The 55133-nt window shown below is 58.9% G+C and carries 58 protein-coding genes and 1 tRNA gene (2 of these 59 only partly in view); 30 read left to right on the plus strand and 29 right to left on the minus strand.

From position 1 onward, the window contains the following. A protein-coding gene (locus AB4Z23_RS04440; protein WP_441360008.1) for a zinc-binding alcohol dehydrogenase family protein crosses the window boundary here: on the minus strand, window positions 1–400 show its 5' portion. It extends 617 nt beyond the left edge of the window; the window shows 400 of its 1017 coding nt (coding positions 1–400); the start codon lies at window positions 398–400; its stop codon lies off the left edge, out of view. A gap of 103 nt (window positions 401–503) precedes the next feature. Between AB4Z23_RS04440 and AB4Z23_RS04445 the strand changes: the two genes are divergently transcribed. Together AB4Z23_RS04445 and AB4Z23_RS04450 are read left to right on the plus strand one after the other, a co-directional pair. Further along, complete coding sequence (locus AB4Z23_RS04445; RefSeq protein ID WP_003512185.1) at window positions 504–893, plus strand: winged helix-turn-helix transcriptional regulator; 390 nt, start codon at window positions 504–506, stop codon at window positions 891–893. Between the two features lie 120 nt (window positions 894–1013). Next, on the plus strand, window positions 1014–1850 hold the full coding sequence (locus AB4Z23_RS04450; protein WP_421476516.1) for an undecaprenyl-diphosphate phosphatase: 837 nt from the start codon (window positions 1014–1016) through the stop codon (window positions 1848–1850). A gap of 68 nt (window positions 1851–1918) precedes the next feature. Here the strand turns inward: AB4Z23_RS04450 and mgtE are convergent, their stop codons facing one another. Both mgtE and AB4Z23_RS04460 read right to left on the minus strand, forming a co-directional pair. Further along, on the minus strand, window positions 1919–3292 hold the full coding sequence (gene mgtE / locus AB4Z23_RS04455) for a magnesium transporter (RefSeq protein ID WP_013635773.1): 1374 nt from the start codon (window positions 3290–3292) through the stop codon (window positions 1919–1921). A gap of 286 nt (window positions 3293–3578) precedes the next feature. After that, complete coding sequence (locus AB4Z23_RS04460; RefSeq protein ID WP_421476518.1) at window positions 3579–4823, minus strand: MFS transporter; 1245 nt, start codon at window positions 4821–4823, stop codon at window positions 3579–3581. A gap of 235 nt (window positions 4824–5058) precedes the next feature. Here AB4Z23_RS04460 and AB4Z23_RS04465 point away from each other — a divergent pair, with 235 nt between their 5' ends. From AB4Z23_RS04465 to AB4Z23_RS04475, 3 genes are all read left to right on the plus strand, one after another. Continuing rightward, a complete protein-coding gene (locus AB4Z23_RS04465; protein ID WP_013635775.1) occupies window positions 5059–5967 on the plus strand; it encodes a diacylglycerol/lipid kinase family protein in 909 nt (302 codons plus the stop codon). 211 nt (window positions 5968–6178) lie between these two features. Next, the gene (locus AB4Z23_RS04470; protein ID WP_421476520.1) at window positions 6179–7555 is read left to right on the plus strand and encodes an aspartate aminotransferase family protein; all 1377 of its coding nucleotides are present in this window, start codon (window positions 6179–6181) and stop codon (window positions 7553–7555) included. Window positions 7556–7613: 58 nt separating this feature from the next. Further along, window positions 7614–8084, plus strand: a complete 471-nt coding sequence (locus tag AB4Z23_RS04475; RefSeq protein WP_038490422.1) for an OsmC family protein — start codon at window positions 7614–7616, stop codon at window positions 8082–8084. A 212-nt stretch (window positions 8085–8296) separates the two neighbouring features. On the opposite strand, the gene amn is transcribed toward AB4Z23_RS04475, so the two are convergent. The 5 genes from amn to AB4Z23_RS04500 all read right to left on the minus strand — a co-directional run bounded on the left by amn (window position 8297) and on the right by AB4Z23_RS04500 (window position 11487). After that, window positions 8297–9802 carry an AMP nucleosidase gene (gene amn / locus AB4Z23_RS04480; protein WP_003512205.1) on the minus strand — a complete coding sequence of 502 codons (1506 nt, stop codon included), beginning with the start codon at window positions 9800–9802 and terminating at the stop codon, window positions 8297–8299. 102 nt (window positions 9803–9904) lie between these two features. Then, entirely contained in the window at window positions 9905–10078 is a 174-nt protein-coding gene (locus AB4Z23_RS04485; RefSeq protein WP_421476524.1) for a hypothetical protein, read from the minus strand. 10 nt (window positions 10079–10088) lie between these two features. After that, window positions 10089–10271: a hypothetical protein gene (locus AB4Z23_RS04490; RefSeq protein ID WP_013635780.1), complete on the minus strand. Its 183-nt coding sequence runs from the start codon at window positions 10269–10271 to the stop codon at window positions 10089–10091. Between the two features lie 159 nt (window positions 10272–10430). Then, complete coding sequence (locus tag AB4Z23_RS04495) at window positions 10431–11027, minus strand: AAA family ATPase (RefSeq protein ID WP_421476526.1); 597 nt, start codon at window positions 11025–11027, stop codon at window positions 10431–10433. Window positions 11028–11148: 121 nt separating this feature from the next. Then, window positions 11149–11487, minus strand: a complete 339-nt coding sequence (locus tag AB4Z23_RS04500; protein WP_013635782.1) for a DUF2147 domain-containing protein — start codon at window positions 11485–11487, stop codon at window positions 11149–11151. Between the two features lie 481 nt (window positions 11488–11968). On the opposite strand from AB4Z23_RS04500, the gene AB4Z23_RS04505 reads away from it, so the two are divergent. Beyond that, window positions 11969–12235: a sel1 repeat family protein gene (locus tag AB4Z23_RS04505; RefSeq protein ID WP_003496982.1), complete on the plus strand. Its 267-nt coding sequence runs from the start codon at window positions 11969–11971 to the stop codon at window positions 12233–12235. A gap of 412 nt (window positions 12236–12647) precedes the next feature. Here the strand turns inward: AB4Z23_RS04505 and AB4Z23_RS04510 are convergent, their stop codons facing one another. Both AB4Z23_RS04510 and AB4Z23_RS04515 read right to left on the minus strand, forming a co-directional pair. Further along, entirely contained in the window at window positions 12648–13760 is a 1113-nt protein-coding gene (locus AB4Z23_RS04510) for a pyridoxal phosphate-dependent aminotransferase (protein WP_112673400.1), read from the minus strand. A 159-nt stretch (window positions 13761–13919) separates the two neighbouring features. Continuing rightward, window positions 13920–14267 (minus strand): hypothetical protein, encoded by a 348-nt coding sequence (locus AB4Z23_RS04515; RefSeq protein ID WP_013635784.1) that lies wholly within the window; start codon window positions 14265–14267, stop codon window positions 13920–13922. A 328-nt stretch (window positions 14268–14595) separates the two neighbouring features. Here AB4Z23_RS04515 and AB4Z23_RS04520 point away from each other — a divergent pair, with 328 nt between their 5' ends. Both AB4Z23_RS04520 and AB4Z23_RS04525 read left to right on the plus strand, forming a co-directional pair. Next, window positions 14596–15813, plus strand: coding sequence for an NAD(P)/FAD-dependent oxidoreductase (locus tag AB4Z23_RS04520; protein ID WP_080800505.1), 1218 nt, complete (start codon window positions 14596–14598; stop codon window positions 15811–15813). Window positions 15814–15820: 7 nt separating this feature from the next. Next, window positions 15821–16621, plus strand: a complete 801-nt coding sequence (locus AB4Z23_RS04525; protein ID WP_019564044.1) for an aldolase/citrate lyase family protein — start codon at window positions 15821–15823, stop codon at window positions 16619–16621. Window positions 16622–16624: 3 nt separating this feature from the next. Here AB4Z23_RS04525 and AB4Z23_RS04530 read toward each other — a convergent pair whose 3' ends face one another. Both AB4Z23_RS04530 and AB4Z23_RS04535 read right to left on the minus strand, forming a co-directional pair. Next, window positions 16625–16801 (minus strand): hypothetical protein, encoded by a 177-nt coding sequence (locus AB4Z23_RS04530; protein WP_013635788.1) that lies wholly within the window; start codon window positions 16799–16801, stop codon window positions 16625–16627. A 95-nt stretch (window positions 16802–16896) separates the two neighbouring features. Continuing rightward, window positions 16897–17238 carry a hypothetical protein gene (locus AB4Z23_RS04535; RefSeq protein WP_003512218.1) on the minus strand — a complete coding sequence of 114 codons (342 nt, stop codon included), beginning with the start codon at window positions 17236–17238 and terminating at the stop codon, window positions 16897–16899. A gap of 163 nt (window positions 17239–17401) precedes the next feature. Here AB4Z23_RS04535 and AB4Z23_RS04540 point away from each other — a divergent pair. The 4 genes from AB4Z23_RS04540 to AB4Z23_RS04555 all read left to right on the plus strand — a co-directional run bounded on the left by AB4Z23_RS04540 (window position 17402) and on the right by AB4Z23_RS04555 (window position 20977). Further along, a tRNA-Ser gene (locus AB4Z23_RS04540) sits at window positions 17402–17492 on the plus strand. A 778-nt stretch (window positions 17493–18270) separates the two neighbouring features. Continuing rightward, window positions 18271–19338 (plus strand): porin, encoded by a 1068-nt coding sequence (locus AB4Z23_RS04545; protein ID WP_013635790.1) that lies wholly within the window; start codon window positions 18271–18273, stop codon window positions 19336–19338. Between the two features lie 37 nt (window positions 19339–19375). After that, the gene (locus AB4Z23_RS04550; RefSeq protein ID WP_142851133.1) at window positions 19376–19666 is read left to right on the plus strand and encodes a hypothetical protein; all 291 of its coding nucleotides are present in this window, start codon (window positions 19376–19378) and stop codon (window positions 19664–19666) included. A gap of 264 nt (window positions 19667–19930) precedes the next feature. Continuing rightward, entirely contained in the window at window positions 19931–20977 is a 1047-nt protein-coding gene (locus AB4Z23_RS04555) for a porin (protein WP_013635791.1), read from the plus strand. A 145-nt stretch (window positions 20978–21122) separates the two neighbouring features. Here the strand turns inward: AB4Z23_RS04555 and AB4Z23_RS04560 are convergent, their stop codons facing one another. Further along, window positions 21123–23195: a lytic transglycosylase domain-containing protein gene (locus tag AB4Z23_RS04560; RefSeq protein ID WP_162632350.1), complete on the minus strand. Its 2073-nt coding sequence runs from the start codon at window positions 23193–23195 to the stop codon at window positions 21123–21125. 387 nt (window positions 23196–23582) lie between these two features. On the opposite strand from AB4Z23_RS04560, the gene dapA reads away from it, so the two are divergent. Both dapA and smpB read left to right on the plus strand, forming a co-directional pair. Further along, window positions 23583–24467, plus strand: coding sequence for a 4-hydroxy-tetrahydrodipicolinate synthase (gene dapA / locus AB4Z23_RS04565; protein ID WP_003512226.1), 885 nt, complete (start codon window positions 23583–23585; stop codon window positions 24465–24467). 163 nt (window positions 24468–24630) lie between these two features. Further along, window positions 24631–25113 carry an SsrA-binding protein SmpB gene (smpB, locus tag AB4Z23_RS04570; RefSeq protein WP_003512228.1) on the plus strand — a complete coding sequence of 161 codons (483 nt, stop codon included), beginning with the start codon at window positions 24631–24633 and terminating at the stop codon, window positions 25111–25113. A 160-nt stretch (window positions 25114–25273) separates the two neighbouring features. Here the strand turns inward: smpB and AB4Z23_RS04575 are convergent, their stop codons facing one another. Continuing rightward, on the minus strand, window positions 25274–26773 hold the full coding sequence (locus AB4Z23_RS04575; protein ID WP_025592897.1) for a globin-coupled sensor protein: 1500 nt from the start codon (window positions 26771–26773) through the stop codon (window positions 25274–25276). A gap of 224 nt (window positions 26774–26997) precedes the next feature. After that, on the minus strand, window positions 26998–27567 hold the full coding sequence (locus AB4Z23_RS04580) for a LabA-like NYN domain-containing protein (protein WP_013635795.1): 570 nt from the start codon (window positions 27565–27567) through the stop codon (window positions 26998–27000). Between the two features lie 391 nt (window positions 27568–27958). Between AB4Z23_RS04580 and rpoZ the strand changes: the two genes are divergently transcribed. The 11 genes from rpoZ to recO all read left to right on the plus strand — a co-directional run bounded on the left by rpoZ (window position 27959) and on the right by recO (window position 37457). Beyond that, window positions 27959–28351, plus strand: coding sequence for a DNA-directed RNA polymerase subunit omega (rpoZ, locus tag AB4Z23_RS04585; RefSeq protein WP_003512234.1), 393 nt, complete (start codon window positions 27959–27961; stop codon window positions 28349–28351). Between the two features lie 132 nt (window positions 28352–28483). After that, window positions 28484–30718 carry a RelA/SpoT family protein gene (locus AB4Z23_RS04590; RefSeq protein ID WP_003512236.1) on the plus strand — a complete coding sequence of 745 codons (2235 nt, stop codon included), beginning with the start codon at window positions 28484–28486 and terminating at the stop codon, window positions 30716–30718. A 196-nt stretch (window positions 30719–30914) separates the two neighbouring features. Beyond that, window positions 30915–31061 (plus strand): hypothetical protein, encoded by a 147-nt coding sequence (locus tag AB4Z23_RS04595; protein WP_003496944.1) that lies wholly within the window; start codon window positions 30915–30917, stop codon window positions 31059–31061. A 445-nt stretch (window positions 31062–31506) separates the two neighbouring features. Continuing rightward, window positions 31507–32085: a DUF2062 domain-containing protein gene (locus tag AB4Z23_RS04600; protein ID WP_065661184.1), complete on the plus strand. Its 579-nt coding sequence runs from the start codon at window positions 31507–31509 to the stop codon at window positions 32083–32085. Then, complete coding sequence (gene acpS, locus AB4Z23_RS04605) at window positions 32082–32486, plus strand: holo-ACP synthase (protein ID WP_003512241.1); 405 nt, start codon at window positions 32082–32084, stop codon at window positions 32484–32486. The genes AB4Z23_RS04600 and acpS overlap by 4 nt, the downstream gene beginning before the upstream one ends. A 211-nt stretch (window positions 32487–32697) precedes the next feature. Further along, window positions 32698–33444: a signal peptidase I gene (gene lepB / locus AB4Z23_RS04610; RefSeq protein ID WP_003512243.1), complete on the plus strand. Its 747-nt coding sequence runs from the start codon at window positions 32698–32700 to the stop codon at window positions 33442–33444. Continuing rightward, entirely contained in the window at window positions 33441–34154 is a 714-nt protein-coding gene (gene rnc, locus AB4Z23_RS04615; RefSeq protein WP_003512245.1) for a ribonuclease III, read from the plus strand. Before lepB ends, rnc begins: the two co-directional genes overlap by 4 nt. 83 nt (window positions 34155–34237) lie before the next feature. Further along, entirely contained in the window at window positions 34238–35188 is a 951-nt protein-coding gene (era, locus tag AB4Z23_RS04620) for a GTPase Era (RefSeq protein WP_162633689.1), read from the plus strand. Between the two features lie 181 nt (window positions 35189–35369). Further along, window positions 35370–36122, plus strand: coding sequence for a Crp/Fnr family transcriptional regulator (locus tag AB4Z23_RS04625; protein WP_003512249.1), 753 nt, complete (start codon window positions 35370–35372; stop codon window positions 36120–36122). Between the two features lie 136 nt (window positions 36123–36258). Beyond that, the gene (locus tag AB4Z23_RS04630; protein WP_025592901.1) at window positions 36259–36636 is read left to right on the plus strand and encodes a response regulator; all 378 of its coding nucleotides are present in this window, start codon (window positions 36259–36261) and stop codon (window positions 36634–36636) included. A 56-nt stretch (window positions 36637–36692) separates the two neighbouring features. Further along, on the plus strand, window positions 36693–37457 hold the full coding sequence (gene recO / locus AB4Z23_RS04635) for a DNA repair protein RecO (RefSeq protein WP_025592903.1): 765 nt from the start codon (window positions 36693–36695) through the stop codon (window positions 37455–37457). A gap of 2 nt (window positions 37458–37459) precedes the next feature. Here the strand turns inward: recO and AB4Z23_RS04640 are convergent, their stop codons facing one another. Then, window positions 37460–38674, minus strand: coding sequence for an MFS transporter (locus AB4Z23_RS04640; RefSeq protein WP_112289729.1), 1215 nt, complete (start codon window positions 38672–38674; stop codon window positions 37460–37462). Between the two features lie 176 nt (window positions 38675–38850). Between AB4Z23_RS04640 and AB4Z23_RS04645 the strand changes: the two genes are divergently transcribed. Further along, window positions 38851–39585: a class I SAM-dependent methyltransferase gene (locus AB4Z23_RS04645; protein ID WP_112289732.1), complete on the plus strand. Its 735-nt coding sequence runs from the start codon at window positions 38851–38853 to the stop codon at window positions 39583–39585. A 31-nt stretch (window positions 39586–39616) separates the two neighbouring features. Here the strand turns inward: AB4Z23_RS04645 and AB4Z23_RS04650 are convergent, their stop codons facing one another. The 4 genes from AB4Z23_RS04650 to AB4Z23_RS04665 form a co-directional block, all read right to left on the minus strand. Next, a complete protein-coding gene (locus AB4Z23_RS04650) occupies window positions 39617–40459 on the minus strand; it encodes an MOSC domain-containing protein (RefSeq protein ID WP_038490464.1) in 843 nt (280 codons plus the stop codon). 10 nt (window positions 40460–40469) lie between these two features. Then, window positions 40470–41114, minus strand: coding sequence for an HD domain-containing protein (locus AB4Z23_RS04655; RefSeq protein ID WP_112289734.1), 645 nt, complete (start codon window positions 41112–41114; stop codon window positions 40470–40472). Beyond that, entirely contained in the window at window positions 41111–43882 is a 2772-nt protein-coding gene (locus AB4Z23_RS04660) for a DUF2339 domain-containing protein (protein WP_441360009.1), read from the minus strand. The genes AB4Z23_RS04655 and AB4Z23_RS04660 overlap by 4 nt, the downstream gene beginning before the upstream one ends. 239 nt (window positions 43883–44121) lie before the next feature. Beyond that, window positions 44122–45675, minus strand: a complete 1554-nt coding sequence (locus AB4Z23_RS04665; RefSeq protein ID WP_421476536.1) for a VOC family protein — start codon at window positions 45673–45675, stop codon at window positions 44122–44124. A gap of 292 nt (window positions 45676–45967) precedes the next feature. On the opposite strand from AB4Z23_RS04665, the gene AB4Z23_RS04670 reads away from it, so the two are divergent. The 3 genes from AB4Z23_RS04670 (at window position 45968) to AB4Z23_RS04680 (ending at window position 48703) form a co-directional block, all read left to right on the plus strand. After that, a complete protein-coding gene (locus AB4Z23_RS04670; RefSeq protein ID WP_421476538.1) occupies window positions 45968–47011 on the plus strand; it encodes an ABC transporter substrate-binding protein in 1044 nt (347 codons plus the stop codon). Between the two features lie 88 nt (window positions 47012–47099). Next, on the plus strand, window positions 47100–47888 hold the full coding sequence (locus AB4Z23_RS04675) for an ABC transporter ATP-binding protein (RefSeq protein ID WP_003512279.1): 789 nt from the start codon (window positions 47100–47102) through the stop codon (window positions 47886–47888). Further along, window positions 47885–48703: an ABC transporter permease gene (locus AB4Z23_RS04680; RefSeq protein WP_003512280.1), complete on the plus strand. Its 819-nt coding sequence runs from the start codon at window positions 47885–47887 to the stop codon at window positions 48701–48703. The genes AB4Z23_RS04675 and AB4Z23_RS04680 overlap by 4 nt, the downstream gene beginning before the upstream one ends. Window positions 48704–48820: 117 nt before the next feature. Here AB4Z23_RS04680 and AB4Z23_RS04685 read toward each other — a convergent pair whose 3' ends face one another. The 9 genes from AB4Z23_RS04685 to AB4Z23_RS04725 form a co-directional block, all read right to left on the minus strand. Further along, window positions 48821–49504 (minus strand): metal-binding protein ZinT, encoded by a 684-nt coding sequence (locus AB4Z23_RS04685; protein ID WP_441360010.1) that lies wholly within the window; start codon window positions 49502–49504, stop codon window positions 48821–48823. Window positions 49505–49704: 200 nt separating this feature from the next. Then, a complete protein-coding gene (locus tag AB4Z23_RS04690) occupies window positions 49705–50526 on the minus strand; it encodes a mechanosensitive ion channel family protein (protein WP_441360011.1) in 822 nt (273 codons plus the stop codon). Between the two features lie 79 nt (window positions 50527–50605). After that, a complete protein-coding gene (locus tag AB4Z23_RS04695) occupies window positions 50606–51124 on the minus strand; it encodes a tyrosine phosphatase family protein (RefSeq protein ID WP_019565367.1) in 519 nt (172 codons plus the stop codon). Next, a complete protein-coding gene (locus AB4Z23_RS04700; protein ID WP_421476542.1) occupies window positions 51121–51756 on the minus strand; it encodes a YfbR-like 5'-deoxynucleotidase in 636 nt (211 codons plus the stop codon). The genes AB4Z23_RS04695 and AB4Z23_RS04700 overlap by 4 nt, the downstream gene beginning before the upstream one ends. A gap of 2 nt (window positions 51757–51758) precedes the next feature. Next, the gene (gene ygfZ / locus AB4Z23_RS04705; protein ID WP_421476544.1) at window positions 51759–52607 is read right to left on the minus strand and encodes a CAF17-like 4Fe-4S cluster assembly/insertion protein YgfZ; all 849 of its coding nucleotides are present in this window, start codon (window positions 52605–52607) and stop codon (window positions 51759–51761) included. A gap of 190 nt (window positions 52608–52797) precedes the next feature. Further along, window positions 52798–53565 (minus strand): hypothetical protein, encoded by a 768-nt coding sequence (locus AB4Z23_RS04710; RefSeq protein WP_112289737.1) that lies wholly within the window; start codon window positions 53563–53565, stop codon window positions 52798–52800. A gap of 14 nt (window positions 53566–53579) precedes the next feature. Continuing rightward, window positions 53580–53837 (minus strand): hypothetical protein, encoded by a 258-nt coding sequence (locus AB4Z23_RS04715; protein ID WP_003496894.1) that lies wholly within the window; start codon window positions 53835–53837, stop codon window positions 53580–53582. A gap of 105 nt (window positions 53838–53942) precedes the next feature. Beyond that, window positions 53943–54383: a TIGR02301 family protein gene (locus tag AB4Z23_RS04720; protein WP_025592922.1), complete on the minus strand. Its 441-nt coding sequence runs from the start codon at window positions 54381–54383 to the stop codon at window positions 53943–53945. A 178-nt stretch (window positions 54384–54561) separates the two neighbouring features. Continuing rightward, entirely contained in the window at window positions 54562–54978 is a 417-nt protein-coding gene (locus AB4Z23_RS04725; protein WP_003512297.1) for an NUDIX hydrolase, read from the minus strand. A 106-nt stretch (window positions 54979–55084) separates the two neighbouring features. Here AB4Z23_RS04725 and AB4Z23_RS04730 point away from each other — a divergent pair, with 106 nt between their 5' ends. Next, window positions 55085–55133: the start of a YnfA family protein gene (locus AB4Z23_RS04730; RefSeq protein ID WP_025592925.1), read on the plus strand. Its footprint extends 275 nt past the window's final position; 49 of the gene's 324 nt are visible here — the first part of the coding sequence; it begins with the start codon at window positions 55085–55087; the stop codon falls past the right edge of the window.

Consider the following 55133-nt stretch of genomic DNA (forward strand, 5'->3'; position numbering starts at 1 on the left):
CGTAGGCCGTGATCGCGGTCAGCGGCAGTGCCGCCGTTTCCTCGAAATTCAGCGACTTTGGTTTGGCGCCGACGATGCGCTCATCGACCAGATGGAATTCGCTGTTGGAGCCGGGGCGGTTGATGACACCAGCGTAAAACACCTCGTCGCCGGGCTTGAACAGCGATACCTTGTCGCCGACGGCTTTCACCACGCCCGCCGCATCAAAGCCCAGCACGCGGGCAGCACCGTTTTCCGGCGCCTGGTTGCGGCGAACCTTGGTGTCAACAGGATTGACCGAAACGGCCTTCACCTCCACCAGAATATCATGCCCCGTCGCCTCCGGCTGCGGCAGGTCGAGGTCGATAAGGGCATCCGTTGCGGTGATGGGCTGGCTCGTCTTGTAACCGATGGCGCGCATGAACAGTCTCCTTTGCTTGTTTGCGTGCCTCTTACTTGATACATATGAACATCGATCGCAAGAATGCACATTTTGTGATGATACATACAAAAAGGATACTGTGATGTCGCGACCGCGCGCCAAGCTTACCGGCAATTTTCCGGGCTGCCCGGTGGAGTCTGCCTTGAGTTTTCTCGACGGCAAATGGAAAGGAGTGATCCTCTATCACCTCATCAACGAGGGCACCCTGCGCTTCAACGAGTTGCGCCGCCACATCCCAAGCGTCACCCAGCGCATGCTCACCAAGCAGCTGCGGGAACTGGAAGAGGCGGGCCTGATTTCGCGCACCGTCTTCCCGGTTGTGCCGCCGCGCGTGGACTATGCGCTGACGCCACTTGGCGAAACTATGAAGCCGGTGATCTCGGCGCTGAAAAGCTGGGGCGACGCCCATGTCGTGTGCAAGAACGGCGCGAAGTACACCCTTCATCCCGAGGCTGCGGAGAAGGCGGCCTGAAAAATCACGGGTAAAACCAAGCCCTCCGGCACTTCTTTTTCATGGTGCGATGCAACACGGATTTGCCCGGTTTGATGCATAATGCTGCGAATTCGATTCGCAGCAGGGACATCAAATCACATGAGCATCGGTTGGTTGGAGGCCGGATTTCTCGGCCTTTTGCAAGGACTTACGGAATTTCTTCCGGTTTCTTCAAGCGCGCATCTGAGGATAGCCGGGGAGTTTCTGCCCTCCGGGGCGGATCCGGGCGCCGCCTTCACGGCGATTACGCAGATCGGCACGGAAGCGGCGGTGCTGGTCTATTTCTGGTCCGATATCATGCGGATCGCCGCCGCCTGGCTCCGGCAGAACCTTCGCCTCGGACCCTATGACAAGTCCGATGCGCGGCTTGGCTGGCTGATCATCGTCGGCTCGGTGCCGATCGTGCTGCTCGGCCTGTTCTTCAAGGATGCCATCGAGCATTCGCTGCGCAATCTCTATATCACCGCCGTAATGCTGATTGTCTTCGGCATCATTCTCGGCGTCGCCGACAGGATCGGCAAGAAGCACTACAAGCTGAACCAGCTGATCTGGCGTGATGGCATCCTGTTCGGTTTCGCGCAGGCCATGGCGCTCATCCCCGGCGTCTCGCGCTCGGGCGGCACCATCAGCGCCGGCCTGCTGTTAGGCTACACGCGCGAGGCGGCCGCACGATATTCCTTCCTGCTCGCCGTTCCCGCCGTTTTCGGTTCCGGTTTCTACCAGCTGTTCAAAAGCATCGGCGAGGAGAACCCTGTAGGCTGGGGCCAGACGGGGCTTGCAACCCTGATCGCCTTCGTCGTCGGTTACGCCGTGATCGTTGTCTTCCTCAAGCTGGTCTCCACCAAGAGCTACATGCCCTTCGTCTGGTACCGGGTGGTCATCGGCGTCATTCTTTTGGGACTTCTCGGAACGGGCGTTATAAGCGCCGGCGGTTGAGGGGTGCTTGCCCTGTCGAAAACGCTGCAAATGAAAAGGCCCGCTCTTTCGAACGGGCCTTTTGTGTTTCAGAGCAGCGTGCCGCTGAGGATCACCAGCGCCACCGAGAAGTAGATGACGAGGCCGCTGACATCCACCAGCGTGGCGACGAACGGCGCAGATGCGCTGGCTGGATCCAGCCGCAGACGCTGCAGCAGGAATGGCAGCATGGAGCCGGCCAGCGAGCCGAAGGTGACGATGCCGACGAGTGCGGCAAAGACGGTGGCGCCCACCAGCAGCCAGTGGTCGCCATAATCATAAAAGCCTGCCTGCTGCCAGATGGTCAGACGCAGGAAGCCGATGGCGCCGAGAATGCAGCCGAGCGTCAGGCCCGTCGGGATTTCCCGCAGCAGCACCCGCCACCAGTCCGAAAGCTTCAGTTCGCCGAGCGCCAGCGCCCGGATGATGAGCGAGGTGGCCTGCGAACCGGAGTTGCCGCCTGATGACATGATGAGCGGAATGAACAGCGTCAGCACGACGGCTTTTTCCAGCTCGCCTTCAAAATGCTGCATGGCGCTTGCCGTCAGCATTTCACCCAGGAACAGGGCAGCCAGCCAGCCTGCGCGCTTGCGGATCATGTCCGGAAAACCCATTGCCATATAGGGCTTGCCGAGTGCTTCCATACCACCGAACTTGTGGGCGTCTTCCGTGGTGTCGGCGATCATGGTGTCGATCACGTCGTCGACCGTGACGATGCCGAGGATATGCGAATGATCGTCAACGACGGGAAGCGCCAGAAGGTCGTGCTTGCGGATGAGCCGGGCAACATCCTCCTGCGACATCAAGGGGCTGGCACAGACGATGCCTTCCTTCGATGCGACGGAGAGAATGGAGGCGCCGGCCTCGCCGGTCAGCAGGCGACGCAGCGTCACGACGGTGGACAGCGTTCCGTCCTGCGCCAGCACATAGATGGCATAGACCGTTTCACGCGACCGCTCGACGACGCGGATGTGCGAAAGGGTCTGTTCCACCGTCCAGTTATCCGGCACGCTGACGAATTCCGTGGTCATGATCGAGCCGGCGGTGCGCGGCGGATAACCCATCAGATGTTTGATGGAGAGCGCGGTCGTGCGATCCAGCCGGGAAAACAGCTTTGCGCGCGGCTCTTCGTCCATTTCCGCCATGACGTCGGCAACGCGGTCGTCAGACATCAGGTTGACGAAGCGGGCGGCCTGGTCAAGCGGAATGCCGGCAATGATGGCGGCTGCGTCATGCAGTTCCGGCCGGTCGAGAATGGCGACGGCCTTTGCCTGCGGCATGGCGAGCAGGGCAGCGACTGCCTCATGCGTATCGAGTGTGTTGAGGTGCTCGACGCGTTCTGCAATGGTGGTGGAACCGGCATTTCCGCTGCGGAGAAGACGTGCGGCCTTGCTGGCTCTCTGGGAGAGGGTGTGGAAGTTCATGATTGCTCACCTTTCCGTCGATTCGCCGATTACGACGAACGCGGTGGTGAGCCGACAGGTGCCGGATCAGTTCCCGTTCGCCGCTTTCGGCAAAGGCAATCGACTACTACTGTCGCTAGACATCAAATGATGCTCCGTTAAAATCCGCGCTGTGCCGGGTCACGGCCTGCGCGTAACGCCGTGTTGCGCCCGAAACCAAAAAGAGTCAAGCGAGCCGATCGTGAAATTTCCGTAAGGTTTATTGCAGGTGCCGGAACGGGTGTTCCGGCCGCTGAAAAACCGGCTTTCAGCCGGCTTTTGCGCGCCGTTCGACGGTGACGGACACAAGGAAAACGCCAAGCCCGAGAAGCGAAAGAACAGCGCCCACATAACCGGTGGTGGCATATCCATAGCCCATGGCGATGACCATGCCGCCAAGCCATGCGCCGAGCGCGTTGGCGATGTTGAAGGCGGAGTGGTTGGAGGCAGCCGCAAGCGTCTGCGCATCCGCTGCCACATCCATCAGCCGCGTCTGCACGGCGGGGCAGGCGGCAAAACCGCAGCCGATCAGGAAGACGCAGAGACACATCATGAACGGGTCATGCGCCGTCATGCCGAACACGGCCATGACCACCACGTTAAAGGCGAGCATGCCGCCGATCGTGCCGTTGAGCGAGATATCGGCCAGCCGCGAGCCGACCACATTGCCGACATTCATGCCGATGCCGAAGAGGGCGAGCACCATGGAGACGGTGGAAACCGGCATCATCGCGACATCGGTGGTGGTCTTGGCGATATAGCTGAAGACCGAGAACATGCCGCCGAAACCGACCGATGCGATGGCGAGCGTCAGCCACACCTGCACGCGGCGGAAAGCCCCGAGTTCACGCCAAACGCTGGCACCTTCCTCTACCCTGTCGCGCGGCTGGAACAGCCACAGCAGGGCGACGGTCAACAGCCCGATGCCGCCGACCAGCATGAAGGCCGCGCGCCAGGAAAGCATCTGCCCGAAGAAAGTGGCAAGCGGCGTTCCAAGCAGCGTGGCGATGGTGAGGCCAAGCATGACGCGGCCAACGGCGCGGGCACGTTTGTGGATTGGCGCCATGGAGGCGGCCACCAGCGCTGCAACGCCGAAATAGGCGCCGTGCGGCAGGCCGGTGATGAAGCGCAGCACGGTGAAGCTCAGGAAATCAGGTGCGACTGCGCTTAAGATATTGCCTAGTGCGAAAAGTCCCATGAGGCCGAGAAGCAGGGTGCGCCGCGTCATGCGCGCAGCCAGCACCGCGATGATGGGCGCGCCGATGACGACACCCAGCGCATAGGCCGTGATGACGTAACCTGCCTGGGGCACCGTGACGCCATAGGTCGTTGCGACGTCAGGCAGCAGGCCCATGATGGCGAATTCGCCGGTGCCGATGCCGAAACCGCCGGCCGCAAGCGCCAGTTCGATGAGTGCGACGGCAAACGGCGTCAGTACCACGGCAGGCCTTGCCGCAACAACGGTTTCACTCTCCGCCTCGAGGCGGGCTTCCGACAAATTCGAATGGCTCATTGCGACCTGAAAAGGGGGAGGACCCCACAGAAAAAAGGGCAAGACCGTATGGGAACGGCCTGCCCTGACTGGAGATGCGCGGTCATGAAAATGACCTTAAGTGATATCTAACATGAAATGATGCATTGCGGTAGAGCGATTCTCGGCAAAAGAGCATCTTCACGCGATGGTGTTTGGAACCCTATATAACCCCAAGCATTTACGCGCGGCTGCCTCACAGGATCAGGTTGGAAATATGAAGCTCATCGCAATTTTCAATCGTGACGGCGGCACCTTCCGCACCACGGATATGGATGCCTATTGCGACCACGCCCGCGAGGTCTTTTCCCGCGCCGGCCACACAATCGACTGCCGCGTGGTCTCCGGCAAGGAAGTCGTCGAGGAGATGGAACGCGCCGCCGATGAGCCTGATATCGAAGGCATCATTGCCGGCGGTGGTGATGGAACGATTTCGGCCGCTGCCGGTATCGCCTGGAAACACGGCATCGCGCTCGGCATCGTACCGGCCGGCACCATGAACCTGTTCGCCCGCTCGCTGAAGCTGCCGCTCGATATCCGCCACGTCCTGGAGACACTGGCGAATGGCGAGATCGCCAATGTCGATATCGCCAGCGCGAACGGCCGTCTTTTCGTCCACCAGTTTTCCGCAGGCCTGCATTCGCGCATGGTGCGCTATCGCAACAACCTCGCCTTCGCCTCCCGCCTTGGCAAGATCAAGGCAAGCGTCCGCGCCGCCATCAGCGTCATTCTCAATCCGCCGGTCTTCGAGGTGGAATATACGGTCAATGGCAAGACGCAGCGCCGCAAGGTGTCAGCAATTTCCGTCTCCAACAATGAATTCGGGCAGAACTCGCTTCTGGTCGCGGATAATGTCTCGGGCGGCCATCTCGGCTTCTATCTCACCGATCCCCTGCGCCCCTCGGGCGTCGCAAGGCTCGCTTTCGACATCCTGCGCGGCAAGCTGAAGGAAAACGCTGCGGTAACGGCCACGACCGTCACGGGTGTGGAACTTCATTTCCCCAAGAAGCGCCATGACGTGCGCTGCGTCATCGATGGCGAATTGCTGCCGATGGAGCGCGACGTGGCACTTGAAGTCCATGCCGGCGAATTGAAGGTGCTGGTGGGGCGAGGGGTCTTGGCGTAGCGCACCACCTCCATAACGCTGGAATCGAACCTGCTTAAAGGTAGCGGCGCATTGCTTCTCCCCGGCGAGGGAGAAGAAACAAGCGGCAAGGCCGACTCATCGTCTCGATCCCCCAAAAAACGCCAGTCTTGCCAAATCGAAGCCGCCCGGCCATGTTTGGTCGGGTGCGGCTCCGGAAGGCGCCGTCGTCTTTGCGGGAGTGCGATCTGTCATGAATGAAGTCTCCAAGCCGGTGTCCAACCTTGCCGCTATCGATGCCGCCCATCACCTGCACCCCTTTTCCGATATGGGTAAGCTGAACGCGAGCGGCACCCGCATCATCGAGCGTGCAGAAGGCGTCTTCATCTATGACAGCACCGGCAAGAAGTATCTCGACGCCTTTGCCGGACTATGGTGCGTCAATATCGGTTACGGACGCCGCGAGATCGCCGATGTCGTGCAGCGCCAGATGAACGAACTGCCCTATTACAACGCCTTTTTCGGCACTACGACACCATCAGCTACACTTCTGGCTCAGAAGATCGCTTCCCGTGCCGGGCCGAAGATGAACCATGTGTTCTTCACCAATTCCGGTTCGGAAGCCACCGACACCTGGTTCCGCATGGCGCGTGTCTACTGGAAGGCGCTCGGCCATCCGACGAAGACCAAGGTGATCGCTCGCCGCAACGGCTATCACGGCTCTACGGTCGCCGGCGCTTCGCTCGGCGGCATGAAGTGGATGCACGAGCAGGGCAATCTGCCGATCGAGGGTATCGCCCATATCGGCCAACCCTATTGGTATGCGGAAGGCGGCGATCTCTCACCCGCGGAATTCGGCCTGAAGGTGGCCCGCGAACTGGAAGCGAAGATAGACGAGCTCGGTGAAGAGAATGTCGCGGCTTTCGTGGCGGAACCCATTCAGGGCGCCGGTGGGGTCATTGTGCCACCGGAAACCTACTGGCCGGAAATCGCCCGCATCTGCAAGGCGCGCAACATTCTGCTGGTGTCCGACGAGGTGATCTGCGGTTTCGGTCGCCTCGGTTTCTGGTTCGGCTACCAGCATTTCGGCGTGGAGCCGGACCTCGCGCCCGTCGCCAAGGGCCTGTCATCCGGTTATCTGCCGATTGGCGGCGTCCTCGTTTCCGACCGCGTGGCGGAGGTGATGTTGTCCGAGGTCGGTGATTTCAACCATGGCTTCACCTATTCCGGCCACCCCGTCTGCGCCGCCGCCGCTCTGGAAAATATTCGTATCATCGAGGATGAGGGGCTGGTGGAACGGGTGCGGGATGATATCGGCCCTTATTTTTCGCAAGGCTGGAAAAGCCTCACCGACCACGAGTTGGTGGGTGAGGCAGTGAATGTCGGCCTCATGGGTGGCCTGCAGCTTGCGGCCGACAAGGCGACCCGCAGGCGTTTTGCCAAGCCGGATGACATCGGCACCGCCGTGCGCAACCATTGCCTGGCAAACGGCCTCGTCATGCGTGCCACCGGCGACCGCATGCTGGCCTCACCGGCGCTGACGATCAGCCGCTCGGAGGTGGACCAGATCATCGAGACTCTGCGCAAGGGGCTCGATCACCTGCGCGATACACCAGAGCATTTCCAATAAAGCGCGTAGTTGTTTTACGTCCGGGAAATGCGACAAAAAACTCTAAGGGAGAAATGAAATGGCAGGACAGGAACATCACTATGCCGTTCAGGTGAAGTGGACCGGCAATCGCGGCAAGGGTACCTCGGGCTACCGTGACTATGAACGCGACTACACGATTTCCACGTCCGGGAAAGCGGATATCGTCGGCTCTTCAGATCCCGCCTTTCGCGGCGATGCCTCCCGCTGGAACCCGGAAGACCTGCTGGTTGCCTCGCTCTCAGCCTGCCACAAGTTATGGTACCTGCATTTCTGCTCCGTCAACGGCATCATCGTTGAAGACTATGTCGACAATGCCGAGGGCACGCTGGTGATGGAAAAGGACGGCGCCGGGCAATTCAGCGAGGTAGTGTTGAAACCGGTCATCACCATCTCGAAGGGTGATCTTGCGCGGGCTGATGAGCTGCACCACGATGCCCACGACAAATGCTTCATCGCCCGGTCGGTGAATTTTCCCGTGCGTGTAGAGGGGACGGTGAAGGTGGTTTGAGACGGATGTAGTTGTTTCCCCAGCGCGCGTAGCGGATTATTTTGCTCGGCCCAAATTCAACGTCATCCTCGGGCTTGACCCGAGGATCCATAGTCGACCGGTGGTGGATCCTCGGGTCAAGCCCGAGGATGACGACGGAGAGGTTTCCAGCCTTTGCAGCGCCTCAAGGTGTCTGAGCAACATCACCACCTTGAGGACATGGATGCGCAAATTTACTGGAACGCCGTCTCGTAGAAGCTTCTGAGCTTGCGCGAATGCAGCGTTTCCGTTGGCATGGCGGCGAGTTTCTGCACGGCGCGGATGCCGATCTGCAGATGCTGGGCAACCTGCGTGCGGTAGAACTCCGTCGCCATGCCTGGCAGCTTCAATTCGCCGTGCAGCGGCTTGTCGGAGACACAGAGGAGGGTGCCGTAGGGCACGCGGAACCGGAAGCCGTTGGCCGCAATGGTGGCCGATTCCATGTCGAGTGCGATGGCGCGCGATTGCGACAGGCGCTTGACCGGGCCCGCCTGGTCGCGAAGCTCCCAGTTGCGGTTGTCGATCGTGGCGACGGTGCCGGTGCGCATGATGCGCTTCAGCTCGAAGCCCTCGTAACCGGTGACTTCCGCAACCGCACCTTCCAACGCCAGCTGCACTTCCGCCAGAGCAGGAATCGGCACCCAGACCGGCAGGTCGTCGTCCAGAACGTGGTCCTCACGCACATAGGCGTGTGCCAGCACATAATCGCCAAGACGCTGGCTGTTGCGCAGGCCGGCGCAATGGCCAACCATCAGCCAGGCATGCGGGCGCAGCACGGCGATATGGTCGGTGATCGTCTTGGCGTTGGAAGGGCCGACGCCGATATTGACCAGCGTAATGCCGGCATGGCCCTTTTTCTTAAGGTGATAGGCTGGCATCTGCGGCAGGCGGCCAAGCACCGCATCCGTGTCCGGCCTGTCGGAGCCAGCGGGGGTGATGATGTTGCCCGGCTCCACGAAGGCCGTGTAGCCTTCGCCACCATTCTTCATCAACTGCCGCGCCCATGCGGCGAATTCGTCGATATAGAACTGGTAGTTGGTGAACAGCACGAAGTTCTGGAAATGGCTGGCGCTCGTTGCCGTATAATGGCTGAGGCGGGCCAGCGAATAATCGATGCGCTGCGCGGTGAACGGCGCAAGCGGCGCGGGTTCGCCGGGCACCTGATCATATTCGCCATTGGCGATGAGATCGTCGGTGTTGTTGAGATCGGGCGTGTCGAAAAGATCGCGCAACGGCACGTCGGACAGCGAAGATGCCGCCGCCGCCTCGACATAAGCGCCTTCGCCAAAGGCGAAATGCAGCGGAATGGGCGTGGCCGATTCGGCAACCGTCACCGGAACGCCGTGGTTCTTGATCAGAAGCCCCAGCTGCTCTTTCAGGTAGTGGCGGAAAAGCTCCGGCCGGGTGATCGTCGTCGTGTAGACGCCGGGGGAGGTGACATGGCCGTAGGAAAGGCGTGAATCGACATGACCGAAAGTGGATGTCTCGAGGCTGACCTGCGGATAACAGGCGCGGTAGCGGCCGGTAATCGGCGCACCCTTGGCAAGTTCGGTGAAGGAGTTGATGAGGAACGCCGTATTGCGTTCGTAAAGCGCGGTCAAAGCCTCGACAGCTTCTTTCGGGTCCGTGAACGTCTGCGGCGCGAAAGGCTCGGGGCTGATGAATGAGAAGGGCGGAATCGTTCGTTTTGCTATTGTCATGGCCCATTATAGGAGGCCTATTTCGACAGGCAAGCGACAGAAATACGAAGAAACTGAAAAGAAACGGAAAAATGGCTGCGGCAAAGGGCAGGCGGTGAAATCTCAGCCGAGCGCGCCGCGTTGCAGGCTTATAAGCAGCACGAAACCGGCGCCCTTTGATGCCGGGCGGGGATCTGCCTTGTAAACTGCAAGTCCCGCCACCGGGCCTAGAAAGATCGATGCCATCAGCACCAGTCTCAGTGCGGAAAACAGGCCGTTGGAAAAGCTCGTCGTCATCGGCCGGTCCTCACAGCACGACGGGGCAATTGGCGGCCGGTGCCGGGCTGTGCTGGCAGGCAAGCGCCGCACCCGCATTAACCCGCTGAAAGCTGCGGTTGGGATTAACGACGAGCGAGGCGAAGGACATGGCGAAGATCGCCATGAGAAACGCGAAGATTGCCAGCCGGCTGATCAACTTTGTCATGTCCATTCCCCTTTATTGGAGTTCATGGACAGAGTTTTGCCACACTCGGACTGAACGGACCCTGAGACCCCGGTTCATATGGTGTTCAGGGAGATTAACGGGATACTTCCAGTGTGAATTAGGGCGGTGGCTGGCTTCAGCGGCCTCAAATCGCCTGCTTTTGCATCACGCCGGAGAGGCTACCGCACGGGCTGTGAGTTCGTTGACGAGGCCATCGAATGCTTCGGGATTGGCGATGTCGACGACCGGGACGTGATGGTGTCGCGCGGATGCCAGCATTTCGGTATTTTCGCGCAGGGACCGCTCAATGAAGGCGTCCATGATCCGGCGCTGGCCCGCCGTCGCATCTTTATATCCTGCATGCGCGCGCATTCTGTCGGAGAGAAAGTCATTCTGTGCGTGAAGATAAACCCCGGCAACCGTTCTGCCCAGCAGGGGCGCTATAAATTCCGGCCGCAAGGCCGCGCCCTCGAAGACGACGATATTGCCGGTGGCTGTCTTGCTGTCGATCAGCTTGCGCACAAGCGGCCAGATATTCTGGTGATGCACCTTCAGAAACCAATGGATCGTTTCTGCCGACAGCTGCCTGTAATATTCCTCCACAGGCGCGGGTATGCCCGGCCATGGCCTCCCGGGGTGGCGTGCCAGGCTGTCGGTTGAAATTGACTCGCAGTGGAGCTTTTCGCTTAACAGGCCGGCTAGGGTGCTTTTGCCGACATGGGACGTACCCGAAATCAGGATTATGGAAAGGGTGGCAGGCATGCGTCGCTCTTAAGAGTGTTCGTTCGGGCCGCGACGATACATCAACGGATATATGCGTTACACACGACGTCCGTCTGCGACGACGGACAGGCTGTTACAAGCCTGTCCGCCGCATCTTATCTCACAACCGCGTCCAGGTCTGGGATTTGCACAGGATTTTCAGCACGCAGCCCTTCATACTCAGCGAATTGCCGGAAACGGTGCCGGAGCCGCTATAGGTCTTGTCATTGGCGGGATCGGTAATATCGCCCGAATAGCTGTTTCCCTTGCCGGAAAGCTTGCCGATCTGTTTTCCCGCATGTTTGCCTGTCTTCAGCGTCACGCAGAAAGCTGCGCCGCAGGGGCCGATTACGGCTGTCTCGCCGCTCGCCGTCTTCCAGTTGCCTTCAATGGGCTCAGCAGCAAAAGCAAGGTTGCTGCCGATCAGCAGGCCTGCGGCAATCATCATCACACGCTTCATAAAAACTCCTCCGTCCATGTCGCGCTTTCTTTGCCCGTTTCGTCCTCCGCACGGGCATGCGGATAGTATTTGACGTTCACGTAAAAGGAAACAGAAAATTCCAGCTGCGAGACGGCATTTGCGTCGGTTAGGAGAGTGGGAGAGGGGCAATTCGAAAAACCGTTGTTTGGATCGTGGTGAATGAAGGGTTGAAATCCAATTCTAAAGTTTTCGTAAAATTCGCTCGAAAGTCCTTAATTTCCGCACCTCGTGATATTTAACAAAAACCCAATTTTACCAATCGTTTGCAGTTTGTTTGCGGCCCATTAATCATGCCTTTTAAGCGCCCGTTGAAAGCCTCATGACATATTGGGGTCATCAAAAGCGCAGGGAAAACCTGCCGGCCGGAAGAACAAAAAAGCCGCAAAAGACGGCAGTTCCAAAGGTTAGCCTCGACAAGAAGGCACTTGATGAAACAGGCGAGAAGACAGGGATTAAAACGATGGCACGCTTTGAAATTCGCGATATCGAAATGGCAGTTGCCGGTGGCGAAACCCGCGCCGACACCCTTTGCAATCTCGGCCTGGTCTATGCGACCGGCCGGGGATGCAAGGTGGATCTGGTCGCGGCCCACAAATGGCTCAACATCGCCGCGATCCGCGGATCGGAAAGAGCCGCTTCGCTGCGAGCAGATCTTGCCCGCAACATGACCAAGGCGGAACTGGCCGAAGCGCTGCGTGCCGCACGCGACTGGATGACGATGCACTGACGCACCTTATCCGCGACAGAATTTCCGGTCCGGTTCCCTCCAGTCCCGATGACCGGTACAAACGAAAGTAAACCCGAAGGGGAATGCGGCGAGGGCTTTGAAAAGGAGCTTTTGCGCTGACACATCAAACCGCGACCGGCAGGAACAAGGCCGGCGCGGCTTTCTTATGTCTGGCGATGTCGGTTGATGGAAAACGATTCGCGAACAGTGGTTTGTCAGAGGATGTTGAATCGATGCACGCAATGGTCGATCGCACCATATGCCGCCTGGCTCGCCACCCTCATCCCTTTGCCTGCCACGGGAATCTAGCCGGCACACGTCCGTGTGGCGAGAGATTCCTTTCAGCCCAAGGACTTGGGCTGGCTCGATTCCTCGTGACAAGAACAGGAATGAGGAGAAGGCAAGCGAAACCTCAACCCAGCGCCTTGATGACCTTCGGCAATGCCTGTTGAAAAAGATCAAGCTTGTCATCAGGTCCCACACTCACACGAATGCAGCGGTTGAGCGGCGCCACGCCCGGCATGCGGATGAACACGCCATGTTCCATCAAGCCGTCGACGATGGCGCGGGCGTAAGTGCCGTCGCGCTGGCAATCGATGGTGACGAAATTGGTTGCCGACGGCAGGGGCGAGAGGCCGTTACTGCGGGCAATCGCGGAAATGCGATCCCGAGCCACCGCAATTTTTCCAACGACGTCATGCAGATAGGCCTGATCCTTCAGCGCCGCCAATGCGCCGGCGACCGAAACGCGTGCCATGCCGAAATGATTGCGGATCTTGTCGAAGGCTTCGACATTGCCGAGCGTGCCGATGGCATACCCCACGCGGGCGCCGGCAAGCCCATAGGCTTTCGAGAAAGTCCGCATGCGCAGGATGTTCGGCTGGCCGATAAGGGCATCGATGCTTGGCACGGCGCTGGCAGGTGCGGTCTCGCAATAGGCCTCGTCCAGAATGAGCAGGCAGGTTTCCGGCAGCGCACGGGCAAAGGCCACGACCTCGCTTGCCTCCCACCAGCTTCCCATCGGATTGTCGGGATTGGCGAAATAGACCAGCGGTGCATTTTCCCGGATGACGAGATCGAGAAGCCCGTCGAGGTTCTCGTGATCGTCGACATATGGCGTGGTCACGAGTTTTCCGCCAAAGCCGTTCACATGGTAATTGAAGGTAGGATAACCGCCGAGCGAGGTGACCACCGGCGTTCCCGGCTCAACGATCAGCCTGGCGATCTCACCCAGCAAACCATCGACACCGCCGCCAATGGCGATATTGCCACGCGAAACGCCGTGGTGGATGGCGAGTGCTTCCTTCAGTTCGAAATTTTCCGGATCGCTATACATCCAGGTCTCGGCCGCCGCATCCCGCATGGCCATAAGCACGGATGGGGCAGGGCCGAACCCGCTTTCATTGGCGCCTATCCGCGCTTCCACCTTCAGGCCGCGGCCCCGCTCGATGGCTTCCGGGCCGACGAAGGGAACGGTTGAAGGAAGAGAGACGGCAAGCGGCGTAAGACGTGAGAAAGCGGACATTGGCTGAGATTTCCAGTACCTGTTTGAAAACCCGGCACACAATAGGTGCAAAAAAACCGGACGCAAGTCGCGCCCGGTTACCGGATGGCTGTTTTGGAACAGTTTTTTCCACCGTCGCGCCGTGAGAGAAAAACTCGGCCGCGAATCGGTCGATGCGGCTCAGACGCTGGTCTCGAAACTCAGCCTGCGCACATGGTGCAGGAATTCCGCGTCGATCAACATGTTGAATCCGATGGTGACCTTTTCCTCTTCCCTGCGGATCAGGTTGCAGCCGATCTCATCGCGAATGCCGAGAATTTCCAGATAGAAGTTAGTGGGCATCTCCAGATGCGGGCTGACCTCGATCTCTGCGCCGTAAAGCGAGATGCTGCGCACCAGGCAGCGCATGGTATCCTTGGCGCTGAGGTGATGCCCGATGAAGGTGATCTTTCCGGGCCGGTCGATCTGAAACTTCTCGTATTGCTCGTCCTGCGGGACGCTTTGACGGTGATCAATATGTAAAGCCATGACAACCTCCCGGATTGCCTTTTCCTGATGCCGATTTTAACGCGGCTTCCTTGCCAGTGCGTGAAGGAAATCCGCGCAATTGTCTGTAGTGCGTCTCGACATGGGCCAGACCGCCTGTCGGAAGCCGATGTTTCCCTTGAGGAAATGCATCCGGCTCCTTCCGGTTGCAAGGGTGTCGCAGTCTGGGGTGATAATGTGTCATGCTTGCACCGGGCTGGTGGCGCTGTACGGTTGACGCGGGCCGTACTTGGCGTTACGCCTGATCCCGCAATATGGCTTCGCAGGGTGCGGCAAATCTGCCCATTGGCGATTGTTCTGGGAGTGGAATGTGGCGGGAAGGCTGGTAATCGTCGGGGCGGGGCAGGCCGCTTTCGCGCTGGCGGCAAAGCTCAGGGCGCTGAAGGATGAGCGCCCCATCACCATCATCGGCTCGGAGGATGCCTATCCTTATCAACGGCCGCCACTGTCGAAAAAATACCTTTTAGGCGAGATGAGCTTCGACCGGCTGATGTTCCGCCCTGAGGAGTGGTACGCGGAAAACAAGGTCGATATCCGGCTCTCCACCTTCGTGGAGGAGATCGACCGCGCTGCCAAATCCGTTCGCATGCAGGATGGCAGCACGCTTTCCTACGACAAGCTGGTACTGGCGACCGGTGCTGCACCACGCGAGCTGCCCGCCAGCATCGGCGGCGATCTCGAAGGGGTTCTGACCGTCCGCGACAAGCGCGATGCTGACCGGCTGTTTGAGGAAATGAAACCCGGCCGCAGGCTGCTGGTTATTGGCGGTGGTTATATCGGTCTGGAAGCGGCAGCCGTCGCCCGCAAGCTCGGTCTCGAGGTCACGCTGATCGAAATGGCCGACCGCATTCTCCAGCGCGTGGCGGCAAAGGAAACCGCCGATATCATGCGCGGCATCCATCAGGAGCACGGCGTCTCCATCCGCGAAAAGACCGGCCTCGTACGGCTCGTCGGCATGGATGGCCGAGTAGCCGCTGCCGAGCTTTCCGATGGTTCGGTGCTTGACGTGGATTTCGTCATCGTCGGCATTGGCGTAACCCCGAACGATCGCCTTGCCCGCGAATCGGGCCTCGATGTCGGCAATGGGATCGTGGTGGATGAACACACCCGCAGCTCGGACAAGGATATCCACGCGGTGGGCGATTGCGCGTTGCTGCCGTGGCGGGGCCAGCTTGTGCGTCTCGAATCAGTCCAGAACGCGGTTGATCAGGCCGAGGCCGCCGCGCATGTACTGGCAGGCGCTGAAGTCGCCTATGATGCCAAACCCTGGTTCTGGTCGGATCAATACGAGGTAAAGCTGCAGATCGCTGGCTTCAACCTCGGTTATGACGAGACGGTGCTGCGGCCCGGCGCGCGCGAAGGCAGCTGGTCGGTCTGGTATTTCCGCGACGGGCGATTCGTGGCGGTTGATGCCGTCAACGATGCCAAGGCCTATGTTTCCGGCAAAAAACTGCTCGATACCGGCGCTGAGCCGGATCGCGCCATCCTGGCGGACCCGTCCGCCGATCTGAAATTACTGCTTTCCTGAGGACATCATGCCCGCTCCCGAAAATCGTTTCAAAACAGCCATCCACGCCGGCAGGCCGCAAATCGGCCTCTGGCTCGATATGGGTGAGGCCATCACGGCGGAAATTGCCGGAACAGCGGGTTTCGACTGGCTGGTCATCGATGGTGAGCACGGCCCGAACGATCTTCGCAGCATCATCGACCAATTGCGCGCTCTCGCCACATCGCCCGCCGAACCGGTGGTGCGTGTGCCCGTTGGCGAAAGCTGGATGATCAAGCAGCTGCTGGACGCAGGCGCCCGCACGCTTCTGGTGCCCATGGTCGATTCGGCGGCGCAGGCTGAAGATTTGGTCAGCGCGATGCACTATCCGCCGCGCGGCATTCGCGGCATGGGAGCGGCAGTTGCCCGCGCCTCAGCCTTCAACACCATAACCGATTATGCCGACAGTGCGTCCGACAGCGTGTGCCTGCTGGTGCAGGCCGAAACGCGCGCCGCGATCAATGATCTCGACAATATTCTTGCGGTGGAAGGCGTGGATGGCATCTTCATCGGCCCGGCCGATCTTGCTGCGGATATGGGCTATCTCGGCAGGCTGGATGAGCCGGAAGTGCAGGCCGTAATCGAGGCAGCGATCGTCAAGATCGTCGCGGCCGGCAAAGCTGCGGGCATTCTTACCTTCAACGAGACCTTCAATCGCCGTTATCTGGAACTCGGCGCATCTTTCGTGGCTGTTGGCGCCGATGTCACGGAGTTTTCCAATACACTGCGTGCGCTCTCCAGCCGCTACAAGGGCGGCTCAGCGCCTGCGCCATCCAAATCCGGATATTGAGTCTTAGTCATCGTTGCTGGCGTTCAGCTTTTCCGGCGGAATGCCTTCTTCGCCGGAAGCGAGATAACCGTTATTGATGAGTGCGGCGCGGACGATGCGCTGGATAGCCTCATCCCTGTCAATGCCGTGATCTCTCGCGAAATCCGACAATGCTTCTTCAAGATCGCTGCTGAACACCATTTCCGCCCCCTGTTCGTCAATTCTCTGAAATAAATGCAAACAGGCAAGGCGGAACGTATCCCGCCTTGCCTGAATTCTAGCCTCTAGTGCAGCAATCAGCGCCAGCGATAAAGGCTGCTGTTCGAAGAACTCTGCTGCGTACCAGCGCCGACCGCATAACCGATCGCAAAGCCGAGTGCGCCGACGATCGTCAGCAGCGAGGTTGCAGTGCCGGGGTTTTCCTTGACTGCTTCCACAACGTTCTGGCCCTGGGCGCGCACATTGCTTGCAGCCTTGCGAACGCGGCCACGAGCCTCATCCAGAAATTCGGATGCATCTTCACCAACGCCTTCCGCACGAGCGGAAACGGACTTGGAGAGAGACGAAATCTGCGAACGCAACTCCGCAATCTGGTTTTCGATCGTATCTTCGACAACATTCAGTTTGGTCTGAGCCATTAGAACACCTCTTTTTGTTACCGAAGCCAGAACGTGCCGGAAGAGAAGAAGTTCCCCAATGGCCCGCAAAGTTTCGCTGGCGGGCGTTCGGCCAACAGGTTTTTCGGCTTCTTGGCGAAAAACCCTTGCATTCATTTTTTTAAAGCAATAATCAGGCCGCACCGGAGAGGTGGCCGAGTGGTCGAAGGCGCTCCCCTGCTAAGGGAGTATACGTCAAAAGCGTATCGTGGGTTCGAATCCCATCCTCTCCGCCATTTCGGCACGCAGCCTGAAATTATAAACCTCCCTAAAAAGCTACTTCTTCCAAGCAGACACCCAAAGCATGCGTTTCCGCATGCCAGTTCGTTCTTCAGCACGTTTCGCGAAACGCCGGACCCCTGCGATAAACCGCAGGATAGTGGAGAGAGCTAATGGGCCGACTCGATTCTGCCCCTCGTTTCTTGCAGGCAGTTATAAAGCACTCTGTACCCAAGTGACACACACTCGTATTCCGCGCCGTTTTCGCGACTCGTCCCGTAACGCTTGCTGACGCAATCGGCCAAAGAATTGAAGTGCCGGAGCCTGCGAGCCGAATCGTTGATCGGGGAATCGGTGGCGAACCGCTCGGGTTTCACTGTTGTTTCTATGTGCGCACCGGGGAGCCATACTAAGTGTGGGGCCGGAACGGGGCAAAAGTTTCCGTCGTCCTTCCCCTGCGGGGCAAGGGATCTCCGAAAAGGCCTATAGTTTAGAAAGACCTTGTTAACCGCGCTAACTAACGGATTTTCAAGTCATTTCTTAACGCATGGTAAAGCCGCCTGTGGGCCGTGTGCCCACTGTGTGCTGTTTCCGCAACAAACCGAAATGAAGCATGTACGTAAATGCGCTTTATCGGATGTTGGCGATTGCAAGCGGCGAAACCTTTTGTATTTTCACGACCAGAAGCGAGGCGGTGGATCGTTTGGCTTCTAAGAACACGGGAATGGGGCAGGGAATGCTGTCCTTCGGCAAAAGTACCCAGACCCACTTAAAAACTTTGACTGGAGGTCAATCATGAACATCAAGAGCCTTCTCATCGGCTCCGCTGCGGCTCTCGCAGCAGTATCCGGCGCTCACGCTGCCGACGCTATCGTCGCTGCTGAGCCTGAGCCCCTGGAATACGTTCGCGTTTGCGACGCTTTCGGCACCGGCTTCTTCTACATCCCCGGCACCGAAACCTGCCTGAAGTTCGATGGTTACATCCGTTTCCAGACCGACTTCGGCCGTAACAAGTCCGGCACGTCTGACTGGGATTCGTTCACGCGCGCTCAGTTCAACATCGACACCCGCACCGACACCGAGCTCGGCGCTCTGCGTGGTTACATCGGTCTTCGTGGCCAGGCTGACAACGACAGCAACCGTGGCGTTGTTGTTGACCAGGCTTTCATCGAGCTCGGCGGTCTGAAGGTCGGTTACTACTACAACTGGTGGGATGATGGTCTCTCTGGCGAAGTTGACGTACTCAGCTCTAACCAGACCCGTCTGAACGCTGTCCGCTACACCTACGACGCTGGCTCGTTCTACGTTGGTGTTGCTGTTGAAGAGCTGGAAGCTGCTCGCGGCGGTTCCAACATCTCCGACGACTTCCTAAAGGGCGGTTCGTTTGAGCGTGCGAACAACGTAGGTATCGACGCTATCATCGGCGCGAAGTTCGGCGCAGTTTCTGCCAACCTGCTCGGCGGCTACGACACCGATGCTGAAGAAGGCGCAGTCCGTGCTATCGTAACGGCTGACATCGGCCCAGGCACTCTTGGTCTCTCTGGCGTTTGGGCTTCTGGCGCAAACCGCTACTACGAAGAGTCCGAGTGGACCGTTGCTGCTGAATACGCCATCAAGGCAACTGACAAGCTGACCATCACCCCCGGCTTCCAGTACTTCAACACGATCGACCTCGGCGCTAACAACGACTGGGTTGGCGATCGCGATGCATGGAAAGCTGGCGTAGCTGTTGGCTACAAGATCACCCAGGGCCTCTCCACGCTCGTTTCGGTTAACTACCAGGACGTAGACGGCACCGAAGGTGTTGATACGGGTGCCGGCGACAGCTGGGTTGGTTTCGTTCGCCTTCAGCGCACGTTCTAATCTGATCTGACATCGTCAGTGATGGAAAGCCCGGCTCTTGAGCCGGGCTTTTTCGTTTGATGCACATTGGCGAGGGGCAGGCAAAGCGTCGATTGGCCGGCGTTTCGATATCCCGGCGACTTTCCGTTACGGCTTAAGTCGGTTTGTATCGTTGCCGATTCGTCTGCCACTCAACTGTTTTGGGCCTGTCGAACTGGGAACTGATTCTCTCCTGCTGCGGATGGAAGCGTTGCTGCCGACAGCCCGATTTCCCACCAATGGCACCGCGTTTCAGACGATTTCCCATGGCGCAGCGATGTCAGAATTCTGGCGGTGGGATGAGGAATGACTTATCTCATTTATCGGCATTTCGCTTAAGTCGCTGAAAAGCATGAATTATTAACGTTTTGTTAGGAAGTGCTGCCCGTCGGTTAGAATTGTAGCTATTTCGCAACAATGCAAAACTAAGGTCCCCTTACTGTCTTCCTTTTGTCATCATTGGGATTGCCTCCCCGGCCGGTTTTGGCTCTAATCATCTCCATAAGCGGCACGCATTTAGTTGTGTTTCCCCACCCGCTGCTTAGAAAATTAAGCGTTTGACTGGAGGTCAACCATGAACATCAAGAGCCTTTTGATCGGCTCCGCTGCGGCTCTCGCAGCAGTATCCGGCGCTCACGCTGCCGACGCTATCGTCGCTGCTGAGCCTGAGCCCCTGGAATACGTTCGCGTTTGCGACGCTTTCGGCACGGGCTTCTTCTACATCCCCGGCACCGAAACCTGCCTGAAGTTCGACGGTTACATCCGTTTCCAGACGGACTTCGGTCGTAACCAGTCCGGTACGTCTGACTGGAACTCGTTCACGCGCGCCCAGTTCAACATCGACACCCGCACCGACACCGAACTCGGCGCTCTGCGTGGTTACATCGGTCTTCGTGGCCAGGCCAACAACGACAGCGACCGTGGCGTCAACGTCGACCAGGCTTTCATCGAACTCGGCGGCCTGAAGGTCGGTTACATGTACACCTGGTGGGATGACGATCTCTCCGGCGAAACCGATATCCTTTCTTCGAACTCCACCCGTAGCAACGCTCTGCGTTACACCTACGATGCTGGTTCGTTCTATGCTGGTATCAGCGTTGAAGAACTCGACTCGGTACGTGACGGCAACTCCAACCTCGGCGTTGCCAAGGGTGGCGTCTTTGAAGGCCCGAACAACGTCGGCGTCAGCGGCATCATCGGCGCGAAGTTCGGCGCAGTTTCTGCCAACCTGCTCGGCTCCTATGACACCGACCAGGAAAATGGTGCAATCCGCGCTATCCTGACGGCTGACATCGGTCCCGGCACCTTCGGTCTCTCTGGCGTTTGGGCTTCTGGCGCAAACTACTACTACGAAGAGTCCGAGTGGGCAGTTGCTGCTGAATACGCAATCAAGGCAACTGACAAGCTGACCATCACCCCCGGCGCTCAGTACCTCGGTACGATCGATATCGCTCCTGATGGTGACTTCACCGGCGACAACGATGCATGGCGCGCTGGCCTGACGGTTGATTACAAGATCACCCAGGGTCTCGATGCCAAGATCGCTGCAAACTACCAGGACGTCGATGGTCCGACCGGCGACAGCTGGACCGGCTTCGTTCGCCTTCAGCGCACGTTCTAATCTGATCTGACATTGTCAGTGATGGAAAGCCCGGCTCTTGAGCCGGGCTTTTTCGTTTGAGTGCGGTAAATCCTGAAAACAAAAAAAGCACCGGGCCTGCCGGTGCTTTGATATTTTGACAGTAGTCAACTGATGAACCGGTCTTCTATCCCGCCCGGCCATGACGTAGGTCATCAACAATATCGGCCTGTTGCCCCAGCCTCGTCTTGTAGACCTGATAATTCTCCATCACCCGCTGCACGTAATTGCGGGTTTCGGGGAAGGGGATGCGCTCGATCCAGTCCACGACATCGTCGATAGGCTTGCCACGCGGGTCGCCATAGCGGGCGATCCATTCCGGCACACGTTTCGGGCCGGCATTATAGGCGATGAAGGTGAGGATGTAGGAGCCGCCGAAACTGTCGATCTGTTCGCCGAGATAATGTGCGCCGAGCGTGGCGTTATATCCGGCGTCGCTGGTCAGCATCGCCTGAGTGTAGGGCAGGCCGTGGCGTCCGGCCACGCCCTTGGCGGTTCCCGGCAGCAATTGCAGCAGACCGCGAGCATTCGCAGCGGAGACGGCGGCCGGGTTGAAGGCGCTTTCCTGCCGGGCGATGGCATAGGCAAGCGCCTTGCCGGAGCCGGCAATATTGGCACTGGCGGGAATGACACCGAGCGGATAGGCAAGGGCGGCCGCATCGATGCCCCGGCTGAAGGCCGTCTTGCCGATTTGCAGTGATACCTGATGGTTGCCGTTGCCCTCTGCCCTTGCTGCCAGAATGGCAAGCTCGCCCGGGCTGTCGAGCTGATCTGCCAATGACCTGTAGAGGCTGTCGGCCCGCCAACCGTATCCTGCGGCTTCCAGCCTGTCGATGGCCCGCACCGCTTCGCGGCCAGCAAAGCGTTCACGGTCGGCAGCGCTCGGAGCAGGGTATGTGACGTTCAGCGTCTTTGCATCGATTCGTGCGGCAGCAAGCTGGCCGTAAAAGGTGCCGGAATGGGCAGCCGCCTTGGTGAAGAAATCGCGGGCATTGCCCGGCCCGCCCACTTCCGCCGCCCGCCCCAGCCAATAATAGGCCCGCGAGGCGGAAAGTGGCCGGTTCGAGGTCTGCAAAAGGGTGTTGAAGTGGCGTGAGGCCGTGGCGGGATCGCGCAGTGCCCGCAACGCATACCAGCCAGCATGGAATTCCGCATCGGCAACATCGACGGCTGATGTGGCCGAATGATTGGCAACGATGCGATAGGCTTCGGCAAAATCGCCGAGATCGGCGACGCCGCGCGCGATGATTCGCCGCTCGTTCCACCATTCGCCGGGATTGACGAGTTTTGCCGTGTCCTTCGGCGCCTGCTTCAAAAGTGCTGCGGCTTCCGGATATTTCTGCTGGTTGCGGAGATTTTCGATGCGCGCGAAGAGAAAAGCAGGGTCGCTGCGCAAGTTGGCGTCGACCTTGCCCAGCAGCGCCACGGCATTGCCTGAGCGCTGCAGCACGGCGGCCCAGGCATTGTAGAGCGACTGCGCCTTGCCGAGATCACCGAAACGTTTCGCCTGGCCGATTCGGCTGCGATACATCAGATAATCCATCCGCGCCTTGTGGTCGGCGGGCGTCAGATAAGTGGGGAACTCGGCAAGAACACGGTCTTCCATGTCCTTGTCCATGCCTTCGCTCACCCAGAGCTTGCGAATGAGGCGTTGTGCTTCCAAAGCCTTGCCGGAAGAGGTGAGGGCCTTGGCCAGCACAACGGTGCCCTCGGCTGTTTCCGGCCGGCCGCTGCCAAAAGCGGCAAGCACCTGGGGTGCCGGTGGATTTTCGCGGTAAAGCGCCTTTTCGGAATTGGCGCGCAGCGTCGCCGCACCCGGCCACCCCGCCAGTTCGCTCTGGGCTGTAGTGATTTCGGCGAAAGGCACGTCCTTCTGCCCGGAAATGGCAATCGCCCAGGTAAGAATATGCCGGTCGAGACTGCCTGTCTGCATGGCGTTGCGAAGGGCGATGGCGCGTGTCGTGTCGCGGCTGGAAAGCGCATCCAGTCCCGCTTTAAGCTGGCTTGCATCGTCAGGCCGGTTAAGGCGTGGTATGGCGCCGGTAATTTCGGGCGAGGCCGGCATGAAGGCGGGAACAGCAGGCGCATTCGGCTTCACATAGGGAAGCGGCACGGCAGCTTCCGGCACGGGGCCGGCCAGCGCGTTCCAAACGGTCGCGGCAAGACCTGCCGCCATCAATCCCCAAACTGTCTTTTTCATACCGCTCTTCATCACTGGACGGAAACAATCGACCTTCTTGTATTGTCGTTTCATTGCAGCGGGATTGCGAAATGCGCCAGTGCGTTGCACCTATGAGTTTCGCCTGAGATCCCGCTCTGGAATCTACGGAGACTGTGCTTAACGAAACCTTACTTTCCGCTCGGCACTCCAATCAACTTTAATTCACCGGTCTGCGAGCGGCGTAAAATTCCACCGCCTCGTTTTTTGCCTGCCGCGTGAGCTTCCGCGACTGTCACACTTCCGACAATTTCGGACAAAATAGGCTGCCTTTGCGCTTGTCGGCGCCAAGGGCTGGCACTAATGTGTGCCGGTTTTAACCATCGAATGCGGCCGAAGCATGAACCGGCTCGGCGCCAGGAGCTTTGTATGTTCAAGGGATCAATTCCCGCCCTCATTACCCCGTTCACGGACAATGGTGCCGTGGACGAACAGGCATTTGCCGCCCATGTGGAATGGCAGATTGCCGAAGGCAGCAACGGACTTGTGCCTGTGGGCACGACGGGGGAATCTCCAACCCTGTCCCATGACGAGCACAAACGTGTGGTCGAGCTGTGCATCGAGGTAGCGGCGAAACGGGTTCCGGTCATCGCGGGCGCTGGCTCCAACAATACCGATGAAGCGATCGAACTTGCCCTGCACGCGCAGGATGCCGGCGCGGATGCGCTGCTGGTGGTCACCCCCTATTACAACAAGCCGACGCAGAAGGGGCTTTTCGCCCATTTTTCCGCAGTTGCGGAAGCAGTGAAACTGCCGATCGTCATCTATAACATCCCGCCGCGTTCGGTGGTGGATATGTCGCCGGAAACCATGGGTGCGCTTGTGAAGGCGCACAAGAACATCGTCGGCGTCAAGGATGCGACGGGCAAGCTCGACCGCGTCTCCGAACAGCGGATTTCCTGCGGCAAGGATTTCATCCAGCTGTCCGGCGAAGATGGCACGGCGCTCGGCTTCAACGCCCATGGCGGCGTCGGCTGCATTTCGGTCAGCGCCAATGTTGCGCCACGCCTCTGTTCTGAATTCCAGGCGGCCATGCTAGCAGGCGACTACGCCAAGGCGCTGGAGTATCAGGACCGCCTGATGCCGCTGCACCGGGCCATCTTCATGGAACCTGGTGTCTGCGGCACAAAATATGCGCTTTCGAAGACCCGTGGCGGCAACCGCAAGGTCCGCTCGCCGTTGATGAGCACGCTGGAACCGGCAACGGAAGCGGCAATCGACGCGGCACTGAAGCACGCCGGCCTGATGAACTGAGGGGGCACCTGAAACCCGAAAGGCGCGCAAGGGGACTGCTTCGCGACAGAAGCCGTTTCGCGCGCCTTTTCTTTTCGTAACGACGATACTAAATAGAAACTTGAAAACCGCTCGTGGCGGACAAGCCGCAGGCGCAATAAGAAAAACAAGGGATTGAAATATCATGGCCCCCAAAGGCAGCCAGCGCGTGGTGAACAAGATCGTTGCGGAAAACCGCAAGGCTCGTTTCAACTACGAAATCATCGACACCTATGAGGCGGGTTTGGTGCTGACCGGCACCGAGGTCAAGGCGCTGCGCGAAGGCAAGGCGAACATCGCCGAATCCTACGCATCGGACGAGGGCGATGAAATCTGGCTCATCAATTCCCACCTGCCGGAATATCTGCAGGCCAACCGCTTCAACCACGAGCCGCGCCGCCGTCGCAAGTTGCTGCTGAACAAGCGCGAGATCAACCGTCTGCGTGCCGGCATCAATCGTGAAGGCATGACGCTGGTGCCGCTGAAGGTCTATTTCAACGAAAAGGGCCGTGCGAAGCTGGAACTGGCACTGGCCAAGGGCAAGAAGCTGCACGACAAGCGCGAGACGGAGAAGGAACGCGACTGGAACCGGCAGAAGTCGCGGCTGTTGAAGGGCAACAACGCCTAGAGCTTACTCCCTCATTCCTGCACTTGTCGCAGGAATCAAGCCGCCGCGCGTCCGCGCGGCGAGAGAGTTCTTTTCAGCCCAAGGATTTGGTCTGGCTAGATTGCTGTGACAAGCACAGGAATGAGAGCGGGGATGCTTTCGCCTCTTGAATAGACAGCTCTCACGCCGCCCTATAAGTCCGCTCCACATAGGACGCCGACGCCGAAACACTGAACCGGCTGACCAGTGCCGCCAGATTGGCGCTCACATCGCTCAGATTGTGCGTGGCCGCGTTGGTTTCTTCCACCATGGCCGCATTCTTCTGGGTCAGATTGTCCATGCTGTTGATGGCGGCGCTGATTTCCTGAATGCCGACGGACTGCTCCTGGGCCGCCTTGGTCAGTGAGGTGATATGTTCCTGAATATGATCCACCTTGTTGCCGATCGTATTCAGCGATTGCCCGGTTTTATTGACCAGCGATACGCCCTGCATCACATCCTCCGAGGATTTGGTGATGAGGGTCTTGATCTCCTTGGCGGCGTTGGCTGAACGCTGTGCCAGCTCGCGCACTTCCTGGGCGACGACGGCAAAACCCTTGCCAGCTTCACCGGCACGCGCGGCCTCCACACCGGCATTCAACGCCAGAAGGTTCGTCTGGAACGAAATCTCGTCGATGACGGAAATGATCTGGGTGATCTTCTGCGACGATTCCTCGATGGCGCCCATCGCTTTTACCGCTTCCGTCACCACATCCCGTGACCGCGCCGCTTCGGCGGCCGAGCTTTCGACGATGGCCTTGGCTTCTTCGGAGCGCTGCGCCGAAAGCTTGGAAATGGTGGTGATTTCCTCCACGGCGGCGGCGGTTTCCTCAAGGGCTGCTGCCTGCTGCTCCGTTCTGCGGGCCATGTCGTCGGTAGCCGATGTCAGTTCGCGCGTATTGCCTGATATCTTGTTGGCTTCCTCGACGATCTGCGAGAATGCACCCGCGAGATTGCCGACCGCAGCGTTGAAATTGGCAATCAGCCCCTCGAATTGCGGTGCAGTCTTTTCATTGATGCTGGAGGTGAGGTCGCCATTCGCCAGCTTGTTCAGGGCGTTGTTGAGCAGTTCGAGAACGTGCTCCTGCTCCTTCTTCATCTGCGCCTGTTGTTCCTCGACCTTCAGCCGCTCGGCGGCAAGCACGTCGAGGTAGACGGAGATCGAATAGTCCATGTCGAGAAGGGCGGCCTTGATCGTTACCGTCAGGGCGTCGTTCAGCTTCTTGGCCTTCTTTTCCTGGAAAAGGCCCTTCAGTTCCGAATTGATAACGGCTTTGACGATGCCATCAAGCATCAGCGCGTAACCGCCAATATACCATCTCGGCTCCAGCCCCAGCCTTGCATGGGTACGGCCGATGGCCGTCACGGCATCGGTATAGTCCGAGTTGAAGGCGCCGGAGGCAATTCTTGCCCAGTGTTTCATCTGCATGCCTTTTGCATGCTGGACATGTGCTTCGCTTGCAAAGAACTTCGCCGTTTCCGGCACGGAGCGCGCCTTCGCATAAAAACGGTCGAGAGAGGCGTCGAGAGAGCCTGTAATGACGCCCTTCATGTCCGAAAGGTTTTGTCGTTGCTCCTGGCCAAGCCCCAGAAAATTAAGTCTTTCGTCGAGTTGTTGATTGGTTTTTACTTGGCCATGCATGTCTGAACATCCTGATTTGACACCGAAATCATGTCGTTGGTGCCGTTGGGTGATTTAGACACGTCTAAAATTAACCAAGATATAATTTTGACTGGCCGAATTTGATGTTTGTTAATTTTAAGAGGAATTTTCCGGCAGAAATACACGGTTGTGGAGCCAAACAAAAACGCGCCCGCCTTGCAGACGGACGCGTTGTCATTAGGTCGGCGGCTTAAAAACCGGGATCAGATCGTCTCGGGGCTTTCGACGTGCCGGGCAGGGCGCTCGTTCGGGTCACGCCCGATTTCGGCCTTCAAGGTCATGAGATCAATGAAGTGATCTGCCTGCCTGCGCAGATCGTCGGCGATCATTGCGGGCTGCGTTGCCATGGTGGACACCACGGAAACCTTGCGGCCCTTGCGCTGAAGCGCGTCCACCAGCTTGGTGAAGTCGCCGTCACCGGAAAACAGAACCAGATGATCGACGGTCTCTGACTGTTCCATGGCATCGACAGCAAGTTCGATATCCATGTTGCCTTTGATCTTGCGGCGACCGAGCGCGTCGGTGAATTCCTTCGCCGGCTTCGTCACGACCTTGTAGCCGTTATAATCCAGCCAATCGATCAGAGGGCGGATCGAGGAATATTCCTGATCCTCGATCAATGCGGTGTAATAGTAGGCGCGCAGCAGGTATCCGCGCTTCTGAAACGCCTTAAGAAGCTTGCGATAGTCGATATCGAACCCCAGGCTTTTAGATGCTGCATAAAGATTGGCTCCATCTATAAAGAGCGCAATTTTCTCCCGTGGATCGAACATTCCATCCCATTCCTTTTTTGGAAAGGCCATTATCTGGCTTTTATTTCCGGTCGCAAATGCGAAAAATCATGTCGTATCAACGAATTTTGCGTAGCGCCGTTGCGTTTTAAGTAAGGTAACTTCACCCGTATTCCAAGACAATTCTTCTAGACATTTTGTTCATCAGACGCCAAACAAGGGCAATAAGGTGCCAAAAGACGCCAAAGACAGGAAAAACTTGAATTCCGCGGCCAATGGCTGTATCGGAAGCTGGAAGGCTTCGTCGCGAGGAATCCAAAGCGTTTTTCGCAAGGCACGAAGCGCAGATTCAATAGGTTAGAGCATCCCTTGTGCATCCTCAAGAAAGCACGGCGCTCTGATCCACGACATTACGACTCGCAAAGGACAGGCAATGGCCCGCGTCACAGTTGAAGATTGCATTGATAAAGTAGACAACCGTTTTGAGCTGGTCCTTCTCGCCAGCCACCGTGCGCGCCAGATTTCCCAGGGCTCGTCCATCACGGTTGACCGCGATAACGACAAGAACCCGGTCGTCGCTCTGCGCGAAATCGCCGACGAGATGCTTTCGCCCGACGACCTCAAGGAAGACCTCATCCATTCGCTGCAGAAGCATGTGGAAGTGGACGAGCCCGAGCCCGATCCGGTTACGCTGGCAGCCTCCGCTACTGCCGATGGCGAAGAGGACGACCAGCCGGAAACCGTTACTTTCGACCAGATGTCGGAAGAAGAACTGCTGGCCGGTATCGAAGGCCTTGTGCCGCCGGAAAAAAATGACGACTATTGATCTGACTTTATGACGCCATTGGCAGGCGGTGGTTACCGTCTGTCAATATTTGCCGTCATAATCTGATCCCTATTGATGCAGCATTGTGCGCCGACCCCAAGGTTGGCGCGCTTTCTTTTTGTGGAATATCGCATGATGCGGCAATACGAACTCGTTGAGCGGGTTCAAAAATATAAACCGGATGCGAATGAGGCCCTGCTGAACAAGGCCTATGTTTATGCAATGCAGAAACATGGCCAGCAAAAGCGCGCCAATGGCGACCCCTATATCTCGCATCCGCTGGAAGTTGCCGCCATCCTGACGGAAATGCATCTCGACGAATCGACCATCGCGGTGGCGCTGCTGCACGATACGATCGAGGACACCACCGCTACCCGCGCTGAAATCGACGAGCTGTTCGGTGAGGATATCGGCAGACTGGTGGAGGGGCTGACCAAGCTCAAGAAACTCGATCTCGTCACGCGCAAGGCCAAGCAGGCCGAAAACCTGCGCAAGCTGCTGCTTGCCATTTCCGACGACGTGCGCGTTCTTCTGGTGAAGCTGGCCGACCGCCTGCACAACATGCGCACCATGGAATATATGCCGGCGGACAAACGCAGCCGCATTTCCGAAGAAACCATGGAAATCTATGCGCCGCTCGCCGGCCGCATGGGCATGCAGGACATGCGCGACGAGCTGGAGGACCTGTCCTTCCGTTACCTCAATCCGGAAGCCTATGAGACGGTGACCAACCGCCTTCAGGAACTGGAAACACGCAACGAAGGGCTCATCAAGAAGATCGAGGACGAGCTGCGCGAGCTACTCGTGGCGAATGGCCTTCTCGGCGCCAGCGTCAAGGGGCGTCAGAAGAAGCCCTATTCGGTGTTCCGCAAGATGCAGTCGAAATCGCTCTCTTTCGAGCAGCTGTCCGACGTCTACGGCTTCCGCATTCTGGTGGACGATATTCCCTCCTGTTACCGCGCGCTCGGCATCGTCCACACCCGCTGGCGCGTGGTACCCGGTCGCTTCAAGGACTATATCTCCACGCCGAAGCAGAACGACTATCGTTCCATCCACACCACGATCGTTGGCCCTTCGCGCCAGCGTATTGAGTTGCAGCTGCGCACCAAGCGCATGCACGAAATCGCCGAATTCGGCATTGCCGCCCATGCGCTCTATAAGGACGGCGAAAACGGGGAGGGCGATCTGCTCTCGCCGGAGAGCAACGCCTATTCCTGGCTGCGCCACACCATCGAATCGCTGGCAGAAGGCGACAGCCCGGAAGAATTCCTCGAACATACCAAGCTGGAACTGTTCCAGGACCAGGTGTTCTGCTTCACACCCAAGGGCAAGCTGATTGCGCTGCCGCGTGGCGCGACGCCCATCGATTTCGCCTATGCGGTGCACACCAATATCGGCGACACCACAGTTGGCGCCAAGATCAACGGCCGGATCATGCCGCTTGTGACCCGGCTCAACAACGGCGACGAGGTGGAGATCATCCGCTCCGGCGTGCAGGTTCCGCCCGCTGCATGGGAAGAGGTGGTGGTGACGGGCAAGGCCCGCTCGGCCATCCGCCGCGCCACGCGCATGGCCATTCGCAAGCAATATTCGGGTCTCGGTTACCGTATTCTGGAGCGCACTTTCGAACGTGCCGGCAAGGCCTTCTCGCGTGACGCGCTAAAACCCGTGCTGCATCGTCTGGCGCAGAAGGATGTGGAAGACGCTATCGCCGCCGTCGGGCGCGGCGAGGTCTCCTCGCTCGACGTGCTGCGTGCAGTCTATCCGGATTATCAGGACGAGCGCGTGACTGTGAAGATGACCGGCGACGACGGCTGGTTCAACATGCGCAGCGCTTCCGGTATGGTCTTCAAGATCCCCGGAAAGTCGCGCTCCGTTCTGGAAGACGATGGCGCAGCCGAAATGCTCGATGGACCGGACCCGCTGCCCATCCGTGGCCTTTCCGGCAATGTCGATGTGCATTTTGGTGCCGCCGGCGCCGTTCCGGGTGATCGCATCGTCGGCATCATGGAAAAAGGCAAGGGCATCACCATCTATCCCATTCAGGCGCCGGCGCTGCAGCGTTTCGACGATGAGCCGGAGCGCTGGATTGATGTCCGCTGGGATCTTGATGAGGCGAACAAGTCGCGCTTCATGGCGCGGGTGATGATCAACGCGCTGAACGAACCCGGCACGCTCGCCTCCGTGGCGCAATCAATCGCGACGCTGGATGTCAACATACGCGCCCTGAATATGGTCCGCATCGGCACGGATTTCTCCGAACTGGCGCTGGATGTCGAAGTCTGGGATTTACGGCAACTCAACCAGCTGCTGTCGCAGCTGAAAGACCTCGATTGCGTATCCACGGTCAAACGTGCCTTCGATTGAGGCATTTTTGATCATTCGCACATTCCAAAAGGCCGCTGTTATGCATTCAGTGCATGGCAGCGGCCTTTTACTGTCTCTGGTCGCGCATGTGGTTTGCGACTATCTTCCTTTCAGAAATTGAAAACGGAAAACGCGGCGTGCCGGTGGTCCTACCCCGATGAGAAACGCCATTTCCAAACTGAAAGGACATGAAATCATGTTTACTCCGCTTCGCAAGATCGCCCGTGCAGTTCGTGGCAAGACGACCCAGGAACGCGAATTCGAATATCTCAGCGGCTCCGTGTCGAATGTCGACCTCGAGTTCCGCCAGCGCGAAATCGACCGCGGCCTGTTCCGCCGGTAATGCACTCAGCGCATGGCAGCCGTTCGCCATGCGTATGGGACTTGGAAGGTGGGTGGCCGTTGTCGGTCAGCTCCTTCTCGTGTCTCGTAAGGCTGTGTGAATGCGCGTTACTAACGGGCGTGTACCGTTGTCCGGTCTAAATGATAGGACACGCTGCTTTTGAAACAAATTTGACGGCGAGAGGTGCTTGTTTCCTCGACGTCATCCTTGGCTCGTCCCAGGGATCTGATAACCTTCATTCAATCAATCGTTTGCAAATCCTCGGGACAAGCCTGAGGATGAGGTCAGAGTGTTCGGCAAGGTTCGTATACTCGGTTGTGCCCCGTGGCGTGGGCGGAATTCCAGCTAACGGCCGGAATGACGGGGAAAATATGCCTGCAAAAGAAATCCCCGTGTCGTATACGATGCTCTTGGCTCAGCCGGGGCGATGAAATAGACTGCCCTCATGCCGTTTCGCCGCCGTGAACCCGTTGGTTTTTCAGAGAAGATTCGTGACCTCTTTTGGCCGCGCACGGGTTTTACCCGTTCGCTGCGCTATATGAAGCTGCGTCTCCTGCGGTTGTCTGCGTCTCCGCATTCGATTGCCGCCGGTGTCGCGCTCGGTATCGGCGTGGCGTGGACACCGTTTCTCGGCGTGCATATCATTATCGCCATGGCGCTCGGTTTCCTCATGCGCGTCAATCTGGTTGCGGCAGCACTCGGCACCACCTTCGCCAATCCCCTGACATTTCCGTTCATCTGGGCGTCCACCTGGGAACTGGGGCATTTCCTGCTCGGACGACAGAAGGAGGCGGGGGGTGCGCATGTGGATTTCGTTGCGCTGTTCAGCCACCTCGAATTCCGACAGATATGGAGGCCGGTGCTGGAACCCATGACCGTCGGTGCGCTTCTGCCCGCGGCCGTGAGCGCGGTGATCGCCTATATCACCGTCTATAGCCTCATCAGCGGTTTCCAGCGCCGCAAGATGGAAAATCTCGCGCATCGCGCCGCCAATAAAAACGCGTCTCTGGAGATGTTGAAATGATCCTTGGATTGGGCAGCGACCTGATCGATATCCGCCGCGTCGAACATTCGCTCACCCGTTTCGGTGAACGTTTCACGCACCGCTGTTTCACCGATATCGAGCGCGCCAAGTCCGATGGCCGCAAGAACCGCGCGGCATCCTACGCCAAGCGTTTCGCCGCCAAGGAAGCCTGTTCAAAGGCGCTCGGAACCGGCCTTGCGAACGGCGTTTTCTGGAAGGACATGGGGGTCGTCAATCTGCCGGGCGGCAAGCCGACCATGGCGCTCACCAACGGTGCCGCAGAAAGGCTGGCGGCCATGCTGCCCGCCGGTCACCGCGCCAATATCCATCTGACCATCACGGACGATTACCCTTACGCTCAGGCATTTGTGATTATCGAGGCGCTTCCCGTGAGCGACTGAGACCGGCGGCTGCCGCATTGGCGGCCTATTTGCAGGCGTATGACAGAAGCGCTTCCCTTCCGGCTGGAAAGGTTCTAGAGAAGTCGCAGAAATATGAAAGCGTCGCTGGCTGCGTGAAAAATTGCTTCACCCCGCCGCAGTCGCGAGCAACAACGGCCCGGACGCCTCCGTCAAATCGCAGGAACCGGTAAACAATCAGGCAGGTCTTTAAGTGTCCGAAAAAGCTGAAAAGAAGCAGAACGCCCTCTGGGAAAACGTCAAGGTCATCATTCAGGCGCTGCTGCTGGCCATGGTCATCCGCACCGTGCTGTTTCAGCCCTTCACGATCCCTTCAGGTTCGATGATGCCGACGCTGCTGGTAGGCGACTATCTTTTCGTCAACAAGTTCTCCTACGGCTATTCGAAATATTCGCTGCCCTTTTCGCCGAACCTGTTTTCCGGCCGTATCCTCGAATTCAGCAAGCCCAAGCGCGGCGATGTCGTGGTCTTCCGCCTGCCGCCCAATCCTGAAGTCGATTACATCAAGCGTCTCGTCGGCTTGCCGGGTGACCGCATTCAGGTGACGAACGGCGTGCTGTTCATCAACGGCCAGCCGGTTCCGAAGCAGCCTGATGGCACCTTCACCTCCGATTATCGTGCCGATCCGGGCGCCAATGTACCGGTGTTCCGCGAAACGCTAGATAATGGCGTCACCTTCGACACGCTCGACCAGTCGCCCGATTCGCGCGGCGACAACACCCGCGAATTCCTGGTGCCGGAAGGCCATTATTTCATGATGGGCGATAATCGCGACAACTCGCTCGACAGCCGTTTCGACGTCGGTTTCGTGCCGGAAGAAAACCTGATCGGCCGCGCCAGCGTCATCTTCTTCTCGCTGGGCAATGACACGCCGTTCAGCCGCATTTGGGACTGGCCGTCCAACATGCGCTGGGACCGTCTCTTCAAGGTTGTGGGATGAGCAAGACCAAGCCGCTGTCGATTGCGGAGATTTCCCGTCTCGAAGCGTTGATCGGATATGAATTCAAGGAAAAGGCCCGGCTCGACCGGGCCTTGACCCATGCGAGTGCCCGTTCCGCTGCAGCGGGCAATTACGAGCGGCTGGAGTTTTTGGGCGACCGCGTTCTCGGCCTTTGTGTTGCCGAGCTGTTGTTCTCCACCTTCCGCAACGCCAGCGAAGGTGAGCTTTCGGTTCGCCTCAACCAGCTTGTCAGCGCCGAATCCTGCGCCGCTATCGGCGACGAAATGGGCCTGCATAATTTCATTCGCACCGGATCGGATGTGAAGAAGCTGACCGGCAAGGCGATGCTGAACGTGCGCGCCGATGTGGTCGAAAGCCTGATCGCCACTCTCTATCTGGATGGTGGTCTGGAAGCATCCCGCAAGTTCATTCTGAAATACTGGCAGGGCCGCGCAACGCGCGTAGATGCCGGACGCCGCGATGCCAAGACTGAATTGCAGGAATGGGCGCATGCCAGATTTGCGGTTACGCCCGCTTATCGGGTTGACGATCGCTCCGGACCGGATCACGATCCCAGCTTCACCGTGACGGTGGAAATTCCCGGCGTGAAGCCGGAAACCGGCGTCGAGCGTTCCAAGCGCGCAGCCGAACAGGTGGCAGCAACCAGATTGCTGGAACGCGAAGGCGTCTGGCAGAAAAGCTCCACCTAGAACTGAGCGCCCGAAAGATAGTGGCGCTAAAATCGAGCGCATGGCGAGCCTTGTGGCCGCATGTTGAATACCTCAGACCTTGAATGGATATCATGACCGATCACGAAAACCCCGCCAATGCCGGCGAAGACATCGCCCTTCCGACCCGCTCCGGCTTTGTGGCCCTCATCGGCCCGACCAATGCCGGCAAGTCGACGCTGGTCAACAGGCTGGTGGGTGCAAAAGTTTCGATCGTCAGCCACAAGGTACAGACGACGCGCGCCGTTATGCGCGGCATCGCCATTCACAAAAATGCGCAGATTGTTTTCATGGACACGCCCGGCATCTTCAAGCCGCGCCGCAGGCTCGACCGCGCCATGGTCACTTCGGCCTGGGGCGGAGCGAAGGATGCGGATCTCATCCTGCTGCTGATCGACAGCGAACGCGGCCTGAAGGGTGATGCGGAAGCGATTCTCGAGGGGCTGAAAGATGTTCCGCAGAAGAAAATCCTCTGCCTTAACAAGATCGACCAGGTGAAGCGCGAAGACCTGCTGAAGCTTGCTGCCGCCGCCAATGAGCACGTGACCTTCGACCGGACCTTCATGATTTCGGCCACCAACGGCTCGGGCTGCGAAGACCTGATGGATTATCTGGTCGATACCCTGCCGGAAGGTCCTTGGTATTATCCGGAAGACCAGATTTCCGATCTGCCGATGCGCCAGCTCGCCGCCGAAATCACCCGCGAAAAGCTGTTCCTGCGTCTGCATCAGGAGCTTCCTTACGCCTCGCATGTCGAGACGGAGAAGTGGGAAGAGCGCAAGGACGGCTCCGTGCGCATCGAGCAGGTGATCTATGTCGAGCGCGACAGCCAGAAGAAGATCGCTCTCGGCAAGAACGGCGACGCGATCAAGGCGATCTCCACCGCCTCGCGCAAGGAACTGTCTGAAATCCTCGAACAGCCGGTCCACCTCTTCCTGTTCGTCAAGGTTCGCGAAAACTGGGGCGACGACCCCGAACGTTTCCGCGAAATGGGCCTGGAATTTCCGCGGGGATAAGGCACATCCGGCACATCCACATTCCTGTGACATGCACAGGAATGTGGATGTGCCGGCCGGAAACGGAACGACACACAACGAACATTCTGAATATCTTCAACCTTTTATCGGGAACCGAATGCATTCGGGTGGGTTGTTCCAAAACGATTGGGCGCAACCTTTTTTTCGATGATGGATATTCATGTCGCCAAAAAAACCGAACGGAATTTCCACCACCCCGTGTCAGCACTGTCCCTTGCGCGACCTGCCGCATTTCAGGGACTTTTCCTCTTCCGAACTGGATTTCGTCTCCCGTTTCAAGACAGGGGAACTGGCGGTCGAAAGCGGTTCCGTCATTTTGATGGAAGGGTCGCACAGCGCCCATCTCTACACTGTCCTTCAAGGCTGGGCTTTCCGTTATAAAACACTGGAAGACGGCAGGCGGCAGATCCTCAATTATGTCATGCCAGGCGATCTCGTCGGCCTGCAGGGCACGGTCATGGGGGAAATGCAGCATTCGGTGGAGGCGCTGTCGCCTGTGACACTGTGTGTCTTCGAGCGCTCGCGGCTCAACAACCTCTTCACCGATCATCCGACCCTTGCCTATGACCTGACGTGGATTGCAGCAAGCGAGGAGCGCATGCTCGACAACCACTTGCTCAGCATCGGCCGGCGCACAGCAATCGAGCGTGCTGCCTACCTCATCGCGTTTCTTTACAGCAAGGCAAAGGCGGTTAATCTCGTGCAGGGTGAAACGCCGATCCCTGTAACCCAGCAGCACGTTGCCGATACGCTTGGCCTCTCCATCGTCCACACCAACAAGACCTTGAGAAAGCTTGTCGATCGCGGTCTGATTCGCTGGACGGACAAGGGCTGTCTGGTGCTGGACGATGCCGGACTGAGCCATGTTGCCGGTTGGCAAAACGATGAAAAGCGGCCAAGACCCTTCATCTGATCTTTTTTCGACATGTCTTTTTTAAATGACGTTGGGTCCGTAATTTGCGAACTCTGTCGACATGGCGCTTGAAAATCACATTGGCGACAGCGGCGCAAATCCGTCTGGTTCCCTTCACGTTGAAAGAAGAAGAAACATGGTGCCACAACGCTGCATCATCGTTGAAGATGAATATCTGGTGGCGCTTGACGTCGAGGCGGTTCTCCAGTCCATCGGCGTTGAAACCATCACGATTGCGACGACACTTGCGCAGGCACAGGACGCATTAGGGCGGGATGGCGCCGATTGCGTGCTTCTCGACGTCAGCCTTTCCGACGGCAAGAGTTACGATTTTGCCCGCCACCTGCGCGATCACGGAATTCCCTTCGGTTTCGTCAGCGGTTATGGCGACACGAGTGGTTTTCCCGAAGATCTCGTGCATGCGCCCCTGCTGGGCAAGCCTTTCGGTGAAAACGAAATCGCCGATTTCGTGACAACGCTCGTTGCTGCGGCGCGTGACACCGTAAAAGAATAACGTTTCGCCGTCAGATCGGTTATGATCGGGCTTGAATCGGAATTCGGACAGATTTCATGCAGTGGCAGGACGAGGCAATCATTCTCGGCGTAAAGCGTCATGGCGAGACCAGCGTCATCGCCGAGGTGATGACCCGCTTGCGCGGCCGCCATCTGGGGATGGTGCGCGGCGGGCGCTCCCGCAGCATGCAGCCGGTGCTGCAGGCGGGAAACCGGGTGGATGTGATCTGGCGGGCGCGGCTTGACGACCATCTCGGCGAATTCCGCATTGAGCCTTTGCAGTTGCGGGCGGCGCAACTGATGGAAACGGCAACCGCCGTGTATGGCGTGCAGGCCATGGGCGCGCTGCTGCGGCTTCTGCCGGAGCGTGACCCGCATCCGCATCTCTATCAGGCGCTCGACGTCATTCTCGATAATCTCCACGATCCTGTTGATGCTGGCGAATTGTTCGTACGGTTCGAGCTGGCGGTGCTGAACGATCTCGGTTTCGGTCTCGATCTAACGGAATGCGCGGCAACGGGCCTGCGCACCGATCTCATCTATGTATCGCCCAAAACGGGCAGGGCGGTCTGTAGTACGGCGGGAGCGCCCTATGCGGCGCGTATGCTTTCGCTTCCCGCTTTCCTGAGCGAAGGTCAGTCGAAGGCCGCCGATCGCGACAGCCTCGCGGCCGCCTTCCGCCTCACCGCCCATTTCCTCAACCGCCATGTCTATGATCCACGCGGCCTCAATGAAAACGCCGCCCGCGACGGTTTCGTGCAGGCGGCGTTGAAGGCACTGGAGCGCAAGGCGGTGCTGCCTGCGCTCGATAAGGCGGTATAGCCTCAGGCCATTGCTGGCCGAGGTGCGGGTCGTTCCTGAATAGGCCAATGCACGATGGCCGCAAAAATCCCCATGCCGACGCCGAGCCACCAGACGAGATCGTAGGAGCCGAGCTTGTCGTAAAGGAAGCCGCCGAGCCAGACACCGAGGAACGAGCCGATCTGATGCGACAGGAATACGACGCCACCCAGCATGCCGAGATGGCGCGTGCCGAACATGATCGCCACCAACGCATTGGTCGGCGGCACGGTGGAAAGCCACAGGATGCCCATCACGGCCGCGAAGATGATGACCGAAAGCGGCGTTTGCGGCAGAAGCAGGAAAGCCGTGACGGCGATTGAGCGGGCGATATAGATATAGGCTAGCAGATAGGGTTTCGAGTAACGCTGGGCAATGACGCCGGCGGCCAGCGATCCGATGATGTTAAAGAAGCCGATCAGCGCCATGGCGATGACCGCATAGCGGGGTTCGATGCCGATATCGCCGAGATAGGCCGGAAAATGCGCGGTGATGAAGGCCACCTGAAAACCGCAGACGAAAAAGCCGGTGGTCAAAAGCAGATAGCTCTTGTGGCCGAGCGCTTCTCTTAGCGCCTCGCCTGCCGTCTGCTTGAATTGCGTCTGTGACTGGCTGCCGGACGAGGAATTGCCACGCATCGGATAGGCCAGCAGTGGCACCAGCATCATCATCACGGCAAGCCAGACGAGACTGTCCGACCAGCCATAGGTGGAAATCAGGCCCTGGCTGATTGGCGCAAACAGGAACATGCCCGCCGATCCCGCCGCGGTGCCGATGCCGAAGGCAAGCGAGCGTTGCTGCGGCGTAACATGCCGCGCGAAGGCCGAAAGAATGACGCTGAATGAACCAGCTGCAATGCCAAGCCCGACAAGCACGCCACCACCGAAATGCAGCCAGAAGGGCGAAGTGCCGAAGGACATGCAGATGAGGCCAGCCGCATAGAGAAAGCCGGAAAGCACGAGCACACGGCCGGTGCCGAATTTATCGGCGATGGCGCCGAAGAATGGCTGGCCTAGACCCCAGAACAGGTTCTGCAACGCCATGGCAAGCCCGAAGGTGGAGCGGTCCCAGCCGGTATCGGCCAGCATGGGTAGCTGGAAAAAGCCCATCGCCGAGCGTGGCCCGAAGGTCATGACCGCGATCAGCGACCCGGCGATGATAATGGCCCAGGGCATGGTTTGGCGTGTGGCTTGCGACATGAAACTCTCCCGATGCAGCACCTCGCCCCGTGGGACGCTGTGCCGCAAAATTCCCCTTTGATGAGAGGAATATTATCTTTTGCAAGGCTGCCCCACTAGCAACTTTTCTTGACGGCACTATTCGTGCGATTGATGAGACACTCACGTGAAATGCCATCGGGCAAGGTGAGGCAACGATGAAGCAGAATATTTACGACGACCCGCAGTTTTTCGAGCGCTACAGCGCCATGCCACGCTCTCTGGAGGGACTGCGTCAGGCGGGCGAATGGCATGAGCTGCGCGCCATGTTGCCAACGCTGAAAGACAAGACAGTTCTTGATCTCGGTTGCGGTTTTGGCTGGCATTGCCGCCACGCCGTAGAGCAGGGCGCGGCGCATGTCGTCGGGGTCGATCTGTCGGAGAATATGCTGCGCCGCGCCGCCGAGATAAACGGCGGCCCCGGCATCGAATATCGCCGCGCCGCGATCGAGGACATCGATTTTGCGTCGGAAAGCTTCGATCTGGTGCTGAGCTCACTCGCTCTGCACTACGTCCGCGACCTCGATGCGGCATTCGCGAGAGTTTTCTCCGTGTTGAAATCCGGCGGCGACTTTGTCTTTTCCATCGAGCATCCCGTGTTCACGGCGCTGGACAAACAGGACTGGTTCTACGGCGAAGATGGCGAAATACTGCACTGGCCGCTCGATAACTATCAGAACGAGGGCGTGCGCCATTCCAACTGGATGGCGGATGATGTCGTCAAATATCACCGCACGGTGTCAGGCATTCTCAACGCCCTGCTGACTTCAGGCTTTGCGATCACGCGGCTCGCGGAACCGAGGCCCGATCCCGCCCTGCTGGCGGAGCGGCCGGAGATGAAACACGAAGACCGCCGTCCGATTTTCCTGATCGTCGGTGCGAAGAAGCCTTGATACGAGATCGTGAGATGCATCGCCCGGCAGCTTAACGCCTCTTGATCGCCCAGCCGTCCGGCCGTTCCTCGACTACCTTTGCCACATCGCCAACAGCTAGCCTGCCTTTGCCGCGCGGTGTGACATTCCAGCCGAAGAGCGGGCCGGGTACGCGCCGGTCGCCGGACATGCGGATGCGGCCCATGGCCTTCATGGGGGAGGGTACATCGCGGGAGCCGGTTATTTGGTCCTGTGTCGTCATGATGCAGCGGGCGCAGGGCTTGACGAGGTCGAAACGGATGCCGCCGATCTCGATCGCCGCCCAGCGATCCTCCGCCCACGGCTCGTCCGTTTCCAGCACGATATTGGGCCGGAACCGCTCCATGCCAACGGCGTCCTCGCCATTTGCACGCATATTGTCGTTTAGGGCTGCAAGTGAAGCGGTGGTGGTGACGAGGATCTGGTAACCGTCCGCAAAGGTGACGGGCGTTTCGTTGCCGGTCCATTCAAGGCTCGCGATGCGTTTTGCGATGTCGTCGAAGAACACCAGCTTCACCTCGCGCCCAAGCCACTCAGACAATGTGTCGTTGGTTTCGCTATCGGCGATATTGGCGCTGACGATCGATTTCCACACGGCCACATCCATGCGCTGCCCGGAAGGCCTGGCGAAAATCTCGCCACCTGCTTCCCGCGAAAGCACCATGCCGCCATCCGCGTGCTGTGCCAGAACCGTGGCAATATCAGGCAATTCGCGCTGGGTGATGAAGTGGCCCGAAGGGTCGGTCAGCATGGCGCGCCGGTCGCCCGGCAGGCCTTCCGCCGAAACATCGCTTTTCGAGAGGACAATGCCGCGCGCGCTTTTCAGCGGGTAGATGTTGAGTTCGGTCACACGCATTCAGGTCTCCTCAGATTTCGTCGAGAAACAGGTCCAGCACCTGTTTCAGCCGCTCATGGCGGGCCTTTGCCAGTTCTCGCCCGGTTTCGGTGCGGAAACCATCCGCAAGCTTGAACAGCTTGGTTTCGAAATGGTCGATGGCAAAGGCGCGATCATCAAGCGGACGGTCCTTTGCCAGCGGATCGGCCGGGTCGTAGAGCGCCGAACCCATGCGTCCGGCAATATAAAAGCAACGCGCAGCACCCACCATGCCGATGGCGTCCAGCCGGTCGGCATCCTGAAGGATCTTTGCCTCCAGCGTCTGCGGCTCGATATTGGCGGAAAAACTATGTGTGGTGATGGCATGCGCGGCGGCGTCAATATCGGCCTGACGCCAGCCAAGCCTGGCCAGAATGCCGGAGGCTTTTTCCGCCGCAAGGCGTGAGGCCTGCGCGCGAAGCGGCGAGTTCTTCTCCACCGCCACGCAATCATGCAAAAGCACGCTGGCCGCAAGCACCGTGCCATCGCCGCCTTCGCCCGCATGGATGCGCATGGCGTTGCGGAAGACGCGGTGGATATGGGCAAGATCGTGCGAGCCGTCACCCGCATCGGCGGCATGCGGGATCAGGTCCTGCGCAAGCGCCGCATAGGGCGCAAAAGCCTCAGCCGGGATCATGTCTTCGGCTGCCGGGTGAGGATTTTCTGATAGAACAGACCGATACCGATCAGCACGGCGCCAAGCCCGATGAAGGACAGCGCCCGCAGCACGCCCTCAAGATTGCTCATGTCGATCAGGAATGCCTTGGCGACGGAGATCAGCACGAAGGCGGCGGATGCCAGACGCAGGCTGCGGGCATTGAAGCGCGAACCGACGATGAGCAGCAATACGCCGATCAACAGCCAGACCACCGAGTAGCTGTAGGTCTCGCCCTGCAGGAAGCCTTTCCAGTTGGCAATGTTTTCACCCTGCCAGAAGCGGCGGACCGAAAGCGTGGCCCAGGCAAAGCCAAGTGCGGCACCCGCCACGGCCAGCAGGCTGACATAGGCCGCAGGCCGCTTGCCGCGTGCGTAATAGGCAAGGCCGCCATAGGCAAGCGCCGGCAGCAGGTAACCGATCAGCAGCAGGTTGAGGAACGGGATGCGGCCGGTATTTTCGCCGGTGAAATAGGGGTTCAGCGTGAAGAAATGCATCACCAGCACGTTGATGACGGCGATAACGCCTGCAATCATCGAGCCGTAACGGAAGACGGGGCTGGGGCTCTTCAAATCGAGCGTCATCAGTACGCCTGAAAAACCGATGGTCAGCAGCGTATAGATCGACTGTTCGCCAAGCGTCGGCACGCTTTCGTCCAGTGTGCCGCCATTCATCGCATGGCGGATGAGGATTGCGACCGCCAGCAGGCCCATCAGGCTGGCGATGGCCTGCAGGAAGTTCTTTGCCCGGAAGCCCGGCCAGTCGCGCAGCATCCAGGCGGAGACGATAGCGAGCAGCGCCGGAATGCCGTAACCCGGCAGAAGCGCGTTGAAGACCGGCGTGAGCCCAAGATTTTGCGGCCCGACGATGGTCGGCTCCCAGGCGATGCGGCCGAGAACGGCGACGCTTGCAATCGCCATGACCCAGGGCAGCACATCCCAGTTGCGCTGGCGGGTTGCCAGCACATAACCGAAACCGATGACGGAAAGCAGTATGGTTGTCGTAAGCCCCTCAGTCAGCGTGTGCAGGCTTAGCGCGAATGCGGCAAAGGAGCCGAGCACGAGGATGTTGAGCGGCTTGCGATAGGCCTCGTTGTTTTGTCGGTGCAGCCATTCGGCAGCGGCGATCAGCACGAAACCGAGGCCGAGGCCATAGGCTGCATGCAGCCAGTCACGACCGAGATTTCCATATTCGACGAAGCTCGCGGTTCCGAGCCAGACCGGGAAGAGAGCTGCAATCCCCGCCCAGAGCTGGGCGAAATCCGGATCGTCCGCGCCCTTGCGTTTAAGGAAGGAAAAACCGCAGAGCAAAAGAATGGCGCCAAGACCAAGCGCCATGGCGATTTCAGCCATGTAGCCGGTTCGCACCGGCGGCAGCGCAATCGAGGTATCGTTGATGATGCCGATAAAATCGAGCCCGGAGCGAGACATCACCGAGACCGCAGCCTGCGCGCCAAGTGCTGCGATAATGGCGGGCCAGACCGCGTTGCGGCGGGAAGCACCAAGGGCCGCCAGCCCTGCGATGAGCGCTGAGACAATCACGGCCGGATGAAGGTCGATGCCTGCGCCGATGACGAGAAAGCTGAATGCCGGCAGGATCACGGCCATTGAGACGGTGAGATTGATGGCAAGCGACGGGCGCAGCAAAAGCCGCATGGCGCGAACGGCGCGCCGCCCGGAAGTTACGGTTTCTCCCGTTTCCGCAGGTGCTGCGTCGAAATAGCGTCCGGGCCAGAGGAAGATCGTACCCGCAAGCATGACGAGCAGCGCAAGGACCGGAGGTGCGGCACTGATCGTGTCGGCGATGGCGATATAGCCGAGCGCCCAGAGGCCGAGACCGGCATTGGCAAGCGAGGGAGCCACGGTCCAGCGCTGCCTGCGCGCGGCAGCAGCTGTCGCGAGCCAGGAGATCGTCAGGAAGATGAACAGCGCCCATACATCAGGCGTTTCGGTGGCGATCAGCGCAGGCGTCAGCATAGAGCCCAAAAGGCCAAGACCGGCAAGCGCCTGCCCATGCAGAAGTGAAAGGCCAATAGTGGCGAAGGCGACAAGCCCGAGCAGGATGAAAGCGGTGGTGGGGCTTATGTAGTCGTAAATGCCGTAGGCCGCATAAACCACGCCGAACAGCGTCAATGCGCCGGCGGCCGTCAGCACGCCCGGTATCATGGCGTTGGAATAGGTCGTAGCGATGCCCGGCACGGCCTTGCGGCGGATCGCCTCGCCGGCAAGCCCAAGACCGAGGCCGAAAATGGCGGCGAGCGAAAGCCGCACGGCCGGGCTCAGGAGCCCAGACTCGATCGAATATTTGATCAGGAAAATGCCGCCGAGCGCCAGCGCCAGCCCACCTGCCCACACTGCCCAGCGTGCGCCCAGCAGACTTTCGAAGCTTTCCTTCGGGGCTGACGCGGATGCGGCCTCAGTGGAACGCGCACTTGTCTCTTCCGCGCTGGCAAGGTTCTCCGCCGGCGCCATGGCCGCGGCCACTTCGGTTTCGGACGGATATTCCGTTTCGACGAACTCGTCTTCCGGCAAAGCCCGGTTTTCTTCTTCCGCCCTGAAATCCGGGTTTTCCGCGGCTGCATCCGCCTCCGCCTGTGCGGCAAGAGGAGAGGCCGCCCCTGTGGCCATCAGCCGCTTCAGGCCGTGAACCTCACGCTCCAGCGACTTGATGCGGCTTGAATTGCGGATGCTTGCGACCAGCGTATAGATGAAGGCTGCGATGACGGCGAGGATGAGAAACGGGATTTCCAAACAGACTCTCCAATTACTAAGCTGTTTTTAAAGCCGTTTTGGCGAATTTATGCAAGGCTTGGTTGAGGGATGCGGGAGGTTGCCGTTTGTTTCTTCCGCCCGCCGGGGAGACGGTGGCCCGAAGGGTCGGATGAGGGGAAAACGTTGCCCAATCTCACGGCCTTTGCCCCTTATACCGCTGCCGTGGCTCTGCCCGGCGGGGGAGAACAAACCACGAGGCAACGCAGTATCGTCAGATGTCACGCCGCAAGCCAGTGCCGTGCCGCTTCGATATCGGCAAACCCAAGATCGTGACCGTCATCGATCATTTGCACTTCTGCCCGCGCGCCGCCGGCCACAAGCCTGCCTTGCACATCTGCCGCTCTGTCGCGATATTTGTCGCGTTCTCCGGCTACGAGCAGGAAGTTGCGTCCGGTAAGATCACTTTCCGGCCATCTATCGAGAATCGGCAACGGGCGATAAAGCAGCGCATCCCCGGCAAGCTCCGGGTAGAGTGCCGCAAAGGCCGCATAGAAATTTGCGCCGTTGGAATGGCCGATGAAGCGCAGCTTAGAGCGATCCAGACCATAGGACCGAATGGCGCCGTCAATGAAGGCGGCAAAGGCTTCCGCTTCCGAGACGATATCCTTCTGGTCGAAGCTGAAATCGGGCAGACGCCGGAACCAGCGGGCAATGTCTTCCTCCGTGCTGCGGCCACGGACGCCGAGAAGCGTGGCGCCCGGAGCAGCCCGGTGCGCCAGCGGCATCAGGCTGGTTTCACTGCCGCCGGAACCGTGCAGCAGGATAATGGTGCTGCCATCCGGCTTCTCGGGCGTATAGAAGCGGTGCACGAAGGGCAGGTCGCGATAGACGATACGTTCTTCGCCCGGCATCGAAAATTGCGGCAGCGCAACGCGCACATCCGCTTCGTCCTTCATGAAGAGTGGCGGGATGAACAAATTTTCGCCGAGTGCCTCCAGCGGTTCGTCCACGGTCATGCCGGGAGCGTCGGTCGCCATTTCAATCAGCACGCCGCCCGGTTCGCGGACATAAAGCGAGTGGAAATATTTTCGGTCGTGGGCATTCGTGGTGCTGGAGTTCAGCGATTTCAGCTCCGCCAGAACCGCGTTCAACTCTTCCAGATCCTTCGCGCGGAAAGCGATGTGGTCAACAGTGCCGGTGCCCGGGGCGCTGGACCAGAAGCCGGTCGCGTCGCGCACGTCGATGATGTCGCCGCTTTGCGATATGAGCCGGCGGATCGCGCCTGTCTGGCTTTCCTGCCGGTAGCCGAAATATCTTGTAAGGAACGCTACGGTTTCTTCCGGTACCTCGCTCAGCATCGTCGCGCCATAAATCCGGCGAATGGCGTCTTCTTCCGGGATGTCGTTTGTCACATGCGGCGTGGCATCGGCGAAGGCGTTCGTGCCGACCAGCTTGACGATCAGGCCGTCAGGGTCTTTCAACCGGATGACAGGGGTTCCGAATTCGTCGGATGGGCCCTCCGCGCGGATGCCGAATTTCAGCGCGCGCGTCAGCCAGAAACCAATGCTGGCAGGGTCGATCGCCAGTGAAACTTCCAGCGTCTGGCCATAACCCACGCGGCCCTGCCCACCGTCTTCCCAGACGAGGAAGGTCAAAAGCGAGCCGGGCGAGGCGTTTCCGTCGCCGTAAAGCAGGTGAAGCTGCATGGCATCTTCAAAACCGGCAGTGCGTTTGACAAGCCTTAAGCCCAGAAAGCCGGCGTAAAAATCGACATTCGCCTGCACCTTCCGGGTGATCATCGTGATGTGGTGTATGCCCAGTGCAGAATTCATCTTGCCGTCCCCGCCGTTTTGCCTGCTGTTTGTGGCCCTATTTGTCCCACGCTGCGCCTGATCCGCAACCCCGGCAAGTGAGAACGCTGTGTTCGCTGCGTGAACGATATTGCTGTCGCTTCGTTGCATGCGGGATGGGCAAAAATCGGGCTTTTTGCCTGCCGGTTGACCAAGAATGCCTTTAAAATAAGCATACAAAATAACGGCTATTTTGTATGCAATTTTATCTTGCCTTGATGGCTGGAATTGGGTCTTATGCAACCAATCCAACCATAACCATCAGGGGGAACAGATGATATTAACGCGTAGGTTGTTGTCGAGAGCTCTGGCCATTGCTGCAGTCGGTGCCGCTGCCGGGCTGTCGCTGCCGGTAACGAGCGCCCATGCCGAAACGCCGGTGAAATTCACGCTCGACTGGAAATTCGAGGGACCTGCAGCAGGTTTCCTGCTGGCGTTGGACAAGGGATACTTCAAGGCCGAAGGCCTCGACGTGACGATCGACAGCGGCAACGGCTCGGTGGAGGCCATTCCGCGCGTGGCAACCGGCGCTTACCAGATGGGTTTCGGCGACATCAATTCGGTGATCAAGTTCCTCGATGAGGATCCGAGCCAGAAGGTCAAGGCCGTTTACATGGTCTATGAACTCCCGACATTTGCCGTCGTCGGCCGCAAGTCGCTTGGTGTCACTGGCGACCCGAAGTCGCTGGAAGGCAAGAAACTCGGCGCGCCGCCGCCGGATGGCGCTTTTGCGCAATGGCCAGCCTTCAAGCAGGTCGCGGGGCTGGACGACAGCAAGATCAAGATCGAATCGATCGGCTTTCCGGTGCGTGAGCCGATGCTCGCGAAGGGTGATGTCGACGGCGTCTTCGGTTTTGCCTTTTCGGTGATCCTCAACCTGAAAAAACAGGGCATTGCCGATGACGATATCTCGACCATCCTGATGGCCGAGCATGGCTTGAATCTTTATGGCAATGCTGTGCTGGTAAACACTGATTTTGCTGAGAAAAACCCTGATGCCGTCAAGGGTTTCCTCAAGGCGCTGGCCAAGGGCTTCGCCGATTCCGTCAAGGCCCCTGAAGAGGGTGTGGCGGCCGTGCTCAAGCGTAACGAGACGCTCGACAGCGCGATTGAGCTGGAACGCCTCAACATGGCCAACAGCATGAACATCAAGACGCCCTATGTGGTGGAAAATGGCATGGGCGGCGTCGATCCGGCCCGGCTTGCTGCCTCCCTCGAGACCCTGAAAGTTTCCATGGGTCTGAAAGGTAACGTCAAGGCAGAGCAGGTCTTCGACGCGGCTTACCTGCCGCCCAAGGAAGAGCGCATGCTTCCCTGATTGATGTCACGGCGACCGCCCGGATCGCTTGCCGGTCCGGGCGGTTTGCAATTTTTAAATAGCATGGGGGGCTGAAAAGGGGACTGCGATGTCACATCTCGTGGAAATAGACAATGTCGACATGCGTTACGGCGGGGCGGCCGGAACGCTGGCTGTATCCGGCCTCAACCTGACGGTCGACAAGGGGGAATTCGCTGCTGTCGTCGGCCCGTCGGGTTGCGGCAAGTCGACCCTGATGAAGCTGGTAACGGGGCTGCACATTCCGCAAAAGGGCAATGTTATCGTGGCCGGTCGGCAGGTCACGGAACCCGTGTCCATTGTCGGCATGGCGTTTCAGAACCCGACGATGCTGCCCTGGCGCACGACGCTCGAAAATATCCTGCTGCCGCTGGAGATCGTCGAGAAACACCGCCGGCGTCTGCGCGCGCATAAGGCCGAATATGTCGCCAAAGCCGAACGCCTGCTGGAAATCGTCGGCCTCAAAGGCTTCGGCTCGAAATTCCCCTGGCAGCTTTCCGGCGGCATGCAGCAGCGCGCCAATCTCTGCCGCGCATTGATCCACGAGCCGGACCTTCTCATGCTGGATGAGCCCTTCGGCGCGCTCGATGCCTTTACCCGTGAGGAACTGTGGTGCGTCATCCGCGATCTGCATACGGCGCAGCGGGTTACCATCATTCTGGTGACGCACGATCTGCGCGAAGCGACCTTTCTCGCCGACAAGATTTTCGTGATGAGTGCAAGGCCGGGCCGCGTTCTGGCGGAGCACCGCGTGCCTTTTGCGCGGCCGCGCCAGCTGGATATCATGTATGACAAGGGTTTCAACGACATGGTGCAGGAACTGCATGGCGAGATAGCGCAGGCGAGGGTGGCGGCATGAGTGCGTTTGTGGAAAGCAGCATGGCAACCGCGCCGTCGAAACCGCTGATCGCCCGGGTCAACTGGGTGAAGGCCGCCCCCTGGCTCTATACGCTGGCGCTGTTTGCAATGTGGGAATTGCTGGTTTACGCGCTGAAAATGCCGCCAACCATTCTGCCGTCGCCCGTGCGTGTGGGGCAGGCCATCGTGCAATATTGGTCGCCGATCTGGAAGAACTCACTGCAGACGCTCTATACCACCACGCTCGGTTTTGCGATTGCCGTCGCGGCGGGTCTCGCCATCGGCCTCTTTATCGGCTGGTCGAAAACCATCTATGCCGGGCTTTATCCGCTGATGATCGGTTTTAATGCCATCCCCAAAGTGGCGCTGGTGCCGATCCTCGTCATCTGGTTCGGCATCGGCACTGTTCCTGCGGTTCTGACTGCGTTCCTGATTTCCTTCTTCCCCATCGTCGTCAACGTCGCGACCGGTCTGGCCACCATCGAGCCGGAAACGGAGGACGTGCTGCGCGCACTTGGCGCCAGGAAGATGGATATCATGCTGAAGGTCGGCATTCCGCGCTCCATGCCTTACTTCTTCGGCTCGCTGAAAATCGCCATCACGCTCGCCTTCGTCGGCTCGGTCGTATCGGAAACCGTCGCCTCCAATTATGGCCTCGGTAATATGATGAGTTCGGCGCAAAGCCAGTTCAACGTCCCACTGGTCTTTGCCGGTCTGTTGATGCTCGCCGTGGAAGGTATCGTCATGTATGCGATCATGGCCTGGCTCGAAAAGCGCATGACCGGCTGGGCGCATCGCTCGACCATGGGGCAGTGAGCGGGGAAAGGGCCGCATCAACTCGCATTGGTTGCCTTCTCCCCACTGGGGGGAAGGCGAAATCGTGACAATTCAAGGTTTGACCACAGGCTGCGGAAAACCAGGAAGAGTGCGGTCTTAATGCGCCGCCATTTCCTCGACGATCTCAGGGCCATCCATCTGGAACGGATAATAGGTTGGCCAATTGGTCACCTCGTCCAAAAGTGCCTTGCGGTCATTGCCCCAGTAGAGGTGGTAATGGCCGGCTTTTTTAGGCGCGATGGTGTGATCGCTGAACTGAATGAATTGCGGTGCATCCGCATCGCCGCCGGTCTTTTTGAACATGTACCGCACGCCGCGATTACCCTTCTTGTAGGTCAGGATTTCCTGGCCGTCGCTGACATAAGTGCCTTGCGTTGGTTTGCCTTCCTTATAAAACGCCACGTTGTCGCCCTTGATGGTGATGCGATTGACATCCGTTTTGTAGCCAATTTCGTAATAGGCACGATATTCGGCTGCTGTCTTGTCGCCGTGGGCTGCCTTCTCCGCCATGATCCCATCGAGAGAACCATTCAGCAGATAGGGATAGACTGACTGCCAGTCACCTTCCCAGTCTGAAAGCATGCGTGGCTTCACCTGCGCATCCTCGAAGTAACCCTTGTAGATCTGTTTCTCGGCTTCGGTCTGGCCATGGCTGTGATCGTGGCTGTGACTATGCGCGGTGGACGTCTTGTCTTTTCCGGCCGCCAGTGCCGGGGCTGTCATCAGCAGCATGGAACCGATTGCAAGCGCGCCGGTGACGCGGGTGATGGTTTTTTGCATTCTTCTGGCCCTTATGTGGTTATAAATCGAAGGGTAAGTTATGTAATAACATTACGCATAGGTCGTATAAACACGCCCTTCGCCAGACGCAAGAGCGCCTGCCGCCACCCTTGCGCGAAAAATGGTGAAAGCCGGCTCAGGGCCAGCTTTCATATGGGAAAAAGTTGTATGGAGAAGTGAGCGGCTGGGACGCTCCCAATTCACGCGGTTTGTGCGGTTAATTCCGCCTTGCGCTCATCGAAAGCGAGCTTCATTGCCTTCGTCACGTCGCGCGTGGTTGCGAAGTAGTTGTCGCTGCGCGCCCAGTAGCGCAATTTCACGGTGGCGCTGTCGGCGCTGACCGAATCCACGAAGGTAACGGGTGCGGGGTCCAGAAGTACCCGGCTTTCCGAGCGCACCACACGCATCAGCATGTCCTGCGCCGCAGCCAGATCCTCGTCGCTCTTAACCGTCAGGCTCAATTCGTGGCGGCGTGAGGGAAGGCGGCTGTAATTGGTGATCGGCACGTTCCACAGGGTGGAGTTTGGCGCAAGGCGGTAAAGCCCATCGCTGGTTTTAAGCTCGGTCGCAAACAGGCCGATTTCGATCACCGTGCCGCTAACGGCGCCAGTCTCGATATATTCGCCAACCCGGAAGGGACGCAGCACCAGAAGCATGATGCCGGCGGCGATGTTCTGCAATGTGCCCTGAAGCGCCAGGCCGATGGCGAGGCCGGCAGCGCCGAGTGCCGCAAGAATGGAGGCCGTCTGTACACCAAACTGGCCAAGCACCATGACCAGCACCAGAATAAGCACCACGTAACGCATGGCACCCGCAAAGAAACCGGCAAGCGTCGCATCGAAGCCGCGGATGCGGGACAGGCCCTGAAAAGCCCAGCGCTGCAGGAAAGTCGCGGCCAGCCAGCCGATGATCAGAAGCAGCAGCGCACCGATGATCGAAAAGGAATATTGCACTGCCAGCGTGCTCGCCTGCCGTACCGCTGCCTGCGATGCGACGATGATATCCGTTGCCTGTTGTTCCATAAATTATCCCGTGATTCTTATTGCTGTTCTACTTTGGTAACGACTGGATGCCGCAGGGGTTCCGCCAAAAACGGAGCCGTCAGTTGGAGAGAGGCAGCACGAAGGGTACGTTGCCGTCCGTATCCGCGCCCCTACCGATCGTCTTGATTGCCGCCACCAGCCTGCCATCCCGCCCAAGCAACCGGTCACCGATTGCGATGATGCGGGCATTGGGGGTGGCGTAAGGTGAGGCGGTGCGCAGGCTGAGCGCAAGCGCCATCTCGTCCTGATCCGGATAAAGGCTGAGTGCTGCAATGACGGCTGCGGCAGGAGAGCGCGACACGCCCATCCAGCAATGGATGAGAAGCGGTGCGGACTGGTCCCATTCGCGGGCGAAATCGATCAGCCGCAGCACATGCGCATCGTCAGGCGCGATGAGATCGCCGGTGCCCTTGAAGCTGATGTCGTTCATCGCAAGGGTCAGGTGCCTTTCGGCTGAGATCACCGCCGGGCGGTGAAAGGTCTGCTCCTTTGCTATCAGCGTCACCATTTCACGGGCTTTGTGCTTCACGGCCATTTCCGCGATCCGCGACAGCGGCGATACGACGATAGAAGTCATTTAACCCCTCCAGCCGCGTTGCCGGTTTTGACCACGCGCATCGCCTCGATCGCCTCGAAGCGTTCAACGAACCGCTTCTGCGCCTCGGTCGAGGGAAGCGGGATAATGTCGAACATATCGCGGGTGATGCCGCGCGGCAGGCCGAAGAATTTCTGTGCCTCGGCAATGGAAAAACCGGCAAGCTCCGTCGCCTCGAAAAAGGCGGCAACCGTATCGGCTTTCTTGATGCGGTCCTTCAGTTCGCGCGAGGCATGCGGCGGCAGGCCAAAGCGCAGATGCACGGCCGCTTCCAGCCTTTTCTCCACGGTTTTATAACCGCCGCCGACCACGGATTTGAACGGCGAGATCATGTCGCCGATGACATATTCCGGGGCGTCGTGCAAAAGCGCCATCTGCATATCGTCGGGCGTCGCATTCGCACATATGCGGCAGAAAATGTTCTCCACGATGAGGCTATGCTGGGCGACGGAGAAGGCGTGATCGCCGCGCGTCTGGCCGTTCCAGCGGGCGACGCGGGCAAGACCATGGGCGATATCGGCGATTTCTACGTCGAGCGGTGAGGGGTCGAGCAGGTCGAGCCGCCGTCCAGAAAGCATGCGCTGCCAGGCGCGCGGACTTTTAGTGGGCGCCACGCCTATTCCTCCGCCTGTACCGCAGGATCGACGACGGGGAAGGAGATGCCGCTCCAGGCCGGCAAGGCCACAGTCACTGGAACATTCTCGGCAATGAGCGGCGTGGCGGAGGCGAGCGCATCGGCAACGCGGTCTGTCCGCACGATGGCAAGTCCCGTGTTGCCGCAAACGGTTCCAAGCGCCCCGACCGGTTTTCCATTGGCGGTGATTTCGGTTCCGGTTGCGGGAAGCGCGCTTTCAGCCGAAACGGTGACGACCCGCCGTCTTGCCGTGCCGCGATGTTTCATGCGCGAGACGACTTCCTGACCGACGAAGCAACCCTTTTTGAACGAGACGCCGTCATTCACATCCATCAGCACATCATGCGGAAAAGCATCCTGCAACGCGTAATCCCGGCCGGATTCGGCAATTCCGTACTCAATGCGCAGGGCATCATATGCCGTTATGTCGCCCGAGGCCGAAGCACCCGGCACGCGGAACAGATTGACGCCGGCCTTGTCGAAACGGCCGTCCTTCGCGCCCGCCTCCGGCACGCTTTCGCTCCAGAAAACGCTGACGCCTTCTATTGGTTCGGCCTTGAGATCGACGGGCGCGCGCAGCTTGTACATGGTCAGGCGGCGCAGCAGCGCATCCTGTTCGGCAGCGCCCGATTCGATCAGATAATCCGGCCCATCGCGCGCGATCAGGAAATCGAACAGGATCTTGCCCTGCGGCGTCAGAAGTGCCGAGGCGCGCGCCTCGCCTTGCGGCAGGTTTTCAACATCGGCCGTGATCAGATTGTTCAGAAACTCTTCGGCACCCGTGCCGGAAACTCTGATCAGGCGGCGGTCGGCAAGAAAGGCGGAAGGCATGGCATCACCGTTCGGTTCATCGAAAGCATTTCCGGCCAGGGTCGCTGAGGGCTGCCCGAGGCAATCTGCAGAAATGCTCTCTTTTTGTTTTCGCGCAGTTTCCTTTGCAGAACCGCGACGCGCTTCTGCTGAATTGCTCATGCCGCGCAGTTAGGATTTTTGCAAAAGAACGGCAAGCACCGCCGCGCGATCAATCGCCGGCGGTGAAGAACTTCCACTTGCCATCGGGCGAAATGCCGATGCGGTAAAAGCTGTAATTACCGTATTCCTGCATATCAGCCAGATCGCCCGCCGTGATGATGCGCAGCAGCTCGACCTTTTCCGGCGCGGTCAGCGTATTGAGCGGCTTTCCGGAGAAATAGGGGAAAACATAGGCTTCATCCGGGGTGCCGGCGTCGACATGGGCATAACCCGTGGAAAGCAGATCGATGATGATCGCCAGCACTTCCAGACCGTCCGGATCGCCGGAATAGCTTTTCAGCGCAGCTATAGGGTCGTCGCTGTCATTGCCGTCGATACGGAACTGCTTGTCGCTGGCGGCGATGAAAGGCCGCAGTTTTTCGATATCGCCCGAAGAGGCGGCGTCGATGATCTGCTGGCGAAGCTTGCGCACAGCTTCCGGCGCCTTTGAAATATCATGCTCGATAACGACCGACATTTCCGGCGTGTTGCCCGGCTTGGCCGGTTGCTGGGTCGATTGACCGGCGGAACGGTCGACCAGAGGGTCGGGCAGGGGAATGCCGTCCGAATCACCTTCGATCTCGTCGGGCTCAGGAGCCTGGGGCCGTTGCGGCTGTTCGCCACTTTGGGTTTGCGGCTCGCCTTCGGTATTTTGTGCGGGTTTCAGCTCGGAAAGCGCAAAGGCGCGGCTGGGCAAGCCAATGGACCCGGCGGTCAAGGCAGCCAAGATGGACAGCATGGCGGAAGAGCGCAAAAGCCCCTTGCTCAGGCAAGACATGACAGACCCCGACTTTACTGTATCACGCGCTGCGGGGAAAATTCGCCTTCAAGCATGCGCTGGCGCAGCGATTCCAGCATTGCTTCAGCACCGGCTTCGCCGTGCATACGGATGGTTTCGCGCATGGCCAGAGCGATTGCGGCATCGGCGATGATCTCCGGCTCGATGCCGTCGGCCATGCCGTCAGCCCATGCCTCGTTCTGGTGTTCCAGAGCGACCTGCATCTTTTCATGCACGATCATGTCGTCGATTTCGTTACGGCTCGTCTGCATTTTTCATCCTCGACAGGGCGGGCAAGTCCTTACCACCCTGTTAACAACACTAGCAGCCTTTTATCAAAACGGCACGGGCTGCGGCGAAAAGAGGTTAACAATCCGCTAATTTCCGAACCTGGACGCAATTTCCTGGGCGAGTGTTGCCCCTTCGTTACGGTAGCCCTCTTCTGCCATGACGGCGGCGCGTGTGCAACTGCTGTGGATGGCCGCAAAGGAACGATATCCACGGTTGAATGCAGCCGTCATGCGCTGGCGCCTTTCAGGTTCGTTGGCCGTATCGGCCGCCAGAAGATCGCTCATCGATTTGCGCCAGTCCTCCGGACCGGAGGAAGGGCACAGGGTTCTCAGATATTGCACCGCCCCCAATATCTCCGACAGCCGTGCCAGCCTGTCGTCATAGGGAGCGGGTTTGGGCGGTTGTGCTTCCGGCGGGCGAACCTCACTGGAAGCAGCCTTCGAAGGCTGCGCATGAGCGACGCCGTCTTGCCCGGCGAGTGCAAGAATGGTCAGGAAAAAAGACAGGAAAATGGTTGGCCGTATCAAAATTTTATTCTGCCCCACACATACTCGTGAACACCCGGCGGGCGGATTGGTCCTAAAGCCATCGCGGTCTTTCAGACCGCCCCGTCAGCTTTAGGTCTATATCATCTCGTTATCGCAAAACTGCTGCACAGTGTTGCGCGACATCCTCTAGATAATAGCGATTCTGGCTGGCTGGCAATCATGCAAGCAGCCGCTCGGCGCATTCGACGACGCTTTCCGGTGCCGGCAACCGGCGGATTTCCGACAATGTGAACCAGCCCGCATCCGCCGCGTCGTCGGCCGCCGTCACCGCCGGGTCCGCATCCGTTTCCACGGTAAAGACGGAGAGGAAATAGTGGCTCGTCAGCGCACCCTCGGGGTCGCGCGACGGCAGGTCATAGGTCGCAAACAGCTGCGGTTTACGCGCGACGATACCGGTTTCCTCCTGAAGTTCGCGCAGCGCCGTCTCGGCTGGCGTTTCACCCTCTTCGCCGCGCCCGCCCGGAAAGGCGAACATGTCTTTCGACGGAGGATTTATACGGCGCACGAGCAGAAGCCGATCTCCATTGCGGACGATGGCAGAGGAGGCGGGGCGGGGCTTGATACGAAGGGTCATGAATGGTTTCGCTTGTTTCAGCCGTCTTGGGCCTGTCTATATTGGTCCGGGAATACCGATGGTATATTCGGGAATCGGATCGATTGTGCACGCAGAAGACGGTGGAATGAAGGTCTATCTTATTTATGCCCTGGCGGCTGGTGCGGAAATCGCCG

The sequence above is a fragment of the Agrobacterium sp. MCAB5 genome (assembly GCF_052114365.1).
Lineage (GTDB): Bacteria > Pseudomonadota > Alphaproteobacteria > Rhizobiales > Rhizobiaceae > Agrobacterium > Agrobacterium tumefaciens.

What these genes read in the sequence shown, in the direction of transcription:
- AB4Z23_RS04695 (WP_019565367.1), bottom strand. Translation starts at nt 51,124, where the DNA reads ATGACTTCTATCGTCGTATCGCCGCTGTCGCGGATCGCGGAAATGGCC.
- AB4Z23_RS04590 (WP_003512236.1), top strand. Translation starts at nt 28,484, where the DNA reads ATGATGCGGCAATACGAACTCGTTGAGCGGGTTCAAAAATATAAACCG.
- AB4Z23_RS04715 (WP_003496894.1), bottom strand. Translation starts at nt 53,837, where the DNA reads ATGCAGACGAGCCGTAACGAAATCGACGACATGATCGTGCATGAAAAG.
- AB4Z23_RS04490 (WP_013635780.1), bottom strand. Translation starts at nt 10,271, where the DNA reads ATGGACATGACAAAGTTGATCAGCCGGCTGGCAATCTTCGCGTTTCTC.
- AB4Z23_RS04690 (WP_441360011.1), bottom strand. Translation starts at nt 50,526, where the DNA reads ATGGAACAACAGGCAACGGATATCATCGTCGCATCGCAGGCAGCGGTA.
- recO (WP_025592903.1), top strand. Translation starts at nt 36,693, where the DNA reads ATGCAGTGGCAGGACGAGGCAATCATTCTCGGCGTAAAGCGTCATGGC.
- AB4Z23_RS04600 (WP_065661184.1), top strand. Translation starts at nt 31,507, where the DNA reads ATGCCGTTTCGCCGCCGTGAACCCGTTGGTTTTTCAGAGAAGATTCGT.
- acpS (WP_003512241.1), top strand. Translation starts at nt 32,082, where the DNA reads ATGATCCTTGGATTGGGCAGCGACCTGATCGATATCCGCCGCGTCGAA.
- AB4Z23_RS04460 (WP_421476518.1), bottom strand. Translation starts at nt 4,823, where the DNA reads ATGAGCCATTCGAATTTGTCGGAAGCCCGCCTCGAGGCGGAGAGTGAA.
- AB4Z23_RS04640 (WP_112289729.1), bottom strand. Translation starts at nt 38,674, where the DNA reads ATGTCGCAAGCCACACGCCAAACCATGCCCTGGGCCATTATCATCGCC.
- AB4Z23_RS04475 (WP_038490422.1), top strand. Translation starts at nt 7,614, where the DNA reads ATGGCAGGACAGGAACATCACTATGCCGTTCAGGTGAAGTGGACCGGC.
- AB4Z23_RS04670 (WP_421476538.1), top strand. Translation starts at nt 45,968, where the DNA reads ATGATATTAACGCGTAGGTTGTTGTCGAGAGCTCTGGCCATTGCTGCA.
- AB4Z23_RS04575 (WP_025592897.1), bottom strand. Translation starts at nt 26,773, where the DNA reads ATGCATGGCCAAGTAAAAACCAATCAACAACTCGACGAAAGACTTAAT.
- AB4Z23_RS04665 (WP_421476536.1), bottom strand. Translation starts at nt 45,675, where the DNA reads ATGAATTCTGCACTGGGCATACACCACATCACGATGATCACCCGGAAG.
- amn (WP_003512205.1), bottom strand. Translation starts at nt 9,802, where the DNA reads ATGACAATAGCAAAACGAACGATTCCGCCCTTCTCATTCATCAGCCCC.
- AB4Z23_RS04655 (WP_112289734.1), bottom strand. Translation starts at nt 41,114, where the DNA reads ATGATCCCGGCTGAGGCTTTTGCGCCCTATGCGGCGCTTGCGCAGGAC.
- AB4Z23_RS04685 (WP_441360010.1), bottom strand. Translation starts at nt 49,504, where the DNA reads ATGCAAAAAACCATCACCCGCGTCACCGGCGCGCTTGCAATCGGTTCC.
- AB4Z23_RS04465 (WP_013635775.1), top strand. Translation starts at nt 5,059, where the DNA reads ATGAAGCTCATCGCAATTTTCAATCGTGACGGCGGCACCTTCCGCACC.
- AB4Z23_RS04505 (WP_003496982.1), top strand. Translation starts at nt 11,969, where the DNA reads ATGGCACGCTTTGAAATTCGCGATATCGAAATGGCAGTTGCCGGTGGC.
- AB4Z23_RS04625 (WP_003512249.1), top strand. Translation starts at nt 35,370, where the DNA reads ATGTCGCCAAAAAAACCGAACGGAATTTCCACCACCCCGTGTCAGCAC.
- rpoZ (WP_003512234.1), top strand. Translation starts at nt 27,959, where the DNA reads ATGGCCCGCGTCACAGTTGAAGATTGCATTGATAAAGTAGACAACCGT.
- AB4Z23_RS04630 (WP_025592901.1), top strand. Translation starts at nt 36,259, where the DNA reads ATGGTGCCACAACGCTGCATCATCGTTGAAGATGAATATCTGGTGGCG.
- AB4Z23_RS04510 (WP_112673400.1), bottom strand. Translation starts at nt 13,760, where the DNA reads ATGTCCGCTTTCTCACGTCTTACGCCGCTTGCCGTCTCTCTTCCTTCA.
- AB4Z23_RS04485 (WP_421476524.1), bottom strand. Translation starts at nt 10,078, where the DNA reads ATGACGACGAGCTTTTCCAACGGCCTGTTTTCCGCACTGAGACTGGTG.
- AB4Z23_RS04560 (WP_162632350.1), bottom strand. Translation starts at nt 23,195, where the DNA reads ATGAAAAAGACAGTTTGGGGATTGATGGCGGCAGGTCTTGCCGCGACC.
- AB4Z23_RS04650 (WP_038490464.1), bottom strand. Translation starts at nt 40,459, where the DNA reads ATGCGTGTGACCGAACTCAACATCTACCCGCTGAAAAGCGCGCGCGGC.
- dapA (WP_003512226.1), top strand. Translation starts at nt 23,583, where the DNA reads ATGTTCAAGGGATCAATTCCCGCCCTCATTACCCCGTTCACGGACAAT.
- AB4Z23_RS04495 (WP_421476526.1), bottom strand. Translation starts at nt 11,027, where the DNA reads ATGCCTGCCACCCTTTCCATAATCCTGATTTCGGGTACGTCCCATGTC.
- AB4Z23_RS04725 (WP_003512297.1), bottom strand. Translation starts at nt 54,978, where the DNA reads ATGACCCTTCGTATCAAGCCCCGCCCCGCCTCCTCTGCCATCGTCCGC.
- AB4Z23_RS04470 (WP_421476520.1), top strand. Translation starts at nt 6,179, where the DNA reads ATGAATGAAGTCTCCAAGCCGGTGTCCAACCTTGCCGCTATCGATGCC.
- AB4Z23_RS04525 (WP_019564044.1), top strand. Translation starts at nt 15,821, where the DNA reads ATGCCCGCTCCCGAAAATCGTTTCAAAACAGCCATCCACGCCGGCAGG.
- AB4Z23_RS04530 (WP_013635788.1), bottom strand. Translation starts at nt 16,801, where the DNA reads ATGGTGTTCAGCAGCGATCTTGAAGAAGCATTGTCGGATTTCGCGAGA.
- AB4Z23_RS04445 (WP_003512185.1), top strand. Translation starts at nt 504, where the DNA reads ATGTCGCGACCGCGCGCCAAGCTTACCGGCAATTTTCCGGGCTGCCCG.
- mgtE (WP_013635773.1), bottom strand. Translation starts at nt 3,292, where the DNA reads ATGAACTTCCACACCCTCTCCCAGAGAGCCAGCAAGGCCGCACGTCTT.
- AB4Z23_RS04535 (WP_003512218.1), bottom strand. Translation starts at nt 17,238, where the DNA reads ATGGCTCAGACCAAACTGAATGTTGTCGAAGATACGATCGAAAACCAG.
- AB4Z23_RS04515 (WP_013635784.1), bottom strand. Translation starts at nt 14,267, where the DNA reads ATGGCTTTACATATTGATCACCGTCAAAGCGTCCCGCAGGACGAGCAA.
- rnc (WP_003512245.1), top strand. Translation starts at nt 33,441, where the DNA reads ATGAGCAAGACCAAGCCGCTGTCGATTGCGGAGATTTCCCGTCTCGAA.
- AB4Z23_RS04680 (WP_003512280.1), top strand. Translation starts at nt 47,885, where the DNA reads ATGAGTGCGTTTGTGGAAAGCAGCATGGCAACCGCGCCGTCGAAACCG.
- smpB (WP_003512228.1), top strand. Translation starts at nt 24,631, where the DNA reads ATGGCCCCCAAAGGCAGCCAGCGCGTGGTGAACAAGATCGTTGCGGAA.
- AB4Z23_RS04450 (WP_421476516.1), top strand. Translation starts at nt 1,014, where the DNA reads ATGAGCATCGGTTGGTTGGAGGCCGGATTTCTCGGCCTTTTGCAAGGA.
- AB4Z23_RS04580 (WP_013635795.1), bottom strand. Translation starts at nt 27,567, where the DNA reads ATGTTCGATCCACGGGAGAAAATTGCGCTCTTTATAGATGGAGCCAAT.
- ygfZ (WP_421476544.1), bottom strand. Translation starts at nt 52,607, where the DNA reads ATGCCTTCCGCCTTTCTTGCCGACCGCCGCCTGATCAGAGTTTCCGGC.
- AB4Z23_RS04710 (WP_112289737.1), bottom strand. Translation starts at nt 53,565, where the DNA reads ATGTCTTGCCTGAGCAAGGGGCTTTTGCGCTCTTCCGCCATGCTGTCC.
- AB4Z23_RS04645 (WP_112289732.1), top strand. Translation starts at nt 38,851, where the DNA reads ATGAAGCAGAATATTTACGACGACCCGCAGTTTTTCGAGCGCTACAGC.
- AB4Z23_RS04500 (WP_013635782.1), bottom strand. Translation starts at nt 11,487, where the DNA reads ATGAAGCGTGTGATGATGATTGCCGCAGGCCTGCTGATCGGCAGCAAC.
- AB4Z23_RS04545 (WP_013635790.1), top strand. Translation starts at nt 18,271, where the DNA reads ATGAACATCAAGAGCCTTCTCATCGGCTCCGCTGCGGCTCTCGCAGCA.
- era (WP_162633689.1), top strand. Translation starts at nt 34,238, where the DNA reads ATGGATATCATGACCGATCACGAAAACCCCGCCAATGCCGGCGAAGAC.
- AB4Z23_RS04675 (WP_003512279.1), top strand. Translation starts at nt 47,100, where the DNA reads ATGTCACATCTCGTGGAAATAGACAATGTCGACATGCGTTACGGCGGG.
- AB4Z23_RS04595 (WP_003496944.1), top strand. Translation starts at nt 30,915, where the DNA reads ATGTTTACTCCGCTTCGCAAGATCGCCCGTGCAGTTCGTGGCAAGACG.
- AB4Z23_RS04555 (WP_013635791.1), top strand. Translation starts at nt 19,931, where the DNA reads ATGAACATCAAGAGCCTTTTGATCGGCTCCGCTGCGGCTCTCGCAGCA.